General features: G+C 58.8%; 48 protein-coding genes and 2 tRNA genes (2 of these 50 cut by a window edge). 32 read left to right on the forward strand and 18 right to left on the reverse strand.

The features are described 5' to 3' along the window. Nucleotides 1-421, forward strand: partial view of a bile acid:sodium symporter family protein gene (locus O8B93_RS16510; protein ID WP_269711007.1) — the 3' portion only. It extends 599 nt beyond the left edge of the window; 421 of the gene's 1,020 nt are visible here — the last part of the coding sequence; the start codon falls outside the window, past its left edge; the stop codon is at nucleotides 419-421. Between the two features lie 63 nt (nucleotides 422-484). Here O8B93_RS16510 and hspL read toward each other — a convergent pair whose 3' ends face one another. Then, nucleotides 485-967, reverse strand: a complete 483-nt coding sequence (hspL, locus tag O8B93_RS16515; RefSeq protein WP_269711008.1) for a heat shock protein HspL — start codon at nucleotides 965-967, stop codon at nucleotides 485-487. A gap of 379 nt (nucleotides 968-1,346) precedes the next feature. On the opposite strand from hspL, the gene O8B93_RS16520 reads away from it, so the two are divergent. Next, nucleotides 1,347-2,288, forward strand: coding sequence for an alpha/beta fold hydrolase (locus tag O8B93_RS16520; RefSeq protein WP_269711009.1), 942 nt, complete (start codon nucleotides 1,347-1,349; stop codon nucleotides 2,286-2,288). Between the two features lie 21 nt (nucleotides 2,289-2,309). Here the strand turns inward: O8B93_RS16520 and hisN are convergent, their stop codons facing one another. After that, complete coding sequence (hisN, locus tag O8B93_RS16525; protein ID WP_269711010.1) at nucleotides 2,310-3,086, reverse strand: histidinol-phosphatase; 777 nt, start codon at nucleotides 3,084-3,086, stop codon at nucleotides 2,310-2,312. A gap of 307 nt (nucleotides 3,087-3,393) precedes the next feature. Beyond that, nucleotides 3,394-4,278: an N-formylglutamate amidohydrolase gene (locus O8B93_RS16530; protein ID WP_269711011.1), complete on the reverse strand. Its 885-nt coding sequence runs from the start codon at nucleotides 4,276-4,278 to the stop codon at nucleotides 3,394-3,396. Between the two features lie 181 nt (nucleotides 4,279-4,459). Here O8B93_RS16530 and cpdR point away from each other — a divergent pair, with 181 nt between their 5' ends. The 11 genes from cpdR (at nucleotide 4,460) to O8B93_RS16585 (ending at nucleotide 17,551) form a co-directional block, all read left to right on the forward strand. Continuing rightward, nucleotides 4,460-4,822 (forward strand): cell cycle two-component system response regulator CpdR, encoded by a 363-nt coding sequence (gene cpdR / locus O8B93_RS16535; protein ID WP_003497910.1) that lies wholly within the window; start codon nucleotides 4,460-4,462, stop codon nucleotides 4,820-4,822. 81 nt (nucleotides 4,823-4,903) lie between these two features. Further along, nucleotides 4,904-4,978, forward strand: a tRNA-Val gene (locus O8B93_RS16540). A 309-nt stretch (nucleotides 4,979-5,287) separates the two neighbouring features. Then, on the forward strand, nucleotides 5,288-6,301 hold the full coding sequence (locus tag O8B93_RS16545; RefSeq protein ID WP_269711012.1) for a substrate-binding domain-containing protein: 1,014 nt from the start codon (nucleotides 5,288-5,290) through the stop codon (nucleotides 6,299-6,301). Nucleotides 6,302-6,374: 73 nt separating this feature from the next. Further along, on the forward strand, nucleotides 6,375-7,895 hold the full coding sequence (locus O8B93_RS16550) for a sugar ABC transporter ATP-binding protein (protein ID WP_269711013.1): 1,521 nt from the start codon (nucleotides 6,375-6,377) through the stop codon (nucleotides 7,893-7,895). Between the two features lie 12 nt (nucleotides 7,896-7,907). Beyond that, entirely contained in the window at nucleotides 7,908-8,909 is a 1,002-nt protein-coding gene (locus O8B93_RS16555; RefSeq protein WP_080828985.1) for an ABC transporter permease, read from the forward strand. A gap of 41 nt (nucleotides 8,910-8,950) precedes the next feature. After that, nucleotides 8,951-9,925 carry a sugar-binding transcriptional regulator gene (locus O8B93_RS16560; RefSeq protein ID WP_269711014.1) on the forward strand — a complete coding sequence of 325 codons (975 nt, stop codon included), beginning with the start codon at nucleotides 8,951-8,953 and terminating at the stop codon, nucleotides 9,923-9,925. Then, a complete protein-coding gene (locus tag O8B93_RS16565) occupies nucleotides 9,922-10,920 on the forward strand; it encodes an aldo/keto reductase (protein ID WP_269711015.1) in 999 nt (332 codons plus the stop codon). The genes O8B93_RS16560 and O8B93_RS16565 overlap by 4 nt, the downstream gene beginning before the upstream one ends. A 122-nt stretch (nucleotides 10,921-11,042) precedes the next feature. Continuing rightward, nucleotides 11,043-12,767 (forward strand): glycerol-3-phosphate dehydrogenase/oxidase, encoded by a 1,725-nt coding sequence (locus tag O8B93_RS16570; protein WP_269711016.1) that lies wholly within the window; start codon nucleotides 11,043-11,045, stop codon nucleotides 12,765-12,767. Nucleotides 12,768-12,769: 2 nt separating this feature from the next. Next, nucleotides 12,770-13,612: a class I fructose-bisphosphate aldolase gene (locus O8B93_RS16575; protein WP_269711105.1), complete on the forward strand. Its 843-nt coding sequence runs from the start codon at nucleotides 12,770-12,772 to the stop codon at nucleotides 13,610-13,612. Continuing rightward, nucleotides 13,605-15,104 (forward strand): FGGY-family carbohydrate kinase, encoded by a 1,500-nt coding sequence (locus O8B93_RS16580; RefSeq protein ID WP_269711017.1) that lies wholly within the window; start codon nucleotides 13,605-13,607, stop codon nucleotides 15,102-15,104. Before O8B93_RS16575 ends, O8B93_RS16580 begins: the two co-directional genes overlap by 8 nt. A 242-nt stretch (nucleotides 15,105-15,346) precedes the next feature. Further along, the gene (locus tag O8B93_RS16585) at nucleotides 15,347-17,551 is read left to right on the forward strand and encodes a methyl-accepting chemotaxis protein (RefSeq protein ID WP_269711018.1); all 2,205 of its coding nucleotides are present in this window, start codon (nucleotides 15,347-15,349) and stop codon (nucleotides 17,549-17,551) included. 146 nt (nucleotides 17,552-17,697) lie between these two features. On the opposite strand, the gene O8B93_RS16590 is transcribed toward O8B93_RS16585, so the two are convergent. Continuing rightward, on the reverse strand, nucleotides 17,698-18,678 hold the full coding sequence (locus tag O8B93_RS16590; RefSeq protein WP_269711019.1) for a bifunctional helix-turn-helix transcriptional regulator/GNAT family N-acetyltransferase: 981 nt from the start codon (nucleotides 18,676-18,678) through the stop codon (nucleotides 17,698-17,700). Nucleotides 18,679-18,873: 195 nt separating this feature from the next. Here O8B93_RS16590 and O8B93_RS16595 point away from each other — a divergent pair, with 195 nt between their 5' ends. After that, the gene (locus tag O8B93_RS16595) at nucleotides 18,874-19,218 is read left to right on the forward strand and encodes a hypothetical protein (RefSeq protein WP_269711020.1); all 345 of its coding nucleotides are present in this window, start codon (nucleotides 18,874-18,876) and stop codon (nucleotides 19,216-19,218) included. A 30-nt stretch (nucleotides 19,219-19,248) separates the two neighbouring features. On the opposite strand, the gene O8B93_RS16600 is transcribed toward O8B93_RS16595, so the two are convergent. The 7 genes from O8B93_RS16600 to O8B93_RS16630 form a co-directional block, all read right to left on the reverse strand. Continuing rightward, complete coding sequence (locus tag O8B93_RS16600) at nucleotides 19,249-20,394, reverse strand: alpha-hydroxy acid oxidase (RefSeq protein ID WP_269711021.1); 1,146 nt, start codon at nucleotides 20,392-20,394, stop codon at nucleotides 19,249-19,251. A gap of 107 nt (nucleotides 20,395-20,501) precedes the next feature. Beyond that, entirely contained in the window at nucleotides 20,502-21,515 is a 1,014-nt protein-coding gene (locus O8B93_RS16605) for a 2-hydroxyacid dehydrogenase (RefSeq protein ID WP_269711022.1), read from the reverse strand. 60 nt (nucleotides 21,516-21,575) lie between these two features. After that, nucleotides 21,576-23,198 (reverse strand): ABC-F family ATP-binding cassette domain-containing protein, encoded by a 1,623-nt coding sequence (locus O8B93_RS16610; RefSeq protein ID WP_269711023.1) that lies wholly within the window; start codon nucleotides 23,196-23,198, stop codon nucleotides 21,576-21,578. A 148-nt stretch (nucleotides 23,199-23,346) separates the two neighbouring features. Beyond that, nucleotides 23,347-24,585 (reverse strand): vWA domain-containing protein, encoded by a 1,239-nt coding sequence (locus O8B93_RS16615; RefSeq protein WP_269711024.1) that lies wholly within the window; start codon nucleotides 24,583-24,585, stop codon nucleotides 23,347-23,349. A gap of 168 nt (nucleotides 24,586-24,753) precedes the next feature. After that, nucleotides 24,754-25,632, reverse strand: a complete 879-nt coding sequence (locus O8B93_RS16620) for a transglutaminase family protein (protein ID WP_269711025.1) — start codon at nucleotides 25,630-25,632, stop codon at nucleotides 24,754-24,756. Nucleotides 25,633-25,636: 4 nt separating this feature from the next. Next, the gene (locus tag O8B93_RS16625) at nucleotides 25,637-28,042 is read right to left on the reverse strand and encodes a circularly permuted type 2 ATP-grasp protein (RefSeq protein ID WP_269711026.1); all 2,406 of its coding nucleotides are present in this window, start codon (nucleotides 28,040-28,042) and stop codon (nucleotides 25,637-25,639) included. Nucleotide 28,043: 1 nt separating this feature from the next. Next, a complete protein-coding gene (locus O8B93_RS16630; RefSeq protein WP_269711027.1) occupies nucleotides 28,044-31,370 on the reverse strand; it encodes a transglutaminase family protein in 3,327 nt (1,108 codons plus the stop codon). 290 nt (nucleotides 31,371-31,660) lie between these two features. Between O8B93_RS16630 and O8B93_RS16635 the strand changes: the two genes are divergently transcribed. Further along, nucleotides 31,661-33,469, forward strand: a complete 1,809-nt coding sequence (locus tag O8B93_RS16635) for an ABC transporter ATP-binding protein/permease (RefSeq protein ID WP_269711028.1) — start codon at nucleotides 31,661-31,663, stop codon at nucleotides 33,467-33,469. Nucleotides 33,470-33,510: 41 nt separating this feature from the next. On the opposite strand, the gene O8B93_RS16640 is transcribed toward O8B93_RS16635, so the two are convergent. Then, nucleotides 33,511-33,705, reverse strand: a complete 195-nt coding sequence (locus O8B93_RS16640; RefSeq protein ID WP_269711029.1) for a hypothetical protein — start codon at nucleotides 33,703-33,705, stop codon at nucleotides 33,511-33,513. Between the two features lie 173 nt (nucleotides 33,706-33,878). Between O8B93_RS16640 and O8B93_RS16645 the strand changes: the two genes are divergently transcribed. From O8B93_RS16645 to O8B93_RS16660, 4 genes are all read left to right on the forward strand, one after another. Beyond that, nucleotides 33,879-34,268 carry an acyl-CoA thioesterase gene (locus O8B93_RS16645; RefSeq protein WP_006313469.1) on the forward strand — a complete coding sequence of 130 codons (390 nt, stop codon included), beginning with the start codon at nucleotides 33,879-33,881 and terminating at the stop codon, nucleotides 34,266-34,268. Nucleotides 34,269-34,441: 173 nt separating this feature from the next. Next, complete coding sequence (locus O8B93_RS16650; protein ID WP_269711030.1) at nucleotides 34,442-36,685, forward strand: polysaccharide deacetylase family protein; 2,244 nt, start codon at nucleotides 34,442-34,444, stop codon at nucleotides 36,683-36,685. A 161-nt stretch (nucleotides 36,686-36,846) separates the two neighbouring features. Beyond that, nucleotides 36,847-37,887, forward strand: a complete 1,041-nt coding sequence (locus tag O8B93_RS16655; RefSeq protein WP_269711031.1) for a four-carbon acid sugar kinase family protein — start codon at nucleotides 36,847-36,849, stop codon at nucleotides 37,885-37,887. A gap of 4 nt (nucleotides 37,888-37,891) precedes the next feature. Continuing rightward, nucleotides 37,892-38,599: a FadR/GntR family transcriptional regulator gene (locus O8B93_RS16660; protein WP_269711106.1), complete on the forward strand. Its 708-nt coding sequence runs from the start codon at nucleotides 37,892-37,894 to the stop codon at nucleotides 38,597-38,599. A gap of 35 nt (nucleotides 38,600-38,634) precedes the next feature. Here the strand turns inward: O8B93_RS16660 and O8B93_RS16665 are convergent, their stop codons facing one another. Genes O8B93_RS16665 through O8B93_RS16675 form a run of 3 tightly spaced genes read right to left on the reverse strand, consistent with a single transcriptional unit; the run spans nucleotide 38,635 to nucleotide 41,908 of the window. Beyond that, nucleotides 38,635-39,762 carry an iron-containing alcohol dehydrogenase gene (locus O8B93_RS16665; RefSeq protein ID WP_269711032.1) on the reverse strand — a complete coding sequence of 376 codons (1,128 nt, stop codon included), beginning with the start codon at nucleotides 39,760-39,762 and terminating at the stop codon, nucleotides 38,635-38,637. After that, nucleotides 39,759-40,715, reverse strand: a complete 957-nt coding sequence (gene pdxA / locus O8B93_RS16670; protein ID WP_269711033.1) for a 4-hydroxythreonine-4-phosphate dehydrogenase PdxA — start codon at nucleotides 40,713-40,715, stop codon at nucleotides 39,759-39,761. The genes O8B93_RS16665 and pdxA overlap by 4 nt, the downstream gene beginning before the upstream one ends. Then, complete coding sequence (locus tag O8B93_RS16675) at nucleotides 40,712-41,908, reverse strand: sialidase family protein (protein ID WP_269711034.1); 1,197 nt, start codon at nucleotides 41,906-41,908, stop codon at nucleotides 40,712-40,714. Before O8B93_RS16675 ends, pdxA begins: the two co-directional genes overlap by 4 nt. A gap of 322 nt (nucleotides 41,909-42,230) precedes the next feature. Between O8B93_RS16675 and O8B93_RS16680 the strand changes: the two genes are divergently transcribed. The 6 genes from O8B93_RS16680 to O8B93_RS16705 all read left to right on the forward strand — a co-directional run bounded on the left by O8B93_RS16680 (nucleotide 42,231) and on the right by O8B93_RS16705 (nucleotide 48,469). Beyond that, nucleotides 42,231-43,739 carry an ABC transporter substrate-binding protein gene (locus O8B93_RS16680; protein WP_269711035.1) on the forward strand — a complete coding sequence of 503 codons (1,509 nt, stop codon included), beginning with the start codon at nucleotides 42,231-42,233 and terminating at the stop codon, nucleotides 43,737-43,739. A 75-nt stretch (nucleotides 43,740-43,814) separates the two neighbouring features. Further along, nucleotides 43,815-44,729, forward strand: a complete 915-nt coding sequence (locus O8B93_RS16685) for an ABC transporter permease (RefSeq protein ID WP_269711036.1) — start codon at nucleotides 43,815-43,817, stop codon at nucleotides 44,727-44,729. 15 nt (nucleotides 44,730-44,744) lie between these two features. Then, the gene (locus tag O8B93_RS16690; protein ID WP_269346459.1) at nucleotides 44,745-45,668 is read left to right on the forward strand and encodes an ABC transporter permease; all 924 of its coding nucleotides are present in this window, start codon (nucleotides 44,745-44,747) and stop codon (nucleotides 45,666-45,668) included. Next, nucleotides 45,661-47,301 carry an ABC transporter ATP-binding protein gene (locus O8B93_RS16695; protein WP_269711037.1) on the forward strand — a complete coding sequence of 547 codons (1,641 nt, stop codon included), beginning with the start codon at nucleotides 45,661-45,663 and terminating at the stop codon, nucleotides 47,299-47,301. Before O8B93_RS16690 ends, O8B93_RS16695 begins: the two co-directional genes overlap by 8 nt. After that, nucleotides 47,298-48,179 (forward strand): dihydrodipicolinate synthase family protein, encoded by an 882-nt coding sequence (locus O8B93_RS16700; RefSeq protein ID WP_269711038.1) that lies wholly within the window; start codon nucleotides 47,298-47,300, stop codon nucleotides 48,177-48,179. Before O8B93_RS16695 ends, O8B93_RS16700 begins: the two co-directional genes overlap by 4 nt. A gap of 200 nt (nucleotides 48,180-48,379) precedes the next feature. Continuing rightward, nucleotides 48,380-48,469: transfer RNA gene (locus O8B93_RS16705), tRNA-Ser, on the forward strand. Nucleotides 48,470-48,780: 311 nt separating this feature from the next. Here O8B93_RS16705 and O8B93_RS16710 read toward each other — a convergent pair. Then, the gene (locus tag O8B93_RS16710; protein ID WP_269711107.1) at nucleotides 48,781-49,776 is read right to left on the reverse strand and encodes a LacI family DNA-binding transcriptional regulator; all 996 of its coding nucleotides are present in this window, start codon (nucleotides 49,774-49,776) and stop codon (nucleotides 48,781-48,783) included. Between the two features lie 175 nt (nucleotides 49,777-49,951). On the opposite strand from O8B93_RS16710, the gene O8B93_RS16715 reads away from it, so the two are divergent. The 6 genes from O8B93_RS16715 (at nucleotide 49,952) to O8B93_RS16740 (ending at nucleotide 55,244) form a co-directional block, all read left to right on the forward strand. Then, nucleotides 49,952-50,905 (forward strand): sugar ABC transporter substrate-binding protein, encoded by a 954-nt coding sequence (locus O8B93_RS16715; protein WP_269711108.1) that lies wholly within the window; start codon nucleotides 49,952-49,954, stop codon nucleotides 50,903-50,905. A gap of 126 nt (nucleotides 50,906-51,031) precedes the next feature. Beyond that, entirely contained in the window at nucleotides 51,032-52,153 is a 1,122-nt protein-coding gene (locus O8B93_RS16720; RefSeq protein WP_080814888.1) for an ABC transporter permease, read from the forward strand. Then, entirely contained in the window at nucleotides 52,153-52,941 is a 789-nt protein-coding gene (locus O8B93_RS16725) for an ATP-binding cassette domain-containing protein (protein ID WP_269711039.1), read from the forward strand. The genes O8B93_RS16720 and O8B93_RS16725 overlap by 1 nt, the downstream gene beginning before the upstream one ends. A gap of 83 nt (nucleotides 52,942-53,024) precedes the next feature. Further along, the gene (locus O8B93_RS16730; RefSeq protein ID WP_269711040.1) at nucleotides 53,025-53,819 is read left to right on the forward strand and encodes a TIM barrel protein; all 795 of its coding nucleotides are present in this window, start codon (nucleotides 53,025-53,027) and stop codon (nucleotides 53,817-53,819) included. A 23-nt stretch (nucleotides 53,820-53,842) separates the two neighbouring features. Next, nucleotides 53,843-54,862, forward strand: coding sequence for a Gfo/Idh/MocA family oxidoreductase (locus tag O8B93_RS16735; RefSeq protein WP_269711041.1), 1,020 nt, complete (start codon nucleotides 53,843-53,845; stop codon nucleotides 54,860-54,862). A 97-nt stretch (nucleotides 54,863-54,959) separates the two neighbouring features. Continuing rightward, on the forward strand, nucleotides 54,960-55,244 hold the full coding sequence (locus tag O8B93_RS16740; RefSeq protein WP_269711042.1) for a MurR/RpiR family transcriptional regulator: 285 nt from the start codon (nucleotides 54,960-54,962) through the stop codon (nucleotides 55,242-55,244). A 103-nt stretch (nucleotides 55,245-55,347) separates the two neighbouring features. Here the strand turns inward: O8B93_RS16740 and O8B93_RS16745 are convergent, their stop codons facing one another. Both O8B93_RS16745 and O8B93_RS16750 read right to left on the reverse strand, forming a co-directional pair. Continuing rightward, entirely contained in the window at nucleotides 55,348-55,818 is a 471-nt protein-coding gene (locus tag O8B93_RS16745) for a hypothetical protein (RefSeq protein WP_269711043.1), read from the reverse strand. A gap of 50 nt (nucleotides 55,819-55,868) precedes the next feature. After that, nucleotides 55,869-57,284, reverse strand: coding sequence for an MATE family efflux transporter (locus O8B93_RS16750; RefSeq protein WP_269711044.1), 1,416 nt, complete (start codon nucleotides 57,282-57,284; stop codon nucleotides 55,869-55,871). A gap of 165 nt (nucleotides 57,285-57,449) precedes the next feature. Between O8B93_RS16750 and O8B93_RS16755 the strand changes: the two genes are divergently transcribed. Next, nucleotides 57,450-57,671 carry the 5' portion of a MarR family winged helix-turn-helix transcriptional regulator gene (locus O8B93_RS16755; RefSeq protein ID WP_269711045.1) on the forward strand. Its footprint extends 255 nt past the window's final position, so 222 of the gene's 477 nt are visible here — the first part of the coding sequence; its start codon is at nucleotides 57,450-57,452; its stop codon lies beyond the right edge, outside the window.

A 57,671-nucleotide genomic window follows, 5' to 3' on the forward strand; every position in this document is an offset into this window, starting at 1 on the left:
CGATCGCGGTTCGATCCTGATGGTTGTCTATCTGGCGTTTTCAGATGCTGTTATCGAGGGTATCTGGCACACGTTTTCTCTCCGGGATATTGGCGTGGTCATCCTCATCAACATCGTGCTTCTGGCGCTGGTTCTGTGCGTGACGATGTTCGGCAGCCGATTGCTCGGTTTCGACAAGGCGGATGAAATTACCATTACTTTCTGCGGCTCGAAGAAGAGCCTTGCCAGCGGCGTGCCCATGGCGGGTGCCATTTTCGCCGGCCAGAGCATTGGCGCGATCGTGCTACCGATCATGCTCTTCCACCAGATCCAGCTGATGATCTGCGCGGTGCTGGCCCAGCGTTATGCCCGCAAGGCGCATGAAAAGGCGGCGATCGCGGAAACGGCGGCTGCGGAAGGTGCGGCGGCATCTGCTCGCTGATATGATCTCCGCAAACAAAAACGGCCCCGTGAAGGGGCCGTTCGTTTTGCATGTCACAAATGCTTAGTTGACCTGAGCCGGCGTGATCTGGGCTTCGATCGTCTTCGGCGCATCGGCACTGTCAGACGAGATCGCGATGCGGCGTGGTTTCATCGCTTCCGGAATATTGCGGACGAGGTCGATGTGAAGCAGGCCGTTCTTCAAGGAAGCGGTCTGGACTTCGACATGGTCGGCAAGCTGGAAGCGGCGCTCGAAAGCGCGCGTGGCAATACCGCGATACAGGAATTCGCCTTCGGTCGTTTTTTCGTCCGTGGCCTTCTCGGCCTTCACCGTCAGTGCGTTGGCGCGGGATTCGATGCTGAGTTCGGTTTCATCGAAACCGGCAACCGCCATCGTGATCCGATAGGTGTTTTCACCTGTTCGTTCGATATTATAGGGCGGATAGGACTGGGCCTGTTCAGTCTGGCCGAGGCCGTCGAGCATCGAGAAAAGACGGTCGAAGCCGACGGTGGAACGATAGAGGGGGGAAAAATCAACGTGACGCATGGTGTCCTCCTTGAGAAGCGACTGTTTGCGGTTAAGTCCGGCACCCCATTCTGGCGATGGCAGGACATATGGCGCGGTCCCGTTCTGGCGACCGCATGAAGGAGATGGGAATGGTCATGCGCGGCGTCAAGGGGGCGTGAAAAGACGAGGGCAACATGAACCATGGCTGAACATCCGGTTCCGGCATCGTTCAGTTTGAGAGCCATAAAACTGCGGTCATCGGAGGCATTCTCCGTCGGCAGAAGCAATAACGTCCCTTCTTCTTCTGTCTTATTCGCCGGAACCGCGACTGCTTTAACCGACGGTTCCGGCAATTTTTTCTTTGACCTTCCCGCGCCGCCGACCTATCCCGAAAGGGCAGAAAAGCCGGAAAAGACCGATGATCGAAGCCACATTGCGCGCCAGCGAAGACAACCCGGTTCCAGGCAACCACACCGTCGGATATTTTACCGGCCATGGCGGCAAACAGCTTCGTTATGCGATCTTTCGCGCCACCCGCTCCATCGCTCGCGGAACGGTGGTTCTGCTGCATGGCAGGAACGAATGTATCGAGAAATATTTCGAGACCATCACCGATCTGACGGCCATGGGCTTCTGGGTCGCGACATTCGACACGCGCGGGCAGGGCGGCTCCGAAAGGCTCCTGAAAAAGCCGGGCGTCGGGCATGTGCGGCGCTTTTCCGATTATCAGCGCGATATCAGCCTGTTTCTCGAGCAGGTTGTCCTGCCGGATACGCGGCTGCCTTTCTTCATGATCGCCCATTCCACTGGCGCGCTTGCGGCCCTTGCGGCCGCGCCCGGCCTGTCGAACCGGATTGACCGTCTGGCGCTGTGTTCGCCATTCATCGAGCTGGACAGCCAGCAATCGGTTCCGCCGTCCGTTATCCGGCTGGTTGCGACGGCCTTGAGTTTTGTCGGCCTCGGCAGGGTTCAGCTGGGCAGGGACCAGCGCGAGCGGGATTTCGACGGCAATCCGCTGACCTCTGACGCCAGACGTTTTGCCAGGAATCTCGCTTTGCACAGGCAGTTTCCGGAACTGTTCATCGGCGCGCCGACAGCGCGCTGGGTCTATGAAGCGCTGAAGACCATGGGCCGCGTGACCCGTCAGGATCATCTGACGAACATCACCGTTCCGACCCTCATTCTGGCGCCGATGCTGGATACGATCACGCCCTATAAGGCGCAGGAAGAGCTCTCACGCAATTTCCGGGCAGCACAGCTTCTTCCGGTAACCGGCGCGCGCCACGAATTGCTGCATGAGCGTGACGTTTTCCGCAAACAGGCGCTGGCGGCCATCGACGCGTTTTTCGCGCCGGAGTGATGGCCGCCTGAGCCAGGCTGCCTAGAGTTTCGAGAGAATGGCAAGGGCTTCTTCGTGCACGGCCTTGGAACCGGCGGCCAGAATGCGGCCACCATTTTCCGGGCGCCCGCCATCCCAGGTGGTCATGATGCCGCCGGCCTGCTCGATCACCGGGATCAACGCACCGACATCATAGGGCTTCAGTCCGGATTCGATCACCAGATCGACATGGCCAGCCGCGAGCAGGCAATAGGCGTAACAATCCACGCCGTAACGGAAAAGGCGGACCTGATCCTGCACCTTTTCATAAAGGGGCTTTTCTTCCGCGGTGAAGATATGCGGGGTGGTGGTGAACAGCACCGCATCGGACAGAGACCCGCAATCGCGCGTGCGGATTTTCTTTTCGCCGTCGGGTCCGAAATACCAGGCCGTTTCGCCATCGGCGAAATAACGCTCTTTGGTAAAGGGCTGGTCCATGATGCCCATCGTGGCGCGGCCGGCCGACTGGAAGCCGATCAGCGTGCCCCAGACAGGTACGCCGGAAATGAAGGCGCGGGTGCCATCGATCGGGTCGATAACCCAGATATGGTCGCGGTCGAGACCGACATTGCCGTGTTCTTCGCCAAGAATGCCGTGCTGCGGAAACCGTTCTTCGATGAGCGCGCGAATGGCGGTTTCCGCTGCCTGATCACCTTCCGTCACCGGATCATAACCACCATCCTGCTTATTTGTGACGGCAATGCCCGTGCGGAAGCGGGGGAGCGTCTCGGCGCTGGCGGCATCGGCAAGTTTGAAGAAGAAATCCCGGTCGGGCAGCATGCGAAACCTCATCGCGTGGAATGGTGGCCTGAATTCTGTGGGCAATGCATAGACTGGAATCACATCCGCCGTCCACTCATACGGATACCGGAGCCCACGTTTCCATATTTTCGGCATAAGCTTAAAAAATATGCAAATAAAAAAATGATTGACAATTGTGCATATACTGCGTAGCGTGACCCTGCAGTCTTTGACTGTAAATACCCTCCTTGGGTGTTTCCTCCCTAGACTTGACCGCGCTCAGGCGCGGTTTTTTTTGCCCCGCGCGCGGCCAGACGATCTAGTGAAATAGGGGTGATTGAGGGCTTTATTCGGCGGCGAGCGAGGTCTCGATCGCGTATTCCGAAACGAAAGCGCCGAGCTGGCGCATGAAGATTTCCAGCGATGCCTGAATGGCGGGGAAATCGGCTTTTTTCAAAAGCGTCTTTTCATCCACGTAAAGCGCGCGGTTGACCTCGATCTGCAACGCATGCAGCGAGCGGATCGGCCGGCCATAATGTTCGGTAATGAAGCCGCCGGCATAGGGTTTGTTGCAGACCGCGACGAAACCCAGCTCCTCGAGAAAATGCAGGGCGGCGCGGGATACTTCCTGGGAGGCGCTGGTGCCGTAGCGATCGCCGATGATCACGTCCGGCCTTAGGTTCGAGCCGGCGACGCGGATATTACCCGGCATGGAATGGCAATCGATCAGCACCGCCATGCCGAAATGCGCATGGGTGCGCGAAAGCAGCCGGCGTAAACAGGCGTGATAGGGCTTGTAGATGGTCTCGATCCGCGCCAACGCCTCGTCCACTGGCAGGCGGTGGGCATAGATATCCATATTCTCCGCAACGATGCGCGGCACGGTTCCGAGGCCGCCTGCGACCCGCATGGAGCCGATATTGGCATAAGGCGGAAGCGTGCCTTCGAACATACGCGGATCGAGCTCATAAGGCTCGCGATTGACGTCGAGATAAGCTCGCGGAAAATTCGCTTTCAGGAGCGGCGCGCCGATCTCGGGTGCTGCGGCGAACAGCTCGTCAACGAAATGATCTTCGGATCGGCGGATCTCATGCGAATCGAGCCGTGCCGATTCCAGGAAGGAGATGGGATAGCAGCGGCCGCTATGCGGGGAATTATAGACAAATGGCAGGGTCTGAACGGCAGGTTCCGTTACTTCGAACAGCTCATATTCACCCGTGACCCAGTCCATTCAGTACCATTTACCATGTCGCAAACTATCAGGGTGCTCATGTTGCCAGTTACGGTGCAGCAAGTCCATACTATCGCCCAAACAGCGCTATACCGATTCACGCGTTCACAGGATATTTACCGTGAAAATCCTATAATCGGGCTAGGGTATTCCAAACATTGAGCAGTTACGGTCACTTATGATGAATCAGAAAATTCTTCTTGCTGAAGACGACAATGATATGCGCCGCTTTCTCGTGAAAGCGCTGGAAAAAGCCGGTTATAAGGTTTCTTCCTTCGACAATGGCGCCAGCGCCTATGACCGGCTTCGCGAAGAGCCTTTTTCGCTGCTGCTGACCGATATTGTCATGCCTGAAATGGATGGCATCGAGCTTGCGCGGCGCGCTACCGAACTCGACCCTGACCTGAAGGTGATGTTCATCACCGGCTTCGCGGCCGTTGCGCTCAACGCCGATTCGAAGGCTCCGAAGGATGCTAAGGTGCTTTCCAAGCCGTTCCATCTGCGCGATCTTGTGGATGAAGTGAACAAACTCCTTGTGGCGTAAGGCCTCTCAAAAAACCTTCACAAAACCGAAAAAAAGCAGTTGACGCATGAACCGGTTTTGTGGTCTATCCGCCGCCACGGAGGGCGTGTAGCTCAGCGGGAGAGCACTACGTTGACATCGTAGGGGTCACAGGTTCAATCCCTGTCACGCCCACCATCCGAATTCATGAAAAGGGTTTCTGAAGCAATCAGAAACCCTTTTTTCGTTTCTAGTTCAGTCATAGCCCAGACTTTCATATCCACGAGCAATTGCCGTCGCTGATTGCGCACTTCACCATTCGCGGCGGCCTGTGTCTGTCGTGATCGGCTCATCGCGTGTCATATCGATTGCAATAAATTTCACCAATCAAAATAAAATTCAAAGCCGTTGACGCGCCCGTTTTTTCCCGCTATCTCAATTGGCATGCAATAAATTACGGACATCAAAATTTATTGCGGACTAAGTCATTGTCCTTGGGAGGGGAATATGTTGGCTTTTTTGAAATCGACTGCTGCCGCCGGTGTTCTGGCCGTAGCGATGAGCGCTGCTGCAACATCGCCGGCCACCGCTGCAAGTAAATTCGCCTGCGAGCCGGGTGAGACCTATGTGATGAACGTCATGGTTTCCAGCCACCCCTATTGGGTGCCGGTCTTCGAGGGGTTCAAGCAGGCTGCCAAGGCGCTGGGCTGCGAGGCCGTCTTCACCGGCACGCCGGAATATGACATCACCAAGCAGATCGCATCCTTCGAGCAGGAACTGGTGAAGAAGCCGAAAGGCATTCTTCTGCATCCGATGCAGGCTGATCCCTTCATCGAACCCATCAACAAGGCGATCGCCTCGGGCGTTTCCGTGACGACCTTTGCGGCGGATTCTCCGAAGTCGAAGCGCACCGCCTATATCACTTCGGACAATGTCGCCGAGGCTAAATTTGCGGCCGACGAAATCGTCAAGAAGCTCGGCGAAAAGGGTGAATATGCCGTTCTTGAAAATCCGGGTCAGAGCAATCACGATCTGCGCGTTACAGCCCTCATCGACTATATGGGGCGCACCTATCCGCAGATGAAGCTGGTCGGCCGTCAGGCGACCAATCAGGATGCGAATGTCGCCTATCAGGCTACAGCCGCCCTGCTGCAGGCCAATCCCAATCTCGGCGCACTGTGGATCCCTGAGGCCGGTTCGGCTGAAGGCGCAACGACCGCCGTTCTCGAGGCAAAAAAGAAAGTCCTGATCCTGCATGCGGATATCACGCCGGCGACGCTGGAGCATATCAAGCAGGGCAATATCTATATGTCCATCAATCCCAACCAGGGGGTTCAGGGCTTCATGGGTTTCATGAACACGTTTCTGGGTGCCCATTCGGACCTGATCGACCCGTTCAACGACTATAAGGTCTCCGGCTTCAATCCGATGCAGGTACCGTCGATGGACAATGGTTTCGCTGTCATCACCAAGGCGAATGCCGCTTCCTTCGATCTCAATGAGTATATGAAAGGACGCTGACGCGTCGCTCTTGAAAAACCGGCGGGGTTTCTGGCCTCGCCGGTCACAGGGGAAGCAGGTTCGGGAGGGCGTTATGGGTGAGGTCATCCTCAGCATGACGAATATTCACAAGGCGTTCGGGCCCGTGCGGGCGTTGCGTAGTGCCGCACTTGAATTGCGGCGCGGCGAAATCCACGCGCTCGCTGGTGAAAACGGTGCGGGCAAGTCGACGCTGATGCACATTATCGACGGCATTCTGCAGCCTGATGGCGGGGAAATCCTGCTGGATGGCAAGCCGGTCCGCATATCTTCGCCCAACGCGGCGAACCGACTGGGCATCGGTTTCGTGCATCAGGAGATCGCACTCTGCCCGGAGATTTCGGTTGCCGAAAACATGTACATGTCGGAGACCGGCCAGAGCCGCTCCTGGTTCATGAATTATCGCGATCTGGAAAGGCGGGCGGCAACGGTGCTGCGGGAGATCGGCGATATCGATCCCGCTCGTCGGGCGGGCGACCTGTCGATTTCGCAGCAGCAGATCGTCGAGATCGCCAAGGCGCTGACGCTGGATTGCCGTATCCTGATCCTCGACGAGCCGACGGCGGCGCTGACCGAGACCGAGGCGCAGACGCTTTTCAAGATCATGCACCGGCTGGCGGCACGCGGCATTGCCATCATCTATATCTCCCACCGTATGGCGGAGATTTTCGAACATTGCGACCGCATCACTGTCATGCGCGACGGCTGCCATATCAGGACGGAGAATATTGCCGACATCTCCCCGGAAGAGGTGGTCAACAGCATGGTGGGGCGGGTGCTCGACAAGCTCTATCCAACGAAACTGGCGGATGATGAAAAATCGGATGAGGTCATTCTTTCGGTTCGGCACTTGAACGAAGGAAAACGTGTTTTCGACGTCGATTTCGACCTGCGTCGCGGCGAAATCTTAGGATTTGCCGGGCTTATCGGTGCCGGCCGCAGCGAGATTGCCCGGGCTGTCTGCCGGCTGGAAGGAAAACCGAAAGGCGAGGTCGCACTGCGCGGCCGGCCGCTGAAGCTCAGGGATTATCGCGACAGCATCCGCGAGGGGATCGTTTATCTCTCCGAGGATCGCAAGGGCGACGGATTGTTCCTCAACATGTCCATCGCTGCCAATGTCTCGGCGCTCGATATTGGCAGGATATCGAACGGCATGGGTTTCATCGAGCGGCGCAAGGAAATGAAGCGCGCCGATGAGTTGGGGCGCCGGCTGAAACTGCGGGCGAACAGCGTCGGTGACGCGGTATCGACCTTGAGCGGCGGTAACCAGCAGAAGGTAGCACTGGCCAAGATGCTGTCGGTGGAACCCGAGGTCATCTTTCTGGATGAGCCGACCCGCGGGGTGGATGTGGGCGCCAAGGCCGAAATCCACCGCCAGATTCGGGAACTGGCGCGGGAAGGGGTTGGCGTGGTCGTCATCTCCTCGGAGCTGCCGGAACTGATCGGCGTCAGCGATCGTGTGCTTGTCGTGCGCGAGGGGCGCATCGCCGGCGAGGTCGAGGGGGACGACATGACGGAGGAAAAGATCATGCAGCTCGCATCGATCAATATCATGCAGACTGCGGCGGAAGCCTGAGGGAGCGGGAAAATGGCAACATCGGAAACACCTTCAAGCCTTGCCGAGACGGCGGTTCGCCGCACGGCCTGGTGGGAGCCTGCGATCAAGGCGCGCGAAACCGGGCTGATCGTCATCATTCTCGCCCTTTTTGCAGTGATGTCCTTCATCTCGCCCTACTTCCTGACGGTGGACAATCTGCGGGCCATGGCCATGGTCTTCGCCATCGAAAGCATCGTCGTGGTGGGCATGACGATCCTGTTGATCTCTGGTGGTATCGATCTTTCGGTCGGCTCCGTCACGGCGCTTGCGATGGTGGCTGCCGGCTGGCTGTTCCTCAACGGTGTCGATCCCTGGGTTGCGGCGGGTCTTGCAATCTGCCTCACGACATTGGTCGGTATGGTCATGGGATTTTTGACCACCGTCGTCGGTCTGCATCATTTCATCGTGTCGCTCGGCGTCATGGTCATTGCACGCGGGGTATGCCTGCTGGCAACCGGCGGCCGGCCGCTTGGGCTCTATTCCCTGCCGCCGGAATTCAAGTTCATCGGCCAGGGCGCGCTTGGCGGCATTCCGCTCGTGCTCATCATCTTTTTGGTTGTGGTCGTTGTCTTCGACCTGCTGCTGCGGCGCACGACCGCCTTCCGCAAGGTGTTTTATACCGGCAGCAATCCCAAGGCGGCGGCCTATTCCGGCATTCGCGTCGGCCGGGTGGTGTTTGCCACGACCACGCTTTGCTCGATGCTGTGCGGCGTTGCCGGAGTCATCTACATGGCCCGCTTCGGGTCCGCCCAGCCGAGTTTCGGCGTCGGCATGGAGCTCAATGTCATTGCAGCGGCGGTCATCGGCGGCGCGAGCCTTTCCGGCGGCTCGGGCACCATTCTGGGGGCCATCCTCGGCGCGATCCTGTTGTCCGTCGTTTCCAGTTCGCTTGCCTTGCTCAACGTGTCTGTCTACTGGCAGGACATCATCAGGGGAAGCATATTGCTGGCTGCGGTCCTGTTCGACCACTATCTGGTCAGGCGCCGCCGTTGAGCGCCCTTCGCTCGCCCGAGGGTAACTGGAGAAAGACGATCATGCTGGATATCAAGGACGACTTCGACCAACAGCGGCAGATGTATTCCGTCCTGGTGCTGCATTTCATCGAGGGGGTGAAGCAGTCGGAGATCGCCGAGCGTATGAATCTTTCCCATACCAAGGTGAACCGCATGATCGCGGCGGGCCGCAAGGCGGGCATGGTGAAGATCAGCATCGCCAGTCCCTATCAGCGGCTGGTGGACCTCGAAAACGAGATCAGCCGCCGTTTTGGCCTCACGCAGTCGGTGGTGACGCCAACGGTCTCCGACAATCCGGACACCGTCTTGCAGATGGTTGGCCGGGTGGCCGCGAACCATTTGCTGGAGACAATCCGGGATGGCGACGTGATCGCGATTACCGGCGGCAAGGCGGTCAGTGCCGTCGTTGATAATCTGGAGGCGGAGCGGCGCTTCGATGTGCGGGTGGTGCCGCTGACCGGCGGCGTGCAGGGCAAGCATTATACAGATGTCAATCATCTCGCCACGCAGCTGGCGGAAAAGCTCGGCGGCAGCGCCTCGCTCCTGCATGCGCCGCTGTTTGCCGAGGATGAAGAGCAGCGTGATCTGCTGATGAATGTCGCGTCGATCCGCGAAGTTTTCGACTTAGCGCGGCAGGCACAGGTCGCACTGGTCGGCATTGGCTCGGTGGAGGCGCCGGGCTCTGGGTATTACGATCTTCTGCCGGATGCGGCCCGCGGCGGGCAGGCGCTGATGGATGTGGGCATTGCCGGCGAATTCCTCGCCCATCTCACCATGGCGGACGGGCAACTGGCGAGGATCGATCTCAACTCGCGCGTGGTGGCGCTGGACCCCGGGCAGCTTGCCCGGTGCCCGAACATCATCGGCGTGGCGGCTGGCGCCATCAAGGCCGGACCGGTGGCGGCCACGCTTGTCGGCCGTTATCTGACCTCGCTGGTCGTGGATGAGGCGATTGCCGGTTATTTATTGAATCAAGGGGAAGGGGAAACGTCGTGACGGAGAACGCAATATTGACCCGGACGATCGGCGGCAGTGGCATCAGCGCATCCGCCGTGGGGCTGGGCACCTGGGCCATCGGCGGCTGGATGTGGGGCGGCACCGATGAGCGGCAATCCATCGCCGCCATCCAGGCCTCCATCGATGCCGGCATTTCCCTGATCGATACCGCCCCGGCCTATGGCATGGGGCTTGCGGAAACCATCGTTGGAAAGGCTATTGCCGGCCGGCGCGACAGGGTGGTTCTGGTCACCAAATGTGGTCTCGTCTGGCATGTCAACGAGGGTGCCTATTTCTTCCATCAGGATGGCAAACCCGTTCACCGTTATCTCGGCGCTGATTCGATCCGTTACGAGGTCGAAGAAAGCCTGAAGCGGCTCGGAACCGATTATATCGACCACTACGTCACCCATTGGCAGGACGCCACGACGCCCGTTGCCGAGACGGTCGAGGCTTTGGTGCGGCTGAAGGAAGAGGGGAAAATCCGCTCCATCGGCGCCAGCAATGTCTCGCCTGATGATCTGGAGGCATATATTGCCACCGGCGCGCTGGATGCCATTCAGGAAGAATATTCCATGGTGAAGCGTGATATCGAAAAGACGCTTCTGCCGCTTTGCCGAAAGAATTCTGTCTCCGTTCTCAGCTATTCGTCGCTGGCACTCGGCCTCCTCTCAGGCAAGGTCGGGCCAGGACGGGTATTTGCAGAGGATGATCAGCGCCATGGCAATCCCCGTTTCAGCCAGGCCAACCGTCAGAAGATCGCGCGGTTGATGGCGGTGTTGGAACCACTGGCGGCGGCGCATGGAGCGTCGGTCGCGCAGGTGGTGATTGCCTGGACGATTGCCCAGCCGGGCATAACATTTTCGCTGTGCGGCGCGCGCGATCCGGCGCAGGCGGTGGAAAACGCCGCTGCCGCTCGCCTGCGGCTTACAGAAAGTGAACTGGCCCTCATCAGTGCTGGCGTTACCGAGCATCTTGTCGGGCTCGATAGCTGAAACATCCCGGTAAGGCGGGGCTCCTGGCGAACATCACATAACTTTCGCCTCCCGTCTTTCCCGTCGCTTTAAACGATTAACAACATTGGGACGCTGGTCATTAGCCAGCGAACGGTATTCCTATGCCCAGTTTTCGCGAGGACGCTCTCCGCCGCATCCGCCAAGACGGTGATTTCGACGCCGTTGTCATCGGTGGCGGTATCAACGGCATTGCCGCCTATCGCGATCTCGCCCTGCAGGGGTTGCGGGTGCTGCTGGTCGAGCGCAATGATTTTTCCTCCGGCTGTAGCGCAGCACCCTCGCGCATGATCCATGGCGGCCTGCGTTATCTCGAAAATGGCGAATTTGGCCTTGTGGCGGAATCCTTGCGCGAGCGCGATGCTCTTCTGACGCTTGCGCCGCATATGGTGCAGCCGCTGCCGACGACGATCCCGATTTTTTCGATGTTCAGCGGCCTGTTCAATGCGGCGGCGACGTTTTTCGGGTCCGGCGGCAAACCCGCAAGCCGGGGAGCGCTCGCCATCAAGGCGGGCCTTACCCTCTATGACTTCGTCACCCGCAAGAACCGCATCCTGCCCCGCCATGAGTTCCGCAGCGCCGGCAAGACGCTGAAGCGCTGGCCGGGCCTGACGCCTGACATCCGATATTCGGCCACATACTACGATGCATGGATAAGCCAGCCGGAGCGGCTTGCCCTGGAACTGCTGATCGATACCGCGGCCGATGCGTCGCAAAGCATCGCGCTCAACTATGCGGAGCTTATCCGCAACGGCGATGAATATCGTCTACGGGCAGAGGAAACGGACGAAACATTGCCCATCCGTCCGCGCATCATCGTTAATGCCACGGGGGCATGGATCGACGAAACGATCGGTACGCTTGCGGCCGGCCCGGCTGCGGAAAAACAAAAACCGACCGTTTCCGGCACCAAGGGGTCACATCTCATCATCGCCAATGACGCGCTCCTCAAAGCACTTGATGGCCACATGATTTTCTTTGAAAATGTGGATAATCGCGTCTGCATCCTGTTTCCCTATCTCGGCCGGGTTCTCGCAGGGTCAACCGATATCAAGGTGGATCGTCCTGAGCGGGTGCGATGCGAACCGGAAGAGCGGGATTACATTCTGGACGCGATCCGACAGGTCTTTCCGGACATTACGGTAGATCACTCGGACATTGTCTTTAGTTTCAGCGGCATACGCCCGCTGCCGCGCAGCGATGCCGCTTTTACCGGGAGAATTTCCCGCAGCCATTTCATTCACAGTGTCGCCGGTGATCCACCGCAGCTTTGCATGATCGGCGGCAAGTGGACGACCTTCAGGGCCTTCGGCGAACAGGTGAGCGATGAGGTTCTGACGTTCCTCGTGCGCAAGCGGTTGACCGGCACGATGAACCGCCCGATCGGCGGCGGCAGGAATTTCCCCATCGGTGCAGGACGCCTGCCAGCTTTGCTGTCGGAGCAGTTTTTTATCGACCGCCGCCGCGCGGAGCATCTGGCCCTGGCCTATGGCTCCCGTGCCTTCGAATTGATGGGCTTTTGCCGGGGACGAGCGGATGACGTGCCGCTTTCGGAAAAGTCGCCGATAACGGCCGCTGAAATCCTCTGGCTGATCCGCTACGAACATGTGCGGCACCTGACAGACCTCATTCTACGGCGCACGACACTCGCCATCACCGGCCTCATCGATGTCGATCTGATCGACGCCATCCTCGGCGTCGCCGCGCGCGAACTGGGCTGGACATCCACCCGGGCCGCCGTGGAACGGCAGCAGTTAATTGAGGAGCTGGAAACTTTTTACGGGGTCACCCCGGCAATGCTTCAACACAGATGCAAGGAGAATGCATGATGATGCGGATTTCGAAAAAGGCGCGCATGAACCGGCTATTCCGCAATGGCGGTTGCCTTGATGTGGCCATTGATCACGGGGTTTGCAACGAACCGAGTTTTCTTGTCGGGCTGGAGGATATGGCGCAGACGGTCGAGAAGCTGGTGGAGGCACGTCCGGATGCGATCCAGATGGTCTACGGGCAGGCGGATCTGCTGCAGCAAAGACCGGAGCGCGACAAGCCGGCCCTCGTCATGCGCATTGATATGGGCAATCCCTATAATTCCACCCGCCACAGAACCATGTGGTCGCAGCTTCAGAATTATCATGATCCGATCATCGGCGCGCTGGAAATGGATGCGGCCTGCGTGGTCGTGAACCTGTTCATGCTGCCCGACGAGCCGGAACTGTTTCGCCAATGCGTCGAGAATATCAGCCGTGTGCGGGCCGATTGCCATCGTTTCGGCATGCCGTTGATGATCGAACCGCTGGTGATGCTGCCCAACGACGTACGCGGTGGTTATCAGGTGGATGGCGACGCCGAGAAGATCGTCACGCTGGTACGCCTTGCCTCGGAAATGGGAGCCGATATCATCAAGGCCGATCCCACCAGCAACCCGGAGGATTTCCACAGGGTGATCGAGGCGGCGCGCTGCCCGGTGCTGGTGCGGGGCGGAGGACGCGAGGACTTGCGCAATGTGCTGGCAAAATCGGCGGCCTTGATGGCACAGGGTGCAAACGGCATGGTCTATGGCCGCAACATCTATCAGCATGACAATCCCAAGGCCGTGGTGGCGGCCTTGATGGGCATCATCCATCAGGGTGCGAGCGGCGAAGAGGCATGGGATATCTATAATCGTGGCTGAGAAAAATCTTATATTGGGTCTTGATGTCGGCAACACGGTCATCAAGGCTGTGCTGTTTGACACGGCGGGCCGGCAAATCGCCCAGCACGCCATCGACGGGCATTCGACATACCCACAGCCCGGCTACGTCGAGCGCGATCTCGAGGAGTTGTGGCGCAACGGCTGTGAGGCGATCCGCCAGCTTCTGGTCAAATCGGCGGTCGATCCCCGCAGCATCGCGGGTGTTGGCTGCGCCGGCCATGGCAATGGTCTCTACCTTCTGGATAAAGAACAGCAACCGCTCCTTGGTATCCAGTCGCTGGACAGCCGCGCCGCCGATATGGCGACCGAGCTTGACCGGAAAAGCGGAGGCTTGTTACAGGCGCGCTGCCTGCAGCGGCCGTGGCCCGCGCAGACGCCCACCCTTCTCGCCTGGGTGAAACGGCACGCGCCCGATCTCTATGCACAGACCGGCACGGTGCTGTTCTGCAAGGACTTCGTCAATTTACGCCTGACCGGCTGCCTTGCCAATGATATTTCCGACCTCAGCGGTGCGGGGCTGCTTGCCCTGCCGGAAGCGCGGCTCGACCGCGAGCTTCTGTCACTCTACGGTCTCGAAGATGCCTTGGCGTTATTCCCCCGTCTCGTGGAATCGGCTGACATTGTCGGCCAGGTGACGCGGGAGGCTGCTGGCCTGACCGGGCTTTCGGAAGGCACGCCCGTCATCGGCGGTTTCTTCGATGTCGTTTCCAGTGCCATGGGTTCGGGCGTCATCAATGCGGGCGAAGCCTCCGTCATTGCCGGCACCTGGAGCATCAATCAGGTATTTGCAGACAAACCGGTCATCAGCCCCGATGTCTTCATGGTCACGACATTCGGCCGCGACCGCTATGTGAATATCGAATCCAGCGCCACCTCCGCCGCCAATCTGGAATGGTACGTGCATCGTGTCCGCGCCGACCATGGCGAGCTTGCCTTTGAGCGCTGCAACGAACTGGTCGGTTCCGTAACGCCGCGGGCAGACGATCCGTTCTTTCACCCGTTCATCTTTGGCTCACGGCTCGGAGCAGAGTTTCGTGGCGGGTTTTATGGTCTCGCCGGCTGGCATGGCGAAGGCCACATGGTGCGCGCCCTGTTCGAGGGCGTGTGTTTCGAGCACCGCCGTCACATCGGCGTCCTGCGAGAGGCGGGACTGCCGGTTGAAAGCGCGGTCATGTCCGGTGGCGGTTCCCGCAGCCAGCACTGGCCGCAGATCATGGCGGATGTGCTGGAGATTCCCCTTCGCGTCGCCGAGGCCCGGGAAACGGGAGCGCTCGGTGCGGCGATCGGCGCCGCCGTGGCGACGGGGCTGTACCCTGATTATGAGGAGGCCGTTGCTGCAATGACGCGGGTTCAGAACGCCTATCAGCCCGATACAGCGCAGGTCTCGCACTACAGACGGCGTTACGGTCTCTATCAGGAATTGACTGGACAGTTGCGGAACTTCTGGAGCGCTTTGCGGTTACCGCAATAATGCGTGTTGCGACAGGCCGGCATGGAGAGGAATATCTGTGCCGGCCGCGACCGTAACATTATGCATATACTTTTAATATTACTTTTCGATAAAGTATTAATTTCGTGGATTGCAACAAAATTCAAAATAGAAAGTAATTTTTAAACATAACTTTATAGTCTTTCCTTCCAGCCCGGTCGTCGACGGTTACGCGCACATCCGTAACTCTCGCTACCGTTGCAGCATAGTTTTGGGGGTGGGACATGCTTTTTAAATCGACAACGGGTCGGAATATTTTTGCGGTTGCCGCGTGCGGTGTCTTTGCTACGATCGCGGCCTCGGCCGTGCTGTTATATCGGTCCATCGAGGATACGAGGGCCAATAGTCTTGAGCGCATGCAGCAGATCGCCCATGCGGAAGCCCTGGCAACCGAAAAGAATATCGGCGGCACCATTCATATCGCCAACAGCCTCGCCTCGGTTCTGGAGGCGATGAAGCAGTCAGGCAACGCAGACCGGAGCCTGGCCGATCAGATTATTCAACACACGCTGGCCGGTAATCCCGACATACTCGGCCTCTGGACCGGGTGGGAGCCAAACGCCTTTGATGGCAAGGATGCGAATTTCGTCAATAGCCAGGGGCATGATACGACCGGCCGGTATGTTCCCTATTGGGTGCGAAGCGGCGGCAAGATAAGCAATACTGCTTTGGTTGATTATGCCACCGCAGGTCCGGGCGATTACTACCAGCTGCCCTTCACCCTGAAGAAAACGGTCGTCATCGAACCTTACTTATATGCGATCGACGGTAAGGAAGTTCTTATCACCTCTGTGGCCAAGCCCGTCATGGTCGATGGTAAGCCTGTGGGTGTTGCCGGCCTCGATCTCTCGCTTGAGGAAACAAGCAAGGCGCTTTCGACGGTGCGGCCCATGGGAACGGGTTTCGTCAGTCTGGTCAGCGGTGGCGGCAAGATCATCAGCCATCCGGATACGGCGATCATGGGGAAAAGCCTCGCGGATGGCGGGGTGCAGACCGCCGGCTGGGACAAGCTCATTGCGAAACCCGGTGTAGAGCAGGAAATGACGGCGCAGGATGGAACGGCTTCCTTCGCCGTCGCGCTGCCCGTCACGCTCACGCCTGACATGAAATGGTACGCGATCGTCTCGGTGCCGGAAGAAACGGTATTTGCCCAGCTTCACGCGTTGACGCGGGATGCCGCCTTGACGATCGCAACGGCCGCCGTGCTGCTTGCGCTTGCAGGGTGGTTCATTGCGCGGCGGTTCGTCGGACGCATCGCCAATATCATCGATGAGACAGCCCAGATCGCCCAGGGAAATCTTCAGCTGACACTGAAGGACATCGAGACCAGAGATGAAATCGGCGACCTTGCCCGTTCGCTCGACGTTCTGCGCGAGAACAATCGACAGAAGGCCTCACTGGAGCAGGAAGCGGAGGCCAATCGCGCCCTTGGCGAAGAAGAGCGTGTGGCCCGCGAGCGCAAGGCTGCCGATGAAGCAGGCGACATCCGTTTTGCCGTGGACAGCCTGGCTTATGCTTTGGCGAAGCTTGCTGACGGCGATGTGTCGTGTCGTATCGGTGATGCTTTTGTCGAACAGCTCGACGGGGTGCGTAACGATTTTAATGGCTCGGCCGGCAAATTGCAGAACGCGCTTCTGCGCGTATCGGAAAACGCCTCCGGCATCGATGCCGGCGCCCATGAAATCAAGGCGGCGTCCGATGATCTGGCACGGCGAACGGAACAGCAGGCGGCAGCCGTTGAAGAAACCGCTGCTGCCCTTGAGGAGATCACGATCACGGTAAAAGACGCCGCGAACCGGGCACATGAGGCGGGTCGGCTTGTTTCCCGCACGCGTGTCGGTGCCGAACGTTCGGGCGAGGTCGTGCGTCAGGCCGTGATGGCGATGGAGCGGATAGAGAAATCGTCAAACGAGATTTCCAGCATCATCGGCGTGATCGACGAGATCGCCTTCCAGACGAATTTGCTGGCGCTCAATGCCGGGGTGGAAGCGGCGCGTGCCGGCGAGGCGGGCAAGGGGTTTGCCGTGGTAGCGCAGGAGGTGCGCGAACTTGCGCAACGCTCCGCCGCTGCGGCAAAGGAGATCAAATCGCTGATCACCAAGTCGAACCAGCAGGTTGAAGAGGGCGTGCATCTTGTCGGCGATACCGGCAAGGCGCTCGATGTCATCGTCGCGGAAGTGCAGGAGATCAACCAGCATGTCGCCGCGATCGTGGAATCCGCGCAGGAACAGTCGTCTGGGCTCCAGCAGATCAACGTTGCCGTCAACCAGATGGATCAGGACACCCAGAAAAACGCTGCGATGGTCGAGGAGATGACGGCCGCCAGCCATACGCTGGCAACGGAAGTCGATGCATTGAACCGGCTGCTTGGCCAGTTCGAACTCGGTCAGCGAACGAGCGCAAGCCTGGGTTCGCGCAGGGCGGCTTGATCGGGCAACGGCCCGGGCATGAGTGACGGCGGATGCATATCAGCGCTTGCGGGAGAAATCTTCGAGAGTACCTGATATGCTGTACGCCGCCCGGCTTGCACCGAGCCAGTCACCGGTCCATTTGGACAGCTATCACCTCTGGAAGATCATTCCGGGCGCGGCCGGATAAAGCGCTGTTCCAGAACCTCGCTTCCCCATTGGCTGCCCGGATATTCCTCGGTGCATGTGAAACCATGGGTTTCATAAAGATGCCGCGCGGCCAAAAGGCCGTTGAATGTCCAGAGGTGGGTTTCGGCAAAGCCCGCCTGGTCGGCGAAGGCTAGGGCGGTTGCGAGTAGCCTGCGTCCGACACCGCCGCCACGTATACCGTCATCGACGATGAACCAGCGCAGATGCGCAATATCAGCTCCAAGGTCTTCACCGTCGATGGCGACAGAACCGATGATTTCCTGTCCGCGCATGGCGACCCAGATTGCATTTCTCGGGTTTTGAAGCCGGTTGCAGAAAGCGGCGAGGCCTTCGGCCACGACGGATTCGAAACGCTGACCGAAGCCGGATGTCCGGGCATAATAAAGCGCATGCATCTGGGTGATACGGGCAATGATACCAGGCCTGTATCCCTGTTTGATGTCGATGGCGGGAGCCGGCGTGCCGGTCTTTGCTCCCAGCGCGCCGGCATAAAGACGAAGCCCTTCGAGAATGGTGTGAGCATCGCTCGACGTCAGTTGCGCCAGAGCCCCCGACACCTGACGGTTCGCGAAGCCATTGATGGCACTGACCTTCTCTCGGCCCTGTCCCGTGAGACGCAGCCGCTTGATGCGGTTATCCACATCGTCCGTTTGTTCGACAATGTCGCCCGAAAGGATGAGTTTGCGCAACATGCGGCTGACGCTCGATTTCTCAAGCCGCAATAGCTTTCCAAGATCCTTTGCCGTGATGCCGGCGCATGCCTCGATCTCGATCAGTGCATGCACCGACGAGGGTGGCAAATCGGTGCCGGCAAAATCACCCCCCATGAAACCAAGCTCGCGAACAAGCTGGCGTGAGGTGGAGCGGATGTCGTTTATGGCGGGAAATTGCTCGGGCACGTTCGATCCATTATGGTTGCATCTTGCAACTATAATCATATTACGCCCGGCTTGCCAAGATTGCGGTCGGCGTAAAAAGCTGGCTTTCTGCGTAAAAGCGGGCAATCTGCCGCTCAAGACACTGACAATGGCGGCGAGGCCATCCTTGTCGGTAAGGTGGACACTCTCCGAGGTGGTGCCGTGGAACTCTCCCGCGGTGTTCGCGAGCGTTTATTATCCGGCTATGGAGAAGGCATGCCTGATACGCCTCGATTTTTCCGCTACGCGGTTTTGGCAGCCATGTTTCCCATCGCGGTTCTGGGCCTGGTAGGAACACCGAATGAATATCGCGCCATCGGTATTGATGCGGTCGATTGCGACGGGCCGATATCCGTTCTGATTGCCGCCGTGCCGGCGTTCGTCGCCTATGCGATCATCGGCTGGATGTTCATTTCCGGGGCCAAGCGTCACCGCTCGCTTGTCGCGGGCGTTTTCTGCGGACTTGTCTGCCTGGCACTCGCCTGGAATATCGGCATGGCGCTTCGGGAGAATCAAAGGAACGCGGCGGAGACGGTGTGTGGTTCCAGCTATCGATTATGACCGAACGCCGCCTTTTGCCATTCCGTGTGCTTAGCGGAAGCGCAGATTTCGCCGCGTGAGCTGATCGATGGTGGTGCAGCCCATCAGTTTCATGCCGCGCTCGATTTCGATGCGCATCGTTTCCAGTGCACGTTCCACACCCGGCTGCCCGGCGGCGGCAAGCGGGAAAAGATAATAGCGACCAAGGCCCACGGCTTTTGCGCCGAGGGATAGCGCCTTCAGAACGTGGGTACCGCGCTGCACGCCGCCATCCATCATCACGTCGATCCGGTCGCCGACCGCATCGACAATTTCGGCCAGCTGGTCGAAGGCGCTGCGGGAGCCATCGAGCTGACGGCCGCCGTGATTGGAAAGCACGATGCCGCTGCAGCCAATCTCGACCGCGCGGCGGGCGTCGTCCACGGACATGATCCCCTTCAGGCAGAAAGGCCCACCCCATTCGCGTACCATCTGCGCCACATCGTCCCAATTCATCGAAGGGTCGAGCATTTCGGTGAAATAACGGCTGATGGAAAGGGCGCCGCCGTCCATTTTGATATGGTCGTCGAGTTGTGGCAGGCTGAAGCGCTCATGCGTCAGGTAATTGATGCCCCAGGCGGGCTTCATGGCAAATTGCGCGATGCCGGAAAGATTGAGCTTGAAGGGAATGGCAAAGCCGGTGCGCTTGTCACGTTCGCGGTTCCCGCCGGTGATGCTGTCCACCGTCAGCATCATGGTCTCGACGCCGGCGCTTTTCGCCCGGGCCATCATATCGCGGTTGAGGCCGCGATCTTTGTGGAAATAGAATTGATAGACCTGCGGGCCGCCGCTGATCCGGCGTGCTTCCTCGAGGCTGGTGGTGCCAAGTGAGGAGACGCCGAACATGGTGCCGAATTTTCCCGCGGCAGCCGCGACCGCCTTCTCGCCCTGATGGTGAAAGAGACGTTGCAGCGCGGTGGGGGAGCAATAGACCGGCATCGCCAGCTTCTGCCCCATGACCGTGACCGACATATCCACATCGGCCACACCCTGCAGCACATCGGGAACGAGATCGCAATTTTCGAAGGCGGCCGTGTTTCGACGATAGGTCACCTCGTCATCGGCAGCACCGTCTATGTAATTGAAGATCGGTCCGGGAAGGCGCTGTTTGGCCATGCGGCGGAAATCGTGGAAATTATAGCAGTCTTTGAGTTGCATCTGTCGCTCGGCCGGTCCGGTTTGAAAGCTCGAAAAAGATGGATTGAAACCTATACCGCGGATTGGGGCCGGGCAATTCTATCACCGGCGATTTTTACCGTTCTCAGCTACGAAACTGCGCCGGCAAGCTGTTCCGTGGAGACGGCGTGCAGGGCTTTGCCAGTATCGATAAAACTCTCGATATTGCCGATCGTCGTGTCCGCAATGTTCTTCAGCGCCTCCTGCGTGAAGAAACCCTGATGGCCGGTGACAAGAACATTGGGGAAAGTCAGCAGTCGCGCGAAGACATCGTCGCGCAGCACGTCATTGGAAAGATCTTCGAAAAAGAGGTCGGCTTCCTCTTCATAGACATCGATGCCGAGAGAGCCGATCGTGCCGTCTTTAAGGCCCGTAATCGCGGCCTGGGTATCGATGATGGCGCCGCGGCTGGTATTGATGAGCATCACGCCCTTTTTCAAAAGCGGCAATGTCTCCCAGCGGATGAGGTGCCGGGTCTCCGGTGTCAGCGGGCACATCAGCGCGACAATATCCGATGTTCGAAACAGCTCCTCCCGCGTCACATAGGTAATGCCCAGCGCCTCGCAATCGGGATTGGGACGAAGATCGTGACCGATGAGATGGCAGCCGAAGCCGGCCGCTATGCGTACGAAAATCGCGCCGATCTTGCCCGTACCGACGATGCCCACCGTCTTACCATGCAGATCGAAGCCGAGCAGGCCATCGAGAGCGAAGTTTCCTTCGCGGACGCGGTTATAGGCCCGGTGAATCTTGCGGTTGAGCGACAGGATGAGCGCCATTGTATGTTCTGCGACCGCATAGGGTGAATAGGCCGGCACGCGGGCTATGGTGAGACCAAGTTTTTCGGCAGTGGCGAGATCGACCTGATTGAACCCGGCGCAGCGAAGAGCAACGAGCTTCACGCCCATCCCAGCCAGTTTCTCGAGCACTGGCCGCGACAGATCGTCATTAACAAAGGCGCAGATCGCCATCGCTCCATCCGCCAAAGCGACCGTTTCCAGTGACAGGCGGGCTTCGCAATATTGCAGGCGCATGCCCGGCCTGGCGGCCTCGTCGAGAAACTGCCTGTCATAGGGTTTGACGCTATAGACCACGATCCGCATCTTTCTCTCCAGTTTCGAAACGAAAGCTGCCGTTACAGGGCGATGTGTCCGGCAGGCATCTTAGCTGCGAAGGCCCGGCGCTTCCTGTCCGGTGCTTTCGACATATTCGGTATATCCGCCACCATATTGATGGATACCGTCAGGCGTCAGTTCCAGCACCCGGTTCGAGAGCGCGGCCAGGAAATGGCGATCGTGCGAAACGAACAACATCGTGCCTTCATATTCCGACAGGGCCTTGATCAGCATTTCCTTGGTATCGAGATCGAGATGGTTCGTCGGCTCGTCCAGAACGAGGAAATTGGGCGGATCGAACAGCATGGCCGCCATGACGAGGCGGGCTTTTTCACCACCGGAAAGAACACGGCAGCGTTTTTCCACGTCGTCGCCGGAGAAACCGAAACAGCCGGAAAGGGCGCGCAGCGGCGCCTGGCCCGCCTTCGGAAAACGCTCCTCCAGCCATTCCAGAATGGTACTGTCACCATCAAGAACATCCATGGCGTGCTGGGCGAAATAACCGAGCTTGACGCTTGCGCCGAGGGTAACATTACCGGAATCAGGCGCAGTCGTGCCGGTCACCAGTTTCAGTAAGGTCGATTTTCCGGCGCCATTGACGCCCATGATGCACCAGCGTTCCTTGCGGCGCACCATGAAGTCCAGTTCGCCATAGATGGTGCGGCTGCCATAGGCCTTGTTGACCTTCTTTAGCGCCACGACATCCTCGCCCGAGCGAGGAGCGGGCGCGAATTCGAAGGCCACCGTCTGGCGCCGTTTGGGCGGCTCGACGCGATCGATCTTTTCAAGTTTCTTGACGCGGCTCTGCACCTGCGAGGCATGCGAGGCACGCGCCTTGAAGCGTTCGATGAACTTGATTTCCTTGGCGAGCATGGCCTGCTGGCGCTCGAACTGCGCCTGCTGCTGCTTTTCGTTCTGTGCCCGCTGCTGTTCGTAAAAGCCGTAATCGCCGGAATAGGTCGTGAGGTTGCCGGCATCGATCTCGATGATCTTGGTGACGATACGGTTCATGAATTCGCGGTCATGCGAGGTCATGAGCAGCGCGCCGTCATAGTTCTTCAGGAAGTCTTCGAGCCAGATCAGGCTTTCAAGATCGAGATGGTTCGACGGTTCGTCGAGCAGCATCACATCCGGGCGCATCAAGAGAATGCGGGCAAGCGCCACGCGCATTTTCCAGCCGCCGGACAGTTTCGAAACATCGCCGTCCATCATTTCCTGGCTGAAGCTCAGCCCATCAAGCACTTCGCGGGCGCGGCCTTCCAGGGCGTAGCCATCAAGCTCCTCGTACCGCGCCTGCACTTCGCCGTAACGTTCGATGATGGCGTCCATCTCGTCCATCCGGTCCGGATCGGACATGGCGGCTTCCAGCTCCCGCAGTTCTGCCGCCACTTCGCTGACCGGGCCTGCCCCTTCCATAACCTCGGCGACGGCAGAGCGGCCGGACATTTCGCCGACATCCTGATCGAAATAACCGACCGTCATGCCTTTTTCGACGACGACCTGTCCCTCATCGGGCTGTTCCTCGCCGGTCATCATCCGGAACAGCGTAGTCTTGCCAGAACCGTTCGGCCCGACAAGGCCGATCTTCTCGCCACGATTGAGCGCGGCGGAGGCTTCGATGTAAAGAATGCGGTGACTGTTCGACTTGCTGATATTTTCGATACGGATCATGACAGGGCCTGTGAATGGGAGCGGCCCTCCTATGCCACGGGCCGCCGCCGCTGTCACCTGCCGTGCTTGTCCTGCCAGCCATGCAGGGAGGACAAGCTCCGCTCCGAAGCCACACACTCCGGAGAAAGGACGGTTTCGGCGTTTGCCGTCAATTGGTGAGCGTGGCTATGCTGCCGGCGGCCTTGCGGGCAATTTCACCAAAGGCGGTCACGATCTGCTCCATATTCTCGGGCGCGTAATAATTATCGGCGCTGGAAGCGCAATATTGCAGCAGCGACTTGCCCTTGTCCGGCGCCATGAAGGCGACGCTGAAAATCTTGATGCCGTCTTTCTTTGCAGTCTCGCAGGTGGTGCGCACGGACTGGTCGATGCTGGAATTCCACGCGGCGCTATTTCCCGTCATTTCACCGTCGGTCATGAGGACGATATAGCGCTCGAAGGATTCACTGCCTTTGTCTTTGTGGTATTTCGCTTCGTCGGGATTGGATTTTTTAAGGGCATTATAGGCGGCGGTGAGGCTGCTGCGAGCATCCGTGCCGCCGGATGGAAAGTCCGGGATCTGTTTGTCGACATAGCTGGCAACGCCGCTCGTACCCCAGCCGATGGACTGAGCCGCATAGGTCTCGTGCGTATAGACCGAGGCACCCGTGCGAACGAGTTCTGAACCGCCGTTTGCGGTATAGGTCGGATCAGCCTTGTTCAACGTTGCGACGAGGAACCCGACGGCGGTCTTGAGCGATGCGGCCTTGTTGACATAGCAGGGTGATGTCTTGGCCAGGTTGGGATACTTGCTCCAATTATCCGACGTATAGTTCTGGCACGAGGTCTTGGTCGGATCGACCGTATCCGTCTTGAAGGACATCGATCCCGAGCGGTCGAGCGCGAGATACATGGATATAGGTGCGCCCTTGTTGATGGTGCTTTTTGCGGTGCCGGTTACCGAAAGGTCGAGTGTTTTTGCCCCGATAAAACCGAGCATCGGATTCAACTGTATCTGGTGTTTGATCGTGGTTTCAACGGCGTAGGTCTTGCCGCGTGCATTTTCCGTGGCCGTGACTCGGGTTGGAGAATTCTTCTCCAGTTCGATTTTCTCTTCCGCGGTCAGATTCTTTTCCATCTGGGCCGCAATGAAGTTCTTGGCAATTTCCTTGATCTGTTCGTCGCTGAGCTTGCCCTCTCTCAGACGCGCTTCGGTGGCGGCCGCGAGTGCTGCAGAATCCGCAGTATTCTGCATATCCGCTTTTACCTGCATGACATTCGCAAGCTCCATGCCGGCACCGGCGACACCCAGCAACACCGGCAGCAATATGGCCGTCATCATGCCGAAATTACCGCTGGTATCGGCAAGGAAACGGCGTTTGGGTTTGTGAGGTGCGGACACGGTCATTGGAGGCTCACCGATTAGAATATTCTACTGAGCGCAGGAAACCCGCAAACGATGTAAAATCCGCTAACGCGATCGGTTCAATTTTACACAGCGTTCAAATTGACGCAGTTTTCGAAGTATTTTCAAGAATTGTTTTGTGCGGGGGTCGCAATAATACACATCGTGTCATTATTGGACGGGAACGACGTCGACGGCCTGTTTTATCTGCTGGTTGCCGTAACTCTTCAAGACGCCGATGACAGGGGCGACATCGGAATAGTCCCTGCCATAACCGACGACAATATGGTCGCTTCCGGCCACGATGTCATTGGTAGGATCGAGCTCCAGATAGCCGGTTGCCTCGCCGCACCAGATGCGGACCCAGGCATGCATGGCATCAGCACCTTCCAGCCGCTCCTTGCCCGGTGGGGGAATGGTGCGCAGGAAGCCGCTGACATAACCGGCGGGAATGCCGAGGCTCCGCAGCGCCATGATCATGATATGCGAAAAATCCTGGCACACGCCGCGCTTCAGCTTGAAGGCTTCCGACGGTGTCGTATCCACTGTCGTCGCCTCGCCATCATAGGTGAAATCCCCATGGATGCGTTTGCACGTCGCCAGTGCGATTTCGCGAATGGTCATTCCCGGCTTCAGCAAGTCCCGGGCATAGGCCGAAATTACCGCGTCCGTACCTATTCTGGGGCTGGTGCCAATGAAATGGTGTGGTGATTGAAAATCGAGCGACCAGACTTCGGCTAGTTCCTGCGGCAGGCGCGAAAGCTCGGGCGAAAAATCGGCCGTCAGCGCCGGCGCTTCCACCATCACGCGGGCCTGCATGCGGATATCAAGCTTTTCATGTGGGGCGCGCAGATGCACCGAGGTGGCTGACTGGTGAAAGAAATCCTCGAAAGCGACACGTTCTTCCGGCACGGGTGAAACATCGATGGAACCAGCAACAAGCCGCTGCCGGCCGGGGATGGAGAGCGGTAGAACACGGATGATGTGGCGCGCGCCGTGGGCCGGCGTGTCGTAGGTGTAACCCATATGCAGAGAAAGATCGTAAAGCATAGGGTTATCCGAGATAGGTTCGGGCGAGAACATCGGAGAGATGTTCCATGTCGGTTTCCAGCTGGCGATAGATCGCGCCGTTCATGTTTTCCGGTGTCATCACGGCGAGCCCGGAATGCAGACGCATCGTCTCGCGATAGAAGGGAGACATCTGGCCGTTGACGAAGGCATTCGGAAGCTGCTCCACCTCGGTGCGGATTTCGTTCAGCTGGAACAGGATCGAACGGGGATTGAGCGGATCGAGCGCCAGAAGATCGGTCACGGTCAGACCCGCCGTATTGACGTTGTAGCGGCGGCGATGGGTCATGACACTGTCGCCGATTTCAAGCAGCATGTCATAGGATCCGTCAGGCGCTTCCGGCCCGGTCATATGGCCGAGAAGCCGCGTCATATGCAGGCCGCGTTCGAGATAACGACCGATCGACAGGAAACGCCAGCCGGTGAAGCGATACATGTTCTCATGGACGAGGCCGGCAAAGCCCGCGAGCTTGCGCAAGAGGATCGTCATGGCATGGGTGGCGTCATCACCCGGCGCCACCTTGGCGTGGAAACGGCGGGCGGTCTTGGCAAGATCGTTCAGGGCGAGCCATCCGTCAGGCGAGAAGCGGTCGCGAATGTTGCTGGCGGAATAGAGCGCGCTGTTGATGTTGTTGAGCAGGCTTTCCGGCACGGCATCGTTCATCTCCACATCGAGCGCTTCGAGATAACGCGTCACATGGGCGAGCAGCGGCTGGCGCGGATCGGCGGATTCCGCATAACGTCCGTGCCAGGCGCGCAGGATGCGCAATGCGCCTTCTGACCGTTCGATATAACGCCCGAGCCAGAAGAGATTGTCCGCCGCGCGGCTCGGTAGGCTACCCGGCATGTTGCGGGTAAAGCTCTCTTCCGCCGGCAGAAGCGTGGTGCGTTCCACGGGCTTGTCGCTGACGATCCAGACATCCGCCGCGCTGCCGCCCGATTGCATGGCGATGGCGGAGACATCGTCACCGCTGCCGATGCGGGCAAAGCCGCCCGGCATGATCTGCCAGCCATCCTGGGTACGGGCGGCAAAGACACGCAGGCTCATCGGACGCGGCACGAGCTTGTTGTCGATATAGGCCGGGGTGGTTGAAAGCTTCACGACTTCCTGGCCCACCAGCCTGTGGCCGTCGGAGGCAAGCCAGTCGCTGATCGATTCCTTTGCCGTCTCGCGCAGCGAGGAGCCGAGCACGGATTGGCCGTTATCGTCAAAGAAAGGCAGCCGCGAATAGGCCGGGCCGATGACCATGCCTTCAATATTTCCGGCAACGTGGCGGCGTTCGGATTCCTGTCCGCACCACCAGGTGGCGATCGACGGCAGCTTCAGTTCTTCACCAAGAAGGTAGCGGCAGATGCGTGGCATGAAGGCGAGCAGCGCCCGCGTTTCGAGAATGCCGCTACCGAGTGCGTTGACGATGGTGAGCGCCTCATTGCGCAGCGCCTGCACCATGCCGGGTGTACCGATATGGGAGTGCTGGTTGAGTTCCAGCGGATCGGAATAGGAGGCGTCGAGACGCCGCCACAGCACGCCGATCGGTTTCAGCCCGGCGACGGTTCTGACCATGACGCGACCGTTGACGACGGTCAGATCCTCGCCTTCCAACAGCATGAAACCGAGATAACGGGCGATATAGGCGTGTTCGAAATAGGTCTCGTTAGCGGGACCGGGCGTCAGCACGGCGATCCGGTCGTCGGGATGTTTCCGGTGCGCCTGCAGCGCGTCGCGGAAAGCACCGAAAAAAGAGGCCAGACGATGGACATGGGTTTCTGCGTAGATATCGGACAGCGCGCGGGTGGTCGCCACCCGGTTTTCAAGCGCGAAACCCGCGCCGGACGGTGCCTGCGTGCGGTCGGCCAGCACCCACCAGTTGCCGTCGGGTCCGCGGCCGATTTCAAACGAACAGAAATGCAGATAATGCCCACTTGCCGGTTTCACGCCGACCATTGGCCGCAGATATTCCGGATTGGAGGCAATGAGCGCCGGCGGCACGTAACCTTCCTTCACCAGCCGGTTCTCGCCGTAAAAATCGGCGACCATGGCTTCGAGAAGATTGGCGCGCTGTTTCAGCCCTTCGGAAAGAACCGTCCATTCCCGGTCGTCGATCAGGACAGGAATATGGGAGATCGGCCAGTTTCTTTCACTGCTGCCCTTGCCGTAGTCGCGGTAAAACACGCCAGCATCGCGCAGATAACGGTCGGTGCGGGCAAAACGCTCGTGCAGTTCCCGCTCCGACATGCGTGACAGGGCGTCGAGCAGGGTCTTCCAGACCGGCCTCACCTTGCCGTTGGTATCCAGCATTTCGTCGGCAATGCCCGGCAGCGGGGAATATTCGAGCCCGCGCGGTTGCGCGCTCGTTTCCGTCTTGCGATCCGTTGCCGGGGCTTTGGACAATTTACACTCCGTAAGGCCGGCGCAGATCGAGCGTCAGCGGAAATTCTGGCGACACGGTTTCCGCGTGAAGCGGATATTGCCCTGCCCTGTGCCCCCATGGTTCGAAACGGGCGAGGCGGCGTGCCTCGGCCTCATTGCCGTTGACGGGAAACGTCTCGTAATTGCGCCCGCCCGGATGAGCAACATGGTAGATGCATCCGCCGATCGATCGCCTCGACCATGTATCATAAATGTCAAAGGTCAAGGGTGAATTGACGGGCAGGACGGGATGCAGGCCGGAAGCGGGCTGCCAGGCCTTGAAGCGCACGCCGGCGACCGCGATACTGCGGTTTTCCGTCGGCGTCAGCGGTACGGCACGGCCGTTGCAGGCGACGGTGTAACGGGCCGGATTGGAGGTTTCCAGCCGTACCTGCAGACGCTCGACGGAAGAATCGACATAACGCACGGTGCCGCCGATGGCGCCCTGCTCGCCCATCACATGCCAGGGCTCCAGCGCCTGGCGCAGTTCCAGCTTCGCGCCCTCATATTCCACCTCGCCGAAGAAGGGGAAACGGAATTCCTGCTGGGCGGTGAACCATTCCGGTTTCACGTCGAAGCCATTTTCCCTGAGGTCGGCAAGCACATCCAGGAAATCCGCCCAGATAAAATGCGGCAGCATGAAACGGTCCGCGAGCGCGGTTCCCCAGCGCACGAATTTGCCGGCGGCCGGCTTTTTCCAGAAGCGGGCGATAAGCGCGCGCACCAGCAATTGCTGGGCAAGCGACATGCGGGCATTCGGCGGCATTTCGAAACCGCGGAATTCCACCAGACCGAGGCGACCGGTCGGCCCGTCAGGCGAAAACAGCTTGTCGATGCAGATCTCGGCACGGTGCGTATTGCCCGTCACATCCGTCAGCAGATTGCGGAACAGCCGGTCGACCAGCCATGGCAGAGGCGGAGCGCCGTCACCGGGGGCGGGCACCTGCGCCAGTGCGATTTCTAGCTCGTAGAGACTGTCGTGGCGGGCTTCGTCGATGCGCGGCGCCTGACTTGTCGGGCCGATGAACAGGCCGGAGAAAAGATAGGAGAGCGACGGATGCCGCTGCCAGTGCAGCACAAGGCTTTTCAGAAGATCGGGCCGGCGCAGGAAGGGACTGTAATTGGGGCTCGCCCCACCCACCACCACATGGTTGCCGCCGCCGGTGCCGGTATGGCGGCCGTCGATCATAAATTTGTCGGCGCCAAGACGCGACTGGCGCGCCTCCTCATAGACTGCCGTGGTGATATCGACGCAATCCTTCCAACTCGCGGCGGGGTGGATGTTGACTTCGATGACGCCGGGATCGGGAGCGACGCGGATGACGTTAATGCGCTCATCATGCGGTGGCGCATAACCTTCGATATGGACGGGCAGTCCAAGCTCGGTGGCAGCCGCTTCGGCCGCTGCGATCAATTCGAGATAGTCTTCAATGCGTTCCACCGGCGGCATGAAGACGCAGAGCCGGCCATCGCGTGGCTCGACGGAGAGTGCGGTACGCACCGCGCCGCCGATTTCGCCGAGCGTCTGCTCGATGCGCTCCTGCGCGGAGCCCTCGCTCGCTTGGAAGGAGGCTTCGGGCATGGCGCGGCCCGATGGCTTGAAGACATCCGGAAGCGGACCCCTTGGGATTGATGGGTCTGCCTCGTGAATATAGGGATAGGCCGATGGCGGTACATAGGGCAGGGTGCCGAGCGGCAGGCGATAACCGACCGGGCTGTCACCCGGTACGAGAAAAATCTTGCCCCGCCGCGTCTTCCATTTCTCGCTGATCCAGCGTTTGTCGGCAGCGCGCGCATTCCAGGCCTGTACCGGCAGGATGTAGCCGGTGGGCGTCGTCAAACCGCGTTCGAAGACGCGGGCGATGCGGTTACGCTCTTCCGGGTCCTTTAGTCTGGAATTGGACGGATCGACATTATCAGGCAGGCTGCCTTCCTTGATGATCCACTCGGCCGGGTCCTCATAGGCCGGCAGCACCAAATCCGGCTCAATGCCGAGCTGGGTGGCGATACCGCCCAGGAGCTTCTGCGCATCCTCGGCCTTGACGCCGGTACTTGCACCTTCCTCCGCAATCAGCGCGGGGTTCTGCCAGATCGGCAGGCCGTCCTTCCGCCAGTAGAGCGAAAAGGTCCAGCGCGGCAGGCTTTCACCCGGATACCATTTGCCCTGTCCGTAATGCAGAAAACCGCCGGGAGCGAAGCGTTCGCGCAGGCGACGGATCAATGTATCCGCCTTTTCGCGTTTCGTCGGCCCGACCGCGCCGGTGTTCCATTCATCGGATTCGAAATCGTCGATGGAAACGAAAGTCGGTTCGCCGCCCATGGTCAGGCGGACGTCCTGGGCGTTCAGAACTCCGTCGACCGCTTCACCGAGCGCGTTGAGGTCCTCCCAGCTTTCATCCGAAAAGGGTTTGGTGATGCGCGGTGTCTCGGCAACACGCCGGACCTGCATGTCAAAGGCGAATTCCGTATTGGCATGGCCGAAATAACCGCCGGAAATCGGTGCGGCATTGCGATAATGCGGCGTTGCCGCCAGCGGAATATGGCTTTCTCCGGTTAGGAGCCCGGAGGTTGGGTCAAGACCGATCCAGCCGGCGCCGGGCATGTAAAACTCGGCCCAGGCGTGCAGATCGGTAAAATCCACCTCGGTGCCGGATGGGCCATCGAGCGCCTTGAGGTCGGGGGTCAGCTGAATGAGGTATCCCGACACGAAACGGGCGGCAAGGCCGAGATGCCGCAGCACCTGCACCAGCAGCCAGCTGGTGTCGCGGCAGGAGCCCTTGCCGGAAGCGAGCGTCTCCTCTGGCGTCTGGACACCCGGCTCCATGCGGATGACGTAACCGATTTCCTGCTGCAGACGAGCGTTGAGGCCAACGACCATATCCACCGTCGGCTGCTCCGGGGTCCGGTCGACGGTGGATATGAAGGCGGCGAGCAGAGGGCCGGTCGGCTCCGGTTTCATGTAGATGGAGAGATCATCGCGCAATTCCTGCGGATAATCGAAGGGCCATTTCGTCGCCTCTTCCTCCACGAAGAAGTCGAATGGATTGTAAACCGTCATATCGGCGACAAGATCGACCTCGATCTTAAACTCCGTTGCCGGCTCGGGAAAAACGAAGCGGGCGAGGTAATTGCCGTAGGGATCCTGCTGAAGGTTCACGAAGTGATTGGAGGGTGAAACCTTGAGCGAATGGCTGATGACGTGGGTTCTGGAGTGCGAGGCGGGCTTTAATCTGATGATTTGTGGTCCAAGGCGAACCGGATTGTCATATTTATAATGCGTCAGATGATAGATGCTCGCTTTGATCGCCATTAATCTGCCTTGCCCGGTTTTTCCGGTTTATGCGGTTGTCCGCCCCTCTGAAATTATCGGGATTTTGTGCAATGCAGGAAAAGAAAGCAAGGATCATTTCCGGGTGTAATGCATTGTTGGTTGAGGCCGCGATGTCTGCCGCAGGAAGAATGGTCCGGCCTTTTCACTCATCGCTGCCGAGATTTCGCCGGGATTGTGGACAAGGTCGAACGGCGTGTTATTGCTTGGCATCGCAAGGCGCAGAATCGCGACCCGCTTTCTTTGCCGATTGACGTTTCGGAATGGAATGAATGGCAACAACGGTGACCGACGACCAGCGCAAGAGCGCGGCGAACCTTTCGGGTTTCGATCTCGATTTTCCCGCACAGCTGCGGATGATGGGGCGTGCCTTCTGGACATCGCCGGTGCGCACCCGGCTGATCTTGCTGTCGATTGCGCTGCTCACCGTGATATTGCTCACCGCCTACGGGCAGATCAGGCTCAATGAATGGAATGCGCCGTTTTACAACGCGCTCGAGCGGCGTGATCTCGATGCCTTCATTCATCAGCTCGAAGTTTTCGCGATCATCGCCGGGCTGCTGCTTCTCCTCAACGTCATCCAGACATGGCTCAACCAGATGACGGCGCTGAACATGCGCGAGGGTCTTGCCAAGGATATGGTGGATCAATGGCTGAAACCGGGTCGCGCCGCGCGTCTGGCCGGTTTCGGCACGATTTCGATCAATCCGGATCAGCGCCTGCACGACGATGTCCGCAATCTCGCCGAAAGCAGCACGGCGCTTTCGATCGGTCTCGTGAATGCGACTATTATTCTCGTGAGCTTTATCGGCGTCCTCTGGTCGCTCTCGGCCGGTTTTGCGATCACCATCAGCGGCGATACCTATGCGATCCCCGGCTACATGGTCTGGGCGGCGATCCTTTATGCGGGGTCCGCCTCGTTGCTCAGTAATCTCGTTGGTTACCGGTTGGTGGGGTTGAATGCCGAGCGTTATTCCAAAGAGGCGGAACTGCGCTTTTCCCTGATGCGGGCCAGCGAAAATCTCGCCGCCATCGCGCTTGCCCGCGGTGAGAAGAATGAAAGGCGGCGGATCGGCATCGATATTGATGCGGTGCTCGGCGTCATCCGCGGGCTTGCCATGGCGTTGACGCACCTCACATGGGTATCGGCGGGTTATGGCTGGCTGGCGGTGGTGGCGCCGATCCTGATTGCCGCGCCGGTCTATTTTTCCGGCAACCTCACCTTCGGCGGGCTTATGATGGCCGTCGGCGCTTTTAACCAGGTTAATACGGCGCTGCGCTGGTATATCGATAATTTCGGCCCTATCGCCAGCTGGAAGGCGACATTGCAGCGCGTTTCAGTGTTCCGTAACGCGCTTATCCAGATGGACAGCGTGGAGCAGCACGGCCTCACGATAGACCTGCAGCGCAGCGCGGAGAATGAAAAAATCCGCCTGCAATCGGTCGTCATCTGCCGTGATGCGGGCGGGCAGGATCTGGAACGCGGGTTCCGGCTGCGGGAGGATGAAGTCGGGATCGGGCCGGGCGAACGGCTGATGATCAACGGCGAACAGGGCGTGAACCGGCGGCTGCTGTTTGCCGCCATGGCGGGCCTGTGGCCCTGGGGGCAGGGCAGGATCGAGATGCCCGAACAATCCGACACGCTTTTCATTGCCCAGCATGGCTATCTGCCGGCCGGCTCACTGCGTGAAATTCTGGCCTATCCGCGTGCGCCGCAGCGTTTCACCGATGCGGATTATCACTCTGCGCTCACCACCTGCGGGCTCGGGGAAATGACCTCCCGTCTCGACGAAAACATCCGCTGGGACAAGAAACTGGATTCGGATGAGCAGGCCAGCATCCGCATTGCCAATGCCCTGCTTTTGAAGCCGAAATTCGTCGTGATCGACGATTTGCTGGAAGGTTTGGAAAAACAGACGCAGGATACGTTGGCGGAGGTCCTGAACGGGATGGAAGGCGCGGCGATCATCTATATCGGCCGGTCTGAGACTTTTCTTTCAGTCCTTGCTCCAGCTGTGGCCCATCTTGACCATGCCTCCCAGAAGGAAACCAGCTCGAAACAAGACGGCACGTTGCAGTAAGTCGCGAGGCCACGGGTCTTGGCTCGGCTCGTGGTTGCGGATCAGAGCCGCAAATGCCAGTTTTCAGAGTTCAGGCGTGGCTGTTTGGCGAGGCTTATTGTGGTTGTCGGTTCCATCTGCGGTCGTAGCGCAAGGGTGCCGGTCGCCAGGCTGATGGCGACGACGCCGGCGACCGCAAGGACAATACGGTCGTAGCGCTGCTGTATCGCGTTATTTCCACTCCAGTCATACGCCATTTGCACGCCCCCGCGTTTTTTGGAATCGTGCCTCATCATGGTTAACCGAAGCTTACGATGGCTCTGTTATTCCTTGCTGTTTTGGAGGGTCTGCCGCGACAAATCGGCTATTGGCTGACAGGGCGGGGTTGTTTAAGTCCGACAGCGGGAGGTTTGTGAAAGGAATTCGAGACATGGACCAGCAACCGCCCGCCGATATGGAGCTTACGCTCAGAACCCTTGCCATGCCCGCCGATGCCAATCCGGCCGGCGATATTTTCGGCGGCTGGGTCATGTCGCAGATGGACCTTGCCGCTTTCGTCCGCGCCAATGATGTGGCCGGCGGCCGCACCGTCACCGTGGCGGTCCATGAAATCGTCTTCAAGAAGCCGGTCAAGATCGGCGATACGTTGTGTGTCTACACGCGGATCGAAAAGATCGGCCGTACTTCCGTCACGCTCAAGATCGAGGCCTGGACCCGCAGGCATTATCAGGATTCGCGCGACAAGGTCACGGAGGCCGTCTTCATTATGGTGGCCGTGGATGAGAATGGCGAGCCACGCCCGGTGCGCAAGGAAGCGTGAGGCCGCAGCTCGTTTCTTTTTTAAGCAGATTCCGAAGCGCCGGCTGAAAGATCAACTAGTACGGCGCTTTGGCCTTCTCATCATTCGATAATCGTCTGCCCAATACTTTAGAAATATCCAATTTATTTATCAATTTTTGCGATCAAGATGTGGAATAGGACGGGGATCAGGCTTTGACCATTCCAGGTGTTGTTATTATCGGCGGCGCTCACGGCACGCTTGCCCTTGCCCGCAGCCTCGGCGTCCTGAATGTGCCCGTCTATTATCTCACACATGATTCACCATTGCCGGGCTGGTCGCGCTTCGTGCGGGAAACAATCCGCTGGGCCGGTCCGCATGATGATGGGGCGATGGCGTTTCTGCGTGAAATGGCTGAAAAACCGGGCCTGAAGGGCTGCTTGCTGGTGCCATCGGGCGATGGTGAGGTTCAGCTTGTGTCGCAGCATCGCGAGGAGCTTTCGGCGCTTTACAAAATCATTCTGCCGGAGTGGACGAACCTGCAATGGCTATGTGAAAAACCGCTACTCTATAAACGTGCGGCGGAACTCGACGTCAGCATCCCCCGAACCTACGCGCTGACATCGGCTGCCGATATCGACGGGCTGGATGTTATGTTTCCTGTCATTCTCAAGCCGAATATGGGGGGCGGCAATACCTCGATCGCCCGCGCGAAAGTTATCCGCGCCGATGACCGGGAGGGGCTGAAAACCGCCTTCGCCGATGCCAGTGGAGAGATCGGCCCTGACAATGTCGTCGTGCAGGAACTCATTCCGGGTGGAGGCGAAAGCCAGTTTTCCTATGCGGCCCTGTGGCTGAACGGGGAGCCGGTTGCCGAATTCACCGCGCGACGCGCAAGGCAATATCCCGTCGATTTCGGTTATACCAGCACCCGCGTCGAGGTCGTCGATAACCGGCAAGCGATCGAGGCGGCCGGGAAAATATTGAAATCGGCAGGCCACAGCGGGCTAGTCGAAGTGGAATTCAAACTCGACGGCAGGGATGGGGCGCTGAAACTTCTCGATGTCAATCCACGCCCATGGTCGTGGTTCGGCCTCTGTTCGGCCGCCGGCATCGATCTTGGCGGGCTGTTGTGGCGGGTGGCCAACGACATGCCCACCGGGCCGGCGGTCACTGCGCGGCAGGGTACGTCCTGGTCCTATCTTGTTCGCGATACCGTTGCCGCTTTCACATTGGCACGAAGAGGGCAGGCGAGGTTTGGCGATTATCTCGCCTCTCTCGGCAAAATTCGCAGCTGGGCCGCTTTTGCGCCGAACGATCCTCTGCCGGGGCTGATCGATCTGCCGCTGACGGCCTTGAGGGTGCTGAAAAAACGTGTCCTTCCCGGTCTGGCGTCAGGACAATCGGCAAGTGCCCTGTTGCCGCCGGTCAAACGCTTGGTGAAATATGGGGCCATAAGGGCGGGGCTGGAGGTGAGTTCTCTTCCGGCTGTCCGCTCGGCATTTCCATCCCTTGCCGGGCGGGGCGTGATCTTCACGCTTCACCATGTGCGTCCGGGGCAGGGGGTTTCGGCTTTTGCGCCGAATGTGCAATTGTCCGTCACGCCGCAATTTCTGGAAGAGGCCATAAAGGCTGCGCTCGAATCCGGTCTCGTGCCCGTTCATCTGCATGATCTGCCGGCTCTGCTTGCCGACACCAGTGACGTCAGGTCGTTTTGCGCCTTCACGCTTGATGACGGCTATCGCAACAATGCCGAACATGCTGCGCCGATCTTCCGCAAATACGCCATTCCCTACACGATTTTCATCACGCCGGGTTTTGTGGAGCGGAGCCGCAGTGTGTGGTGGGAAACCGCTGCGGCTCTGACGAAGAAGGTCACATCGTTCGAATTCGATTTTGGCGCAGGGCCGGAGCAGGTGGAATGTGCCACGCCGTCACAGAAGGTGGAGGCATTCGCACGGCTGGAAAACTTCGTCCAGGAATCCGCGGAAGATGAGGCGGTGGAAAGGATCGATCACGTCGCGAGGCAGCATGGCATCGACCCCATCGCGATCGTGGACGAACTGGTCATGGATGCGGCCGAGCTTAAGGCGCTGTCGGACGATCCGCTCGTGCATTTTGGCGCGCACACCATGACGCATGTGAATATGCGCAAGATCGATGCGGCGCGCCTCGCCCATGAGATCGAGGAATCGACGCGCCGGGTGGAAACCTATGTCGGCCAGCGGCCGCAATCCTTCTCTTATCCCTATGGCTGGGTCAGGGCCGTGGGTGAGCGCGAAGCGAAAGCGGTGTCGGATGCGGGCTTTTCCGTGGCTGTCACCACGCAGGCCGGTGTTCTCGGCCTTCACAGCCTCGAAAAGCCGGCGCAGCTGCCGCGCGTTTCGTTGAACGGGCGCTTTCAGAAAAAGCGTTTCGTCAAGGCGCTCATCTCGGGCCTGCCTTTCCGGTTCATCTAGCAGCCAAATCCGCTTTTCTTCTTTCGTCCGCCCCACAGCAATGTGAGACTGCGGTCGGTCTTTGCGTGCGTATGATATTTTGTTATTCACATCCTTTTATCTATTGATTATAAATAAATTTATCGAGGTAAAACATTACAACTTTTTTGAAGGCTCTGCCCGTGCTGTTGATTTTCGCCGATGATCTGACCGGTGCGCTCGATGCCGCCGCCCCCTTCGCGGGGCGCGGGCTGGCAACCGAGGTTGCGATCGGGCTTGATGGTGTTCGCGAAGCGCTTGTGAATGCGCCCGCGGTGCTTAGCGTCAATCTCGGCTGCCGCGATGGCGAAACGGAGGAAGCCCATCGCCGCACGCTGGACCTGATGGCAATGGTTCCGGCCGGGACGATGTTTTTCAAGAAGATCGATTCCCGGTTGAAGGGACATATTGCGGCGGAAATGGACGCGATTTCCTATCGGCAGGCACTGGTCGCCCCTGCTATTCCCGATTTTGGGCGTATCGTCACCGGCGGGGCCGTTTCCGGTTTCGGTGTCCAAATAGCCATTCCGGTTGCTGCGAAACTCGGAGTGCATGCCGCTCGTTGTGCGATACCGGATACGCCGTCACAGGCCGATATACGGGAGGCACTAGTCGCCGCGCAGGCAGACGGGCTTGACCTTCTGGTGGGTGCGCGCGGGCTTGCCGAAGCGCTGGCAGAGACCCTGGCGGCCGATTGCGCTCCGCAGGCGGCGACGGTTCCACCCGGCAAGGGTGTTTTTGTCATAGGCTCGCGCGATCCGATTACGGTCGGGCAGATCGACGTTCTCAGGAGCGTCGGGAATGTCTCGCTCATCGAGGCGCCCAATGGCGCCGTGCCCCATCAAGCCAGCGGTGATTCTGATCTGATCCTGGTTCAGGCAACGCAAGGGGTGGACGATCTCTCGCCGCTTGCGGTTTCCGATCATCTGGCGGAAGGCGTGGTGCCGCATTTCACAGCCGGGGCTAAAAGACTGCTTCTGTCGGGTGGAGCGACTGCCGAAGCGGTGCTGCGGGCCATGGGCATTTCGCGGCTGCGTCTAGCCGGCGAATGCCTGCCGGGTCTCGGTGTCGGCTGGGCCGGAGACCAATGCATCATTGCGAAGTCCGGCGGTTTTGGGCAAGCTGACACGTTGAAACGGATTGCGAAAATGATGCTTGGCGAAAACGACGCTGGAGAAAGCTGACCAGATGGGGCTGATGAAAGAAACGGCGCGCAAGGCACTTCCGGACATTATTTTCGAGAGAATGCACCGGGCCATCAAATCCGGAGCCTATAAGCCGGATGAGCGGCTGCCGACCGAACATGAACTCGCCATGGAATTCGAAGTCTCGCGCCCGGTCGTGCGCGAGGCGCTGCGGCGCTTGCGGGAGCAGGGGTTCATCTATTCCCGCAGGGGTTCCGGCAGCTATGTCCGGGCGTTCGGCCTGCGCGAGCCGCTCGGTTTCGGCCAGCTGGAAAATGTTGCGGACCTTCTGAACTGTTATGAATTCAGGCTGACGCTGGAGCCGGCGGCGGCGGCTGCGGCGGCATTGCGGCACGATACCGAAAGACTGGCGGCGATCAGAAAGGCGCTTGAACTGATGCGCGACGCCACCAATCGCCAGTCCCACCGCGAGGACGCCGACTACCAGTTTCACCTTGCGATCGCGCGGGCGGCCAGGAACAGTTATTTCTCCACCGCCATGGAAGCACTCAAGGACCATATTGCGGTGGGCATGAAGTTTCACGGCATGTCGGTAAAGCGGGAGGCGTCCGGCCTGACGCGCGTTTTCGCCGAGCATGAGGCCATTGCAAAGGCGATTGCCGATGGCGATGCGGAAGCGGCCCGCCAGCTGATGCTCCAGCATCTGACGGGTTCGCGAGACCGCTTGTTCGAGTCGTCCCATGCGGACTAAGGGCCGATGCGTGTATCCGCGCACCGGATATCTCTTCAGAAGGCGTGGCGGTAGATGCCGAGCACGTCCTCAAGGCTCATATCCACCGGGTTGTTATCCATCAGCCGGCGGATGGCATGCGCGTCCTCGGCATAACGGGGCAGATCGCCCTCCGTCGCGCCATGCCGCGCGAGTGACATCTCAATGCCGAGACTGGCACAGAAATCCATCGCCGCCTTGCGAAGATCGTCCTGCGAGAGATGATCGCGAAGGCCGAGCGCGCCGGCCACTTCCGCCGTCTTCTCCGAAACGGCAGGCTGGTTGAAGGCAAGCACATGCGGAAAGACAACGGCATTGGCCAGCCCGTGCGGCAGGTTGAGAAGCGTGCCGAGCGGATAGGCAATGGCGTGGCCGGCAGCGGTATTGACCGGGCCGAGGCAGATGCCGCCGTAATAGGAGGCGAGCATCATTCCCTCCCGCGCTTGCGTATCCGCGCCATCGCGAACGGCGCGCGCCAGATATTTGCCGACCAGCGCAAAACCCATGCGGGCAAAACCGTCGATCATCGGATGGGCCTTGCGATTGGTGAAGGCCTCCACGCAATGGGCCATGGCATCCACGCCCGTTGCCGCGGTCACGGCCGGTGGTACGGAATAGGTGAGTTCCGGATCGAGAACGGCGAAATCCGCGATCAGATGAGGGCTTTCGACCGCGATCTTGCTGCCCTTGACGGGATCGGTGATGAGCGAGCGGATACCCGCCTCTGACCCGGTGCCTGCGGTGGTGGCAATTTGCACGAGCCGCGTATCGCGTCCGGCAACCCTGTTCGGCCCGGCGATATCTTCAAGCGTCTGGCCGGAGTTCCACAGCGCTGCGACAAGCTTTGCCACATCCATGACGGAACCGCCGCCGAGGCCGACGACGAGTTCGGGTTTGGCCGCGCGCGCGGCAGCAAGCGCTGCGTCGAGTGTTGCGGTGTTCGGCTCGCCGGGAATGGCGTCGAACACGGTGAAAGGGCCCTGCAATTGCAGCCGGTCAACAAATTTCGCGGTGAGCGGCGTGGCGATCACCAGGGTCGAGGCGTTTTTGCCGGCGAAGGCGCCGACCTGCGCAATCGTGCCAGCACCGACGGCAAGTCTGCGCGGCTGGTGGATGAGAATGGGAGCTTTGGACATGGTGCTCATCCCTTCCGTGCCTTGCCCGCCACGAGCTTGCGCGCATAGGCGATGGCCTCATTCATGTTGCCGTGATTGGCGATGCCCTTGCCGGCGATATCGAAGGCAGTACCGTGATCGACGGACGTGCGGTCTATCGGCAGGTCGACGGAGACGTTGACGGCGGTATCGAAGGCAACAAGCTTGATGGGGATATGGCCCTGATCGTGATATTGCGCGACGACGAGATCGAAAGCGCCGGAATAAGCCCGGTGAAACACGGTATCGGCGGAAATCGGCCCCTGCACCTCGATGCCTTCGGCGCGGGCGGCAACGACCGCCGGTGCGATCTGATCGTCATCCTCGGTGCCGAACAGACCGTTTTCGCCGCAATGTGGATTGATGCCGGCAACGGCGATGCGCGGCCGTTCGTAACCGATGCGTTTCAGATGTGAATTGCCGGCGCGAATGGTCGCCAGCACCCGCTCCGTCGTCGCCCGGCGGATGGCGTCCTGCAGGGAAACATGGGTCGATACATGGATTACCTTCAGTCGTTCGGAAGCGAGCAGCATATAGGCGGCGGATGAGCCGGTCAGGCTGCGCAGCATGCCGGTGTGACCATCATAATGGTGGCCTGCCAGATTAAGCGCCTCCTTGTTGATCGGCGCGGTGACGATGCAGCCGATTGCGCCGGCTTCGGCATCGCGAACAGCCTTTTCGATGAAACGGAAGGCGGCGTCGCCCGCCACCGATGACAGCGTGCCCCATGGGAGCGGCGCGCCTTCCACCGGCAAGTCGATCACATGGGAGGCGAGATCGATATCGACACCCAGCGCATCCCGTGCGGCTTCCAGCGTGGGCAGGTTTCCGTAAATCCGGGTTGCGGCGCGATCCGCAGCGGACATGTCCGAAAGCGCGCGAACGGTGATCTCGGGGCCGACGCCGCACGGGTCACCCATGGTGATGCCAATGATGTTGCTCATCTTTTTCCCTCGTCCTTAACCTCGGCCCAGCCGGGCGCCAGCCGGACATATTTGATTGCGCGGCGATGATAGGTGTAGCTTGCGTGCAGCGTACCGTCCGGTGCTTCCAGAAGCCATGGATAGGACATTTCCAGATTGCGGCCATCCGTCGAATCGTTTGACAGGCAGGTGCCGGGTCCATCCTCGATCAGTATTCGTGTGGGGAAGCTTAGCCCGTCATCGTTGGAGAGGCAGATGGAGACCGGAGCGCGCGGCACGCCCCAGATCGGCACGCATCCGCCGCTCGGATCGGCATCCGGCCTGTCGTCTTCCTCGCCCAGTTCGTCATAGAGTGAGGCGCGCCGGTCGCTGGATTGCTCAGCATTGACGGGATTGCAGATCATTGCCAGCCGGCCGTCAGCGAGCCTGATGACGGCAATGGACGAATTGTTGTTGGGCACGTCGGTCGGCTGGGGTCTCGACCAGGAGCGGCCGCCATCAGCACTTTCCGTGCGATAGACGAAATCCGCCTGGCGACGGCGAAAGAAGGCGGCGTAGCGTTCCTCTTCCACCGCGACGGGGCTCATATGCACACAGCCGGTCGAGTTGGGTAGTTCCTGCAATGTCCATCTCGCACCATTGTCCGTCGATATGCCAAGCGCGGCCGTGTCGTGACTGCCATTCCATTTCTGGCCGGGACGCTGGATGCAGCGGAAAATCGGCAGGAGCCAGGCACCGTCATCGCGGATGCGAAGCGGCGCGCGGATGAAGCAGCCCTTGGGGAGATCAAGGAAGCGCCCTTCCTCGGATGTGAGTTTTTCCGCTTCCGCCGCGTCGCGGTGAATACGCGCCATGCGGATGCGGCATTCATCCTGATTGCCTGAAGGCTGGGAGGTGTGAAACAGCCATAACGCGCCATCCGGTGCGGTGAAGAACACCGGGTTCTGTTCGGAATGGGCAGGATCGTGGCTCAGACGCTGCGGGCTTCCCCAGCTGGTCGCGCCTGATATCAGCACGGAAGCGAAGATCGAAATATCCGACTTTCCTTCCAGCGTACCGCCGAACCAGGCGCAGAGCAGCGTCCCGTCATCGAGAAGATGCAGGAAGCTTGCATGGTTCTGGATCATCGGCGACGGCAGGAAGGCTTCCTGCCGGTTTTCCGACACGGCGTGCATGGCTCCGGTCATGGCGTGAGCGATGTCATCAGGGGTCATCGTGATCTCCTCTTGTTCTGATGAAAATGACATATTCGAAAAGTTGTCAAGTTTATTTGATGGAAAATTTGGCCAATTCATTTTTGAGTTATAAGATTAAACATTTGTTTTTAAATGATAAAAACAAGAGATTTGATGCGAATAAAAAATGCCTTAGAAAAATAAATTGACAAAAAATGTGATAACGTCGATGCTCTGTTTACGGGTGGAGGAGACAATCATCCGCACGCCATGCTCCTCAATGCAGGAGACGGGGCTTTTTTGAATACCCCTTGCGGTGCGCCGCCATGTTGCTGAATTTCTGATCTGGGAGGAGAACGGAATGAAGAAGTCATTGATTGCGGGCGCCCTTGTTTTGGGTTCCCTCAGCGCTGCGGTTTCGCCGGTGCTTGCGGCATCAGGACCGATCAAGATCGTGCTGGCGGAAGAGGCGGATCTGCTGGAGCCCTGCATGGCCACGCGGTCCAACATCGGACGCATCATCATGGAAAATGTCAGCGAGACGCTGACCGAGCTTGATGTGCGCGGCAAGAATGGCGTGCAGCCGCGCCTTGCCGAAAAGTGGGAGCAGAACTCGGATGGCAGCTGGCGTTTCCATCTGCGCCAGGGCGTGAAGTTTTCCGACGGCACCACGTTCGACGCCAAGGATGTGAAGCACAGCTTCGAGCGCATCATGAGCGACAAGAATGCCTGCGAATCCCGCCGCTATTTCGGCGGCATGACGGTGACGCCGACGGTTGTCGACGACCACACGATCGATTTCAAGACGGATCCGGCCCAGCCGATCCTGCCGCTTCTGATGTCACTCGTCACCATCGTTCCCGAAGAAACCAAGATGGAATTCATCCGCGAGCCTGTCGGCACCGGTCCTTACAAGTTGACCAACTGGACGCCCGGCCAGCAGATCGTTCTGACCGCGCGTGATGATTATTGGGGCAAGAAGCCGCAGGTAACGGAAGCGACCTATCTCTTCCGCGCCGATCCCTCAGTGCGCGCCGCCATGGTGCAGACGGGCGAAGCCGATCTTTCGCCCTCCATTTCCCAGCTCGACGCGACCAATCCGAAGACTGACTTTTCCTATCTCGATAGCGAGACGGTCTATATGCGCCTCGATCACAATATCGCGCCGCTGAACGATGTGCGGGTGCGCCGCGCACTCAATCTCGCCATCGACCGGCAGGCCTTCCTCGGCACGCTGGTGCCTGAAGGTGCGGTGCTGGCGACTGCGCTTGTTCCGCCGACTACGCTTGGCTGGAACCCTGACGTCAAGGTCTTCCCTTACGACCCTGATGGCGCAAAGAAGCTGCTCGAGGAAGCCAAGGCTGCCGGCGTGAAAGTGGACACACCGATCACCATCATCGCGCGCACGGCGAATTTCCCCAATGTCACCGAGATCATGGAGGCTATCCAGCAGCAGCTGCAGGAAGTCGGCTTCAAGGTCGACCTGAAATTTGTGGAAGTGGCCGAGCACGAGAGCTATTATTCCAAGCCTTTCAAGGAAGGTCGTGGGCCGCAGATCGTCGCCGCCATGCACGACAATTCCAAGGGCGACCCGTCCTTCACCATGTTCTTCAAATACGCCACCAAGGGCACGCAATCCGGCTTCTCTGACCCGAAGGTGGATGACCTGATCGAACGTGCCTCGGCTGCCGTCGGCGACGAGCGCGCCAAGCTGTGGTCAGAACTCATCGCCTACCTGCATGACGACGTGGTGGCGGATGTGCTGCTGTTCCACATGGTCGGTTTCTCCCGCGTCTCCGAACGGCTGGATTTCAAGCCCACCATCGCCACCAACTCGATGCTGCAGCTTTCGGAAATCGGCATCAAATAAGCCGGTATCTTATGAGCCAAAGAGCGGCGGCGGAGCTCAAGCTTCGCCGCCCTCATTGAAAAACCGGAGGCAACCATGCTGAGCTTCATCCGAAAACGTTCCGTTGCGAGCCTGATCTCCCTGATCGGCCTCCTCGTGATGGTTTTCTTCCTCTCCCGCCTGACGGGGGACCCGGCCGCGCTGTTTTTGCCGGTTGAGGCTTCGGAGGAATTGAAGCAGCAGTTTCGGGCGCTGCATGGGCTGAATGATCCGCTGATGGTACAGTTCCTGCGTTATGCGGGCGATGTGATGACGGGTGATCTGGGAGAATCGCTCCGAAAAGCCCGCCCGGCGCTGGATGTGGTGCTGGAGGCTTTCGTGTGGACGCTCTGGCTCGCGGTCATCACCATGTCGCTGGTTACCACGGCGGCCATCGTTGTCGGTTCGCTTGCGGCTTTCCGCTCCGGCGGCTTCTTCGACCGCATGGCCTCGACCATTTCGCTGATCGGCGCTTCGGTTCCGGATTTCTGGCTGGCGATCGTCGCCATCGTGGTCTTTTCCGTCAATCTCGCATGGCTGCCCACATCAGGCACCGGCTCGGTACTGCACTGGATCCTGCCGATTTCAGTGCTCTTCGTACGTCCCTTCGGTATTATCGTGCAGGTGGTGCGGGGCTCGATGATCGGCGCCTTGTCGTCGGCTTATGTCAAGACAGCGCGCGCCAAGGGCGTGAAATCCGGGCCGATCATCTTCATCCACGCGCTGCGCAACGCCATGCTGCCGGTCATCACCGTCATCGGCGATCAGGCGGCAAGCCTTCTCAACGGCGCGGTCATCGTTGAAACCATCTTCGGGTTTCCAGGCGTTGGCAAGCTGATGATCGATTCCATCCTTCAGCGGGATTTCAATGTCGTGCTGGCCGCCATTCTCGTTACCGCGCTGGCCATCTTCCTGATGAACCTTCTGATCGATATTGCCTATGCGCTGCTCGATCCGCGTATCCGGCACTGAGGAGGTCATACAGCCATGAGCCTTTTGAACGCCGACACCCAGATCATCGATGAACCGTCCTTCGCAACGCGCATGCTGCGGATGTTATGGGCGGATAAATTCGCGCTCTGTGCCGCGATCTTCCTCGTTATCGTCGTCGTCCTCGCCTTCGTCGGCCCGGCCTGGCTGGGTGATCTCGCGACGAAGCAGAACCTGCGCGGGCGTAACCTCGCGCCCTTCGACTGGCAGCGCGAATGGTATTTCTGGTTGGGAGCGGATGCGCTGGGCCGTTCGCTTCTGGCGCGCATCGTCGCCGCCACGCAAAATACGCTGATGATCGCTGCCGGCGCCGTGCTTCTCTCCGCCGTCACTGGCACGGTGCTCGGCCTCATCGCCGGTTTTTCCTCCAATCGCGTCGGCCAGATCATCATGCGGCTGGCGGATGTGATCATGTCGTTTCCGTCGCTGCTGATCGCGGTCATCGTGCTTTATCTGCTCGGTTCCTCAATCCTCAACCTGATGCTGGTTCTGGCCATCACCCGCATTCCCGTTTACATCCGCACCACAAGGGCGGAGGTGTTGGAGGTGCGCGAACGCATGTTCGTGCAGGCCGCGCGCGTCATGGGCGCATCCGGCAAACGCATCCTGTTCCGCCACATCCTGCCCGTCGTGCTGCCGACACTGACGACATTGGCGACGCTCGATTTCGCATATGTGATGCTGGCGGAAAGCGCGCTGTCCTTCCTTGGCATCGGCATTCAACCGCCGGAAATCACCTGGGGTTTGATGATTTCGCAGGGGCGGCAATATCTTACCAATGCCTGGTGGTTGTCCTTCTGGCCGGGGCTTGCCATCATTCTCACCACCCTGTCGCTCAATCTGCTGTCCAACTGGCTGCGCATCGCGCTGGACCCCGTGCAGCGCTGGCGGCTGGAAATGAAGGGCCGCAAAAATGGCTGACCATCTTCTCGACGTGCGCAACCTTTCCGTGGAGTTCCACACCGCAAGCGGTGTCGTTCATGCGGTGAAGGAGGTTTCCTACCATATCGACCGTGGCGAAACGCTGGCAATCCTCGGCGAAAGCGGCTCGGGCAAATCGGTATCGTCCTCGGCCATCATGAACCTCATCGACATGCCGCCCGGCCGCATCAGCGGCGGCCAGATATTGCTCGACGGCAAAGACCTTTTGACCATGCCGGACGAGGCCCGCCGCGAGATCAATGGTCGGCGAATCGCCATGATCTTTCAGGATCCGCTTAGCCATCTTAACCCGGTCTATACCGTTGGCTGGCAGATCCGCGAAGCGATGACCACCCACGGCATGGGCAAGGCGGAAGCTGAAGCGGAGGCGAGGCGGCTTGTCGTCCGTGTCGGCATTCCCGATCCCGACCGGGCGCTTTCGAAATATCCGCATGAATTTTCCGGCGGCCAACGCCAGCGCGTGATGATCGCCATGGCGCTGGCGCTACGGCCTGATCTTTTGATCGCCGATGAGCCGACCACCGCGCTTGACGTGACGGTGCAGGCGGAGGTGCTTTTGCTTCTCAAGGAATTGCAGCGGGAAACCGGCATGGCCGTGCTCATCATCACCCATGATCTCGGTGTTGTCGCCGAAATCGCCGACCGGGTGGTGGTGATGGAAAAGGGCGTGTTGGTGGAAGCCGGCACGGTTCGCGAGGTTTACCGCAACCCCCAGCATCCCTATACCCGCAAGCTCATCAATGCCGCACCCGGCAAGGGGGACATGCATCATCCAGAAGCGAAGGGCGAACCGCTGCTCAGCGTGCGCGACGTGCGAAAGCGTTACGGTGCATTCCAAGCGCTGAAGGGCGTTTCCTTCGACCTGATGGCTGGCGAGACCATTGCCGTCGTCGGCGAAAGCGGCTCCGGCAAATCGACTTTGGCGCGCATTCTGCTACGGCTTGACGAGCCGGATACGGGCAGCGCCGTCTGGAAGGGGCGCGACCTGTTCAAGCTATCACCGGCGGAACTGTTTGCGCTGAGGCGTGATTTGCAGATGGTGTTCCAGGACCCCACACAGTCGCTCAACCCCCGCATGACGGTGTTCCAGCTGATCTCCGAAGCCTGGGTCATCCATCCCGATATATTGCCGAAAGCGAAATGGCGCGAACGGGTCGGCGAATTGCTTCAGCAGGTCGGCCTCTCGCCGGAACATATGCGCCGTTATCCGCACCAGTTTTCCGGCGGCCAGCGCCAGAGGATCGCGATTGCCCGCGCGCTTGCGTTGGAGCCGAAGCTCATCATCTGCGACGAGGCGGTCTCGGCGCTCGATGTTTCGGTTCAGGCGCAGGTCATCGCGCTTCTGGACAAGCTGCGTCGCGACATGGGCCTTTCCTTCATCTTCATCGCCCATGACCTGCCGGTAGTTCGGGATTTCGCCGATCACGTCATGGTCATGCAGCGGGGAGAGGTGGTGGAATTCGGCACGGTGCGACAGGTGTTTGAATCCCCGCGTGAGACCTATACCCGCGCGCTGCTTGCCGCCAGCCTCGATCCCGACCCCGATATGCCATCCCGGCATCATCAGGCGGCTGGCCACGTCATTGAAAATTCAAGCGGAGTTCTCCCATGAGCAAACAAGCTTTCGTCGCGCTCGTCACCTGTTTCAACGAGGACGAAACGATCAATTACGACGCCACCCGCGCGCAGGTGCGCCGCCAGGTGGCGGCCGGCAACAACATCATGTGTGCCGGCACCAACGGTGATTTCACTGCGCTGACGCATGAGGAAAAAATCCGCCTGACCGAAGAGGTGGTGGACGAGGTGGCAGGCCGGGCCAGGGTGATCGTCAATGCCGGCATGCCGGCCACGTTCGAAACCCTGCAACTCGCCAAAGCCTTCGACCGCATCGGCGTCGATGGCATTGCCGCCATCACGCCCTTCTTCATCGCCTGCACACAGGATGGGTTGATCAGTCATTTCTCGACGGTGGCCGATGCTGTTGAAACGCCGGTCTATCTCTACGATATCCCCGCCCGCACCCAGAACCACATAGAGCCGGAAACCGCTCGCAAGCTCGCATCCCACGGCAATATCGCCGGCATCAAGGATTCCGGCGGCGCGCAGCAGACGCTCGAGGCCTATCTCCAGGTGGCGAAGGACATGCCCGGTTTCGAGGTCTATTCCGGCCCGGATCACCTTGTGCTCTGGTCCTTGCAGAACGGCGCTGCAGGCTGCATCTCCGGCCTCGGCAACGCCCTGCCGGATGTGCTTGCCGGCATTCTCAACGCATTCAACGCCGGCGACATCGCCGAGGCTGAACGTCAGCAGGCGATCTATGCCAATTTCCGCACCGATCTCTACGCTCTCGGCTTCGCGCCCGCCATGGTGAAGCGCTCGCTCTACCTGCAAGACCCCTCCGTCGGCGCCAGCCGCCAGCCGGCCCTTCTGCCGGATCAGGAACAGGACGGAAAGATTCTGGAAATCCTGCGGCGCTTTAAGCGGCTGTGAAAATGCTGCAAGAATGCGGTGAGCACCTCATAATGCCAAGGTGCGCCACCGGAAAAAATACTTACTAAACAGCCAGACTCCCAAGCCTTCTTCCTCACTTCGTGCATGACGAATAATTTGTGACATAAACACGAAATTCCGCTTGTCAGTCCAGCCATTGATGTTTAAGAGGAGCGCGCAACGCAAGCGTTCGCGCATGCGGAGAGGTGGCAGAGTGGTCGAATGCACCGCACTCGAAATGCGGCATACCTGCAAGGGTATCGTGGGTTCGAATCCCACCCTCTCCGCCATAATTTTCCTTAGGGCTTAAGGTTTTTCTGAGATTTACCGGATTGCCTAGATTTTTGGTCTTGGCCGCAATAATCGCTGGGGTCCGTTTACATCTTCCAGATAAAGATGCCGAAAGACTTGGGAGGCGGACGTGTACCTCCTCCCGTTCGACTGAGCCTGGGTGCGTTTTCTCGTCGGCGGGCAAGGCTGTTTGCCGATCTGTTGGCCGCACGAGCAAGGCTGTTGTTCGACACGACGAGGACGCGACGCATGAGCGAACCCGGAAAGCACGGAAGTGACACCGAGCCTGAGATGCTTCTGGGGGCAGCGGTTATGTTGAGCTTCGAACGACTAGTTCTCCCTGGAGAGTTACCGTCTTCAAATCCGAGCGCCCCTTGACCATACTTAGGATCGCATCAATCATTTCGTCGCGCGGTTGCTCATAAGTGGTGATGCCATATCCGAACGAGCCGGATAGTTCGTAGTTGTCGAAGCCCACGATCGCAATGTCTTCAGGCACTCGAAGGCGAAAGTTTGCCCGCATCTCATCCATTGCGCCCATCGCCAGAATGTCATTTTCACACATCAGGACATCGATTTGATGGTCAGGAGACGTATCGCTCAAGTACTTCCTCACCGAGGCGGCGCCAGCATCCAGGCTGTATTTTTCCGCGCTCATGTGGACAATGTCGTGGACACCTTTTTCCGCCCAAAACTCAGTGAAATATTGGCTTCTCTTTAGAGCTGTAGACAAAGCGGCAGCACCACACATGAAGCCTGGGCGCTTATATCCCTTCGCATGAAGGTGGTTTACGATTTCCTTGAGGGCCAGTTCCGCGTCGCAGACAACAGCGGGAACGCCGTCGATCTGACTGTCGCGCGCCAGCACGAACATAGGCGGCATGCCTTGCCCCTGCTGCAGGTCTGTCAGAGTTTCGTCACGAAACGCTGTGCCAAACAGAATGATGGCGTCGACCTGACGCTGGTCCGCATGGAGAAGGGCGTTTACATGGTCAAAGTGACTGTTGATATTGATCAGCATCACCACCAAGCCGGCGGCCTGGAGCTTCTCGGTAAGTGCCTCAAGGAAGGGGAGTTTTTGCGGGTTGGAAAAATCATCCACGAAGACGGCGATCTGTCCCGTCGAGTTGGTTGCAAGGCTTCGTGCAAGGAGGTTCGGTGTATAGTTCAAAGCTGCAGCAGTCTCCAGTACTTTCCGCTTGCTCTCGTCAGTAATAGAGGCACCCGGAGTGAAAGCGCGGATTACGGTCCACTTCGAGACTCCTGCCGCATCCGCTACCTGTTTTGCCGTTGCTCTCTTCCGCATAAATTCTCCGGCAATGGAACATAAATTCCATTTTTCTGATTCAGTGAAATGAATGCTTGCTTTTAACGCATTCTGACATAACATGCACCTGCTTGCACCCGGTAGCAAACAAATTTGCACCCGGTAGCATTCGAATTTGTCATCCAGAGGAGTGGGTGACATTGAGGAGGAAAAAATGAAATCCATTTGGAAGAATGTCGCTTCTGCGGCTATTGCCGTGTCTCTGGTTGCAGCGGGGTCGGCCGGCGTCAAAGCCGACGAACAGCCCAGCATCATCGCCGTCACTCATGGGCAAGCGTCTGACCCATTCTGGTCGATCGTGAAAAACGGTATGATGCAGGCCGGCAAGGACATCAACGCCAAGGTTGACTATCGTGCACCGGAGACCTTCGACATGGTCGCGATGGCTCAGCTCATTGAAGCCGCAGTCAATCAGAACCCGGCGGGTATTGTAATTTCCAACCCCGATCCGGATGCGCTGGGCCCGGCGATTGCCAAGGCCGTCGCGGCCGGTATCCCCGTTATCTCCATGAACTCCGGCATTGCCGCAACGGAAAAGCTGGGCATCAGGCTCCATGTTGGCCAGGACGAACTTACCGCAGGCGTGAAGGTTGGCGAAAAACTCAAGTCGCTTGGCAAGAAGCACGTGCTTTGCGTAAACCAGGAGGTCGGAAATGCCGCCCTTGACCAGCGCTGCGCGGGTACCGAGAAGGGTTTCGAAGGTGGAAAGGTTACGATCCTGCCGACGACCGCCGACCCGGCGGAAATTGAATCGAAGATTCAGGCTGCTTTAACCTCAGATCCTTCCGTCGATGTTGTACTTGGCCTGTCGGCACCCCTTGTTGGTGAGCGGGCGGTTGCTGTTGTCGAGAAGATGGGCAATGGCGATAAGGTCAAGGTCGCTTCTTTCGATCTTTCGGCCAATTTCCTGAAGGCTGTTTCGGAAGGCAAGGCACTTTTTGCCGTGGACCAGCAACCCTACCTTCAGGGGTATCTTCCGGTCACATTCCTCGCGCTGAATGCCAAGTATGGCACTATTCCTGCTGGAAACGTCGCCTCGGGTCCGAGCTTCGTCGAGAAGGATGCGGCAGCCTCGGTGATTGAGAAATCCTCCCAGGGTATCCGCTGAGCGGAACCCCTCTAGCAGCTCTCGCACCTCCAGCGGGAGCTGCCCTCATCGCCTGGCATCCGATCCGTATGACGCGTGAACGGCAACCGATGGCGCACGTAGAAAACTTACATCTGAGGTATGCCCATGACGCTGGCCAACGAACAGAACGGGTCACCGACTCGATCCGACGAGCGCCTGAAAAAGGTTTCGACTTTGACCGCGCTCGCGCGACGTCCGGAACTCGGCGCCGTCGCAGGATTGGTGCTCGTTACGATATTCTTCATGCTCACCGCAAACCCAGCCATGTTCACACTTGCCGGTATTGTAAACTTCATGGCGCCAGCAGCCCAGCTCGGAATTCTTGCGGTTGGTGCGGCACTTCTAATGATCGGCGGCGAGTTCGATCTGTCCATCGGCTCGATGGTCGCATTCGCGGGGCTGGTTTTCGGCACGGCCCTTGTCGTCCTTAATCTGCCGCTCAGTGTCGCGATCCTGATCGCGCTTGCTTTTGCCGTGGTCATCGGTGTCACCAATGCCCAGCTCACCATGCGCACCGGGCTTCCATCGTTCATAGTGACGCTTGCGTTTCTCTTCATTCTTCGCGGCTTAACGCTCGTCGGCCTGAAGTGGGCGAGCGGCGGTTCAACCCAGCTTCGCGGGATGAGAGAGGCTGTTGCGGACAGTCCCCTTGCGCCGCTCTTTTCAGGCGACGCCTTCCCGGGTCTCTTCACATGGCTTGGCAGTGCAGGAATTATTGAGACCTTCCCGAATGGAACGCCGAAAGTCCCGGGTATCCCGGTAGAAATCCTCTGGTTTGTGCTCATTGCACTCGTCGCGACATGGGTTCTGCTTCGAACACGATTTGGAAACTGGATCTTTGCATCTGGCGGTGACCCGAAGGCTGCCCGCAAGTCAGGTGTTCCTGTCGCCCGTGTAAAGACCACCCTATTTATCGTCACTGCGATGTGCGCCACTCTTGTCGCCATTCTAACTGTCCTCGACGCCGGTTCGACTGATGCCCGACGCGGTTTTCAGAAAGAATTCGAAGCCATCATTGCGGCCGTCATCGGCGGGTGTCTTCTGACTGGCGGATATGGTTCGGCGATCGGAGCGTTCTTCGGTTCGATCGTATTCGGCATGGTGTTGATCGGCCTTACCTACACGTCGATCGACCAGGATTGGTACCTCGTCTTCCTCGGCGGGATGTTGCTGACCGCCGTCATTTTCAACAACATCATTCGTAAGCGTGTGACGGGAGAACGCTGATGAGCACGACCCAGACACCACTCGTCGAGGTCAAGAACCTCGTCAAGCATTTCGGCTCGATTATCGCGCTCAACGGCGTTTCGCTGAGTGTCCACGCAGGAGAGGTTCTGTGCCTTCTCGGAGATAACGGAGCCGGCAAATCAACCCTGATCAATACTCTTTCCGGCGTTCACAGACCGACATCCGGCGACTTCCTCGTCGAAGGGAAACAACATCTCTTTACCGGGCCAAGAGATGCGCTCGATGCGGGGATCGCAACCGTCTACCAGGATCTGGCGATGATCCCGCTGATGTCTGTCACAAGAAATTTCTTTATGGGTCGCGAGCCGTTGAAGGGCTTCGGTCCGTTCAAATACATGGACATGGAATTCGCGGATCGCGTTACCAGCGAAGAAATGAAGAGAATCGGCATCGATGTGCGTGAACCCGGGCAGGCCGTCGGCACGCTCTCCGGTGGCGAACGTCAATGCGTGGCGATCGCACGCGCCGTGTATTTCGGGGCAAAAGTCCTCATTCTTGATGAACCGACATCTGCACTCGGTGTTGCGCAAACCTCGATGGTCCTGAAGTACATCGATCAGGTTCGCAGCAAAGGTCTAGGCGTCATTTTCATTACCCATAACGTCAGACACGCTTTTGCCGTCGGCAACCGTTTCACAGCTCTGAACAGGGGAAAGACGCTGGGCACATTTGCCAAACAGGAAATCGACCTCGATGGCCTGCAGAATCTGATGGCTGGCGGCAAGGAACTCCAGTCGATCTCCGCGGAGCTGGGCGGCACCATCTGAAGACAGTTGGAACATGAATTTTGGCCCGGCGCATTCCCCGGGCCTTGGGACAGCCATATCCAAAATCCAGGAAACCACCCCAAATGAGCAATGCGAATAATACCCCGTTTCCGTTAGCCGCCTGCGCGGAGATGCTATGGCGGGACAAACCAATCGAATGGCGCGCCTCCCGATTGAAGGAGCAGGGATTTGGCGTCGGCCTCTGGAATTGGCCAGAGCACGACATCAACAAGCTCGAAGCCACCGGTGCAACCTTCACAATTATGAACGGTTACCTGACAGGCCGCCTCACCGATGATGAGGGCGCAGCCGAACTTTTGAGAACCGCGCGCGAAACGGCTCAGATCGGCAAACGTCTTGGCGTTCAGCGCCTCAATCTTCACGGCACAGGCCTCGGGGATCGTGGACTGCCGGTTCAGCCTGTTGAGGTCGTCACGGGGGCCATGTGGCTTAAGGCTCAGGATACGCTGCACCGTATCGTTGACCTTGCAGAAGAAGAAAACGTGGTTTTTTCACTGGAGAACCTGAACCTTCCGGTCGATCACCCCGGCGTGCCGTTCGGGCGCGCCGAAGACACGTTGGCACTTGTATCCAGCATCGATCACCCGCGTCTGCGTTTGAACCTGGACCTCTACCACGCGCAGATCGGTGAGGGGAACCTGATCGAACTTTGCCGCAGGAGCCTGCCGTGGATCGGTGAAATTCAGGTGGCTGACGTACCTGGCCGATTTGAGCCGGGCACCGGCGAGGTCAACTGGAAGGGGATCGCAAAAGCCCTGAGCGATATGGGCTACTCCGGCCCGATCGGGATGGAAGCATGGGCATCTGGAGATGCCGACGCCGCGCTCGCTGCCTTCCGTGAAGCCTTCACTCTCTGATTTCAAAAACAGGACTAAAAATCATGACCAAGGTCAAAACAGTCAACGTCGGACTTATCGGGGCAGGGCGCATCGGTTCATTCCATGGGGAGAGTGTCGCAAGAAGGCTCGTAGACGCGGAGCTTGTGGCCGTCGCTGATCCCGCTCCCGGGGCCGCCGCAAAACTTGCAGAGGCGCTGGGCGCCGACGCTTCTTATACCGACGTCGCAGAAATGCTTTCTCACCCCGGTCTGGATGCGGTCATCATTGCCACACCCGCACGCTTTCACACCAATATCCTTGTGCAGGCGGCGGAGGCCGGTAAAGCGATCTTCTGCGAAAAACCGATGGCACTCACGCTTGCAGATGCGGACCGCGGCATTGCAGCCGCCAAGGCCGCAGGCGTTCCACTGCAGGTCGGTTTTAATCGCCGTTGGGATCAGGCATTTTTTGAAGGCCGCGCCGCGATCGACGCTGGAAAGGTCGGTGCGGTTCAACTCATCCGGTCGCTGACACGCGATCCAGGTCCGTTCGGCGGTGATCCTGACAGGATTCCGTTGTGGACGATCTTCTATGAAACGTTGATACATGACTTCGACACTTTGCTTTGGTTGAACCCCGGCGCAAAGCCTGTCGAAGTGTTTGCAATGGCAGATGCATTGGTTCGCCCGGATGCACGCGACAAAGGCTTTCTGGACACGGCGGTCGTCAATATCCGCTTCGACAACGGCTCTATTGCGGTTGCGGAAGCAAACTTCTCTGCATTGTACGGCTACGATATTCGCGGCGAAGTATTCGGTTCCGGCGGAATGGTCACGATGGGCGACGTACGACGTTCGAGCATGACGCTGTTCGACGCGACCGGCGTATCCAACGACACGTGGCGGCGCGACACGGACCACTTCGTTCAGGCCTACACGGCGCAGCTTGCTTCTTTCGTTGAGGCGGCTCGTAGCGGTGTCGTTCAGAATGCACCCACGGGAGCTGATGCTCGCAACGCGCTGGCGATCGCCCTTGCTGCCATTGAATCCGTGTCGAGAAAACAGCCGGTTCCTGTGGGTTAAAGGCCTAGCTGACAGGGGCGCTGTCGGCCTCTGTCAGCACATATATGTTGGAAAAGCTCGTGACCAGAAGCCTGTTGGTGAGGCTAAGAGGATCATCATGGAAGCGAAAGCAGAAGTGCAGAAGCCAAAAACAGTTCTTGATTTGGAAAGCATGCTTGCGGTCCAAGGTTTGGCGCTATCTTTCCGTCAAGAGCGAGTAGCGCGATTTGCGGTCGCCTATCCGGAAATCGTCGCCTTCGGTACAGCAAATTCCCTTGCTGTTCGTTGTTCCGTCACCCAGTCGACGGTGGTTCGGCTGGCAATCTCTCTTGGGTTTGAGAGTTATCGCGAATTCAGGCGCGTTTTTCGGCAGCACGTGAAAGTCAACGCAACCTACAGATAGGGTATTGATTTTTGATTCTCGCCGCGCGCCTACCGTTAGAGAAAGCTGATATTGCCAGATTTGTTGGCCTGTGTCTCGCCGCTCGGATGGGAGCACATCAATCTCAACGGACAATATCGTCGGCCAAAGTCTGAGCGTAGGGCCTCTTCGAGGCATCTTTGGCATTCATGGCAGCCAAAGCCTGTTCAATCGAAGTGTAAATCTCAGTATCCATGCCTTCAGCAAGCCACGAGACGACGCTTAGGACGTCCCCACGCCTGTTTTTTCTGGCAAAGAGAACCGTTCCAGGTGGTAGGTCGATGTGGTGGATCATTGAGAGCACCTCCGTTCGGACGTATGGCCAGAATTCGTTGGGTATCCCCATTGCCAAAAGCGCCTGCAACTCGTTCCAGAACAGTTTCGAGCTTATCGTGCGATCGTCTTTCTGAACTACAACTACATAACGGCTTGCCTGTCGCAGGCGGAGCAGTACAGGCAAGCTTGTTGACTGGGGTGGCACGTGTTGTCGACAGTTCATCAGCGGTGAAATTCCGTTTATCTTGATACGATTTTCGAAGCCAGCGGTGAGAGCCAACCGGTTAATGCCTGCGCGAAAGCCATCTTCTGGACGGGCACTCGACGTCTCTAGCGGGCAGTTTGAACGTCCTGTTGCCTGCCAAGATGGAACATCCGGCGGGGGAGGACGGCGACGGCCGTTAACCCCCCGTATGCGATGGCCGCTACCGCCACGATCTGGAAAAGGGAATTGAGGCTCGCCTCAAACCAGATCACCGAAGCCCACCCGACGAAAGCTGCCAGGATCATCCTGACTGTTCCGGCAAGAACCGGGAGAAGAACACGCTTCAGTCCCTGGCTCGCAAAATAAAGTGCCAGTCCCAATCCAACCGCACCATAGGCCGGTGCGACGATTTGCAGATATTGCGAGCCTAGCTGTTGCACGTCCGGGTCTGCCGTGAACAATCTCATCCAAAGCATGGGGAACAGAGTGGCGAGAATGCCGATGGTCTGTGTGATGCAAAAAGCAATGGCTGCTCCAACCCAGGCGACTCGGCGCGCGCGCTCGATCTGGCCCGCTCCGATATTAACCCCGACCATGGTGACGATAGCGGTTCCAAGACCGAAGATGATGGGGATTTGCAGATAATCAAGCCGCGATGCGATGCCGAACCCCGCAATGGCATCAGCGCCGAAGTGGCCGACGGCTGCCGTTACGAACGTAACCGTCAGATTGGCCTGGATCGTGCCGACAGCGGAAGGCAGGCCGACACTCAGAATGTCCCTGAACAGTCGACGTTGCAGCGGAACGATTTTAAGCTTCAGCGGGCTGCTTGACGAGCGCAGATAAAGGCCAAGCACCAGTGCCGCGATCAGATAATAAATGAACACCGCAGCGCCTCCGCCTGCCACGCCGAGTTCCGGGAAGGGGCCCCAGCCGAAAATCAACGGCGGCGACAGGACGAGGAGAAGGAACGCGCCGGAGATGATGACGAGGGCAGGCACGTTCACGTTGCCTGCGCCCCGCAGGGCTGCCGAAAGCAAAGCTGTGATCCAGATCGGAATTGAGCCTGCAAACACAATTCCTGAATAAATGAGGGCGGCCCTCAGGGTTTCTCCAGTCCCTCCCATTGAGCGGTAGAGCAGAGGTCCAAGGAGGATTGCAGCGACTGAGAAAATGGCTCCGAATACTGTGGCCAGAACAATCGAATGCCAGACAAGCCCACCGGCATCAGCGTGGCGGTTGGCACCCAGCGCTCGGGCCACAGCCGAGGAAACTCCGCCTCCAATCCCGCCATTCGACATCATTTGCATCAGCATGAGGACCGGAAAGACGAGGGTCACACCCGCTAAAGCCTCGGTCCCAAGGAAACTGACGAAGTAGGTTTCCGCGACCCCGACAAAGGTCTGGACCACGAGAACGACGACCGTGGGCAAGGCAAGCCGGAACAGTGTGGGTGTGATCGGTCCCTGAAGAATTCCATGTGGTGTCTTCTGCGAAACTGTTGAGGCATGAGAATTTTTGCTGTCAGGCATATCGGCCATGGCTGATCCTAAAAAGTTTTCCGAGGCCCTGCTCCGATCCCAAGGCCTTGGGATCGCAACCGGTTCTCAGAATTTGAAAATAGATTGTTTTTGAAATCTAAATTATATAGAGTTCATACGCAATCTAAAATATCGCTTCCGAGCGTGAGACCGGAGCCCGTGCAGGTGTTCAAAACCCATGTTTCCGATCAAGGATCGCTAACGGCTGAAATAGTGGAAAACCCGCTTTCCGGGGATCTATGCTTTGCCGTGCAGCGGACAAACCGCATCATTTCTCGCCAAGTCAACGATACATTGCGCTCGATAGGACTAACCGCAGAGCAGATATTTCTTCTGGCAGCGATTGGCGAGGCAGGTTCCCCTAGAATATCGGAGGTTTCGTTACTT

It is taken from the genome of Martinezella rhizogenes (genome assembly GCF_027460065.1).
Lineage (GTDB): Bacteria > Pseudomonadota > Alphaproteobacteria > Rhizobiales > Rhizobiaceae > Agrobacterium > Agrobacterium rhizogenes_C.

What these genes read in the sequence shown, in the direction of transcription:
- hspL (WP_269711008.1), bottom strand. Translation starts at nt 967, where the DNA reads ATGCGTCACGTTGATTTTTCCCCCCTCTATCGTTCCACCGTCGGCTTC.
- O8B93_RS16520 (WP_269711009.1), top strand. Translation starts at nt 1,347, where the DNA reads ATGATCGAAGCCACATTGCGCGCCAGCGAAGACAACCCGGTTCCAGGC.
- hisN (WP_269711010.1), bottom strand. Translation starts at nt 3,086, where the DNA reads ATGCTGCCCGACCGGGATTTCTTCTTCAAACTTGCCGATGCCGCCAGC.
- O8B93_RS16530 (WP_269711011.1), bottom strand. Translation starts at nt 4,278, where the DNA reads ATGGACTGGGTCACGGGTGAATATGAGCTGTTCGAAGTAACGGAACCT.
- cpdR (WP_003497910.1), top strand. Translation starts at nt 4,460, where the DNA reads ATGAATCAGAAAATTCTTCTTGCTGAAGACGACAATGATATGCGCCGC.
- O8B93_RS16545 (WP_269711012.1), top strand. Translation starts at nt 5,288, where the DNA reads ATGTTGGCTTTTTTGAAATCGACTGCTGCCGCCGGTGTTCTGGCCGTA.
- O8B93_RS16550 (WP_269711013.1), top strand. Translation starts at nt 6,375, where the DNA reads ATGGGTGAGGTCATCCTCAGCATGACGAATATTCACAAGGCGTTCGGG.
- O8B93_RS16555 (WP_080828985.1), top strand. Translation starts at nt 7,908, where the DNA reads ATGGCAACATCGGAAACACCTTCAAGCCTTGCCGAGACGGCGGTTCGC.
- O8B93_RS16560 (WP_269711014.1), top strand. Translation starts at nt 8,951, where the DNA reads ATGCTGGATATCAAGGACGACTTCGACCAACAGCGGCAGATGTATTCC.
- O8B93_RS16570 (WP_269711016.1), top strand. Translation starts at nt 11,043, where the DNA reads ATGCCCAGTTTTCGCGAGGACGCTCTCCGCCGCATCCGCCAAGACGGT.
- O8B93_RS16575 (WP_269711105.1), top strand. Translation starts at nt 12,770, where the DNA reads ATGCGGATTTCGAAAAAGGCGCGCATGAACCGGCTATTCCGCAATGGC.
- O8B93_RS16585 (WP_269711018.1), top strand. Translation starts at nt 15,347, where the DNA reads ATGCTTTTTAAATCGACAACGGGTCGGAATATTTTTGCGGTTGCCGCG.
- O8B93_RS16590 (WP_269711019.1), bottom strand. Translation starts at nt 18,678, where the DNA reads ATGATTATAGTTGCAAGATGCAACCATAATGGATCGAACGTGCCCGAG.
- O8B93_RS16595 (WP_269711020.1), top strand. Translation starts at nt 18,874, where the DNA reads ATGCCTGATACGCCTCGATTTTTCCGCTACGCGGTTTTGGCAGCCATG.
- O8B93_RS16600 (WP_269711021.1), bottom strand. Translation starts at nt 20,394, where the DNA reads ATGCAACTCAAAGACTGCTATAATTTCCACGATTTCCGCCGCATGGCC.
- O8B93_RS16605 (WP_269711022.1), bottom strand. Translation starts at nt 21,515, where the DNA reads ATGCGGATCGTGGTCTATAGCGTCAAACCCTATGACAGGCAGTTTCTC.
- O8B93_RS16610 (WP_269711023.1), bottom strand. Translation starts at nt 23,198, where the DNA reads ATGATCCGTATCGAAAATATCAGCAAGTCGAACAGTCACCGCATTCTT.
- O8B93_RS16615 (WP_269711024.1), bottom strand. Translation starts at nt 24,585, where the DNA reads ATGACCGTGTCCGCACCTCACAAACCCAAACGCCGTTTCCTTGCCGAT.
- O8B93_RS16620 (WP_269711025.1), bottom strand. Translation starts at nt 25,632, where the DNA reads ATGCTTTACGATCTTTCTCTGCATATGGGTTACACCTACGACACGCCG.
- O8B93_RS16630 (WP_269711027.1), bottom strand. Translation starts at nt 31,370, where the DNA reads ATGGCGATCAAAGCGAGCATCTATCATCTGACGCATTATAAATATGAC.
- O8B93_RS16635 (WP_269711028.1), top strand. Translation starts at nt 31,661, where the DNA reads ATGGCAACAACGGTGACCGACGACCAGCGCAAGAGCGCGGCGAACCTT.
- O8B93_RS16640 (WP_269711029.1), bottom strand. Translation starts at nt 33,705, where the DNA reads ATGGCGTATGACTGGAGTGGAAATAACGCGATACAGCAGCGCTACGAC.
- O8B93_RS16645 (WP_006313469.1), top strand. Translation starts at nt 33,879, where the DNA reads ATGGACCAGCAACCGCCCGCCGATATGGAGCTTACGCTCAGAACCCTT.
- O8B93_RS16660 (WP_269711106.1), top strand. Translation starts at nt 37,892, where the DNA reads ATGGGGCTGATGAAAGAAACGGCGCGCAAGGCACTTCCGGACATTATT.
- O8B93_RS16665 (WP_269711032.1), bottom strand. Translation starts at nt 39,762, where the DNA reads ATGAGCACCATGTCCAAAGCTCCCATTCTCATCCACCAGCCGCGCAGA.
- pdxA (WP_269711033.1), bottom strand. Translation starts at nt 40,715, where the DNA reads ATGAGCAACATCATTGGCATCACCATGGGTGACCCGTGCGGCGTCGGC.
- O8B93_RS16675 (WP_269711034.1), bottom strand. Translation starts at nt 41,908, where the DNA reads ATGACCCCTGATGACATCGCTCACGCCATGACCGGAGCCATGCACGCC.
- O8B93_RS16680 (WP_269711035.1), top strand. Translation starts at nt 42,231, where the DNA reads ATGAAGAAGTCATTGATTGCGGGCGCCCTTGTTTTGGGTTCCCTCAGC.
- O8B93_RS16685 (WP_269711036.1), top strand. Translation starts at nt 43,815, where the DNA reads ATGCTGAGCTTCATCCGAAAACGTTCCGTTGCGAGCCTGATCTCCCTG.
- O8B93_RS16690 (WP_269346459.1), top strand. Translation starts at nt 44,745, where the DNA reads ATGAGCCTTTTGAACGCCGACACCCAGATCATCGATGAACCGTCCTTC.
- O8B93_RS16695 (WP_269711037.1), top strand. Translation starts at nt 45,661, where the DNA reads ATGGCTGACCATCTTCTCGACGTGCGCAACCTTTCCGTGGAGTTCCAC.
- O8B93_RS16700 (WP_269711038.1), top strand. Translation starts at nt 47,298, where the DNA reads ATGAGCAAACAAGCTTTCGTCGCGCTCGTCACCTGTTTCAACGAGGAC.
- O8B93_RS16710 (WP_269711107.1), bottom strand. Translation starts at nt 49,776, where the DNA reads ATGCGGAAGAGAGCAACGGCAAAACAGGTAGCGGATGCGGCAGGAGTC.
- O8B93_RS16715 (WP_269711108.1), top strand. Translation starts at nt 49,952, where the DNA reads ATGAAATCCATTTGGAAGAATGTCGCTTCTGCGGCTATTGCCGTGTCT.
- O8B93_RS16720 (WP_080814888.1), top strand. Translation starts at nt 51,032, where the DNA reads ATGACGCTGGCCAACGAACAGAACGGGTCACCGACTCGATCCGACGAG.
- O8B93_RS16725 (WP_269711039.1), top strand. Translation starts at nt 52,153, where the DNA reads ATGAGCACGACCCAGACACCACTCGTCGAGGTCAAGAACCTCGTCAAG.
- O8B93_RS16730 (WP_269711040.1), top strand. Translation starts at nt 53,025, where the DNA reads ATGAGCAATGCGAATAATACCCCGTTTCCGTTAGCCGCCTGCGCGGAG.
- O8B93_RS16735 (WP_269711041.1), top strand. Translation starts at nt 53,843, where the DNA reads ATGACCAAGGTCAAAACAGTCAACGTCGGACTTATCGGGGCAGGGCGC.
- O8B93_RS16740 (WP_269711042.1), top strand. Translation starts at nt 54,960, where the DNA reads ATGGAAGCGAAAGCAGAAGTGCAGAAGCCAAAAACAGTTCTTGATTTG.
- O8B93_RS16750 (WP_269711044.1), bottom strand. Translation starts at nt 57,284, where the DNA reads ATGGCCGATATGCCTGACAGCAAAAATTCTCATGCCTCAACAGTTTCG.